The sequence below is a fragment of the Mesorhizobium cantuariense genome (assembly GCF_042647205.1).
Lineage (GTDB): Bacteria > Pseudomonadota > Alphaproteobacteria > Rhizobiales > Rhizobiaceae > Mesorhizobium > Mesorhizobium cantuariense.
The window spans coordinates 230687-288357 of record NZ_JBHRVD010000001.1 but is presented as its reverse complement, the minus strand read 5'-3'; the positions used below and the strand labels follow the sequence as shown (position 1 = coordinate 288357).

Here is a 57671-nt window from a genome sequence, read left to right as displayed (position 1 = left end):
GAGAGCTTCTTCAGGCTCTCTTGACTATTTTGTATTGCTCGACGGATTGCCTCTGTCGTTGTGGCGCGCCCATGCAGAACCTGGCCCATAGTGCCTCCTTCCAATCCAAGGAAAATATCGCACCATTAAAGCTCGGGATCAAACAACTAGCCAGGTCGATCTGGACAGCTCCAGCGAGACGAAGATTGCGCCAAGATCCACGCGGACAGCGGCTTGTAGCTCGGATTGATCGGCGGTCGAACGATGCATGAAGGGCCTCCAAAGAGCGAGTTGCGATGGCCCACTCTGCCAGAGTGCGGGCCCCGATCCACTCCCCATGGGATCTGCCGGGGCGGCTTTGCAGAAACGGTTAGGATGCGTCCGCAGATCGGCACATCGGCCAAGCGTCCAACTGTGATGGCAGGCTGCGCAGAATTATCTGTTGGGGATCATGCGAAGCTAGGTGCCCTACCAGTTGCCCGCAGACTGGGAGCGCGTTGAGATAATATTGCAGGTCGCCAAATTGCACGGTCGGCTCATCCCAACTCGTATGAAGGCCTCGCGGCTCTTCGTGAAGACCAAGACCTGTGCATTTCAGTACGGCCTCTTTCCTTGTCCACAGCTCCAGGAACTTTCGCGCAGACAGCTCGCACGAAATCCCTTCAAAAATCGTTGCCTCTTGAGAGGTCATAATGTGGCAAGCTAACTGCCGGCAATTTGCCAAGGGGCGCCAACGCTCAATATCTATTCCAACCAAGCCCATAGCTGATAAGGCGACGGCGGACCAATCCTGACTATGAGACTGGCTCACTTCAATGTCGTACGCCGGCAACTTGGGTTTGCCGAAGCGCGAAACGGTTATCTGGAGATCCCTCGGCGGAACATGCAAGTGCGCAGCAAGGATAGTTCGAAAAGCAAACTTGGCCTGAAGATATGAAAGACGCAGATCTGTGTGACGAATTTTTTCGGCCCGTTCCAACTCAGCTGGGGTCAGTACCTCACGTAAGTGCCATGTTGGGATCATCAGCTGGGAATGCCGGAAAATCCAAACATTGATTGTGCCCGTCTGCCCGTTCGAATACATGCGTCACAGCGCGTGAATCGCTCCACCACGCGTCCTTGCCTGATCAGCGCAACGGATGAGGTGCTGATGCTCTGCCCGTTTACAGCCCGCAGCTGCCTTAAACCGGGAGCACTTCTACACTGCCTACGGGTCGCGATGTGTTAAGATGTTTGAAACGCAATTCAACGGTCGTGAAATCTCTTTGTGTTCCTTGAGTCATTTTTTAAGTCTTTCTTTCACAATTTACATAGAACATTCACACTCAATTCAACTTCTGAAGAACTTAGTATTTCGTAAGAACTAATATTTATCATGAGTAAAAATAAGTTCCTATAGTGTTAACATCCATTACCGGAAAAAGCATGTAGCCTCTCCGCATTACAAGTGGGAGAAAGCAATGGATTATGTCACGCGTCCGCTGTCACATGGCCAAATGGGCCTTTGGCTGCATCATCAAAAAAGGCCAACCGGTAGTGAATACAATCTGCCGGTCGAGCTGTGTATCAAGGCACCGTTCGACATTGATGCCTTGCGGCGCGCCCTCCAGTCATTGACCGACCGGCATGAAATGCTGCGCACGACCTTTCACCAGGACGGCGAGTACGTCGTTCAGCACATTCATGAGACAGCTCCTCTGAGCTTTCGTATCGTTCGGCTGCAAGGTGTCGACGAGACGGACTCTCATCAAGCTATCGCGGCGGAAGCTCGCTCGCCTTTCGATTTGGAACATGGGCCGGTGTTTCGCGCTCATCTGTTCATCTGCGGTGCCACGAAAGAGGTTCTCCTCCTTAATTTCCATCACATCATTTCCGACGCATACAGCATTCGCATCTTCCTGCTCGAATTCGGCCGCCTCTACCAGGCGTGCTGCGGCAACACGAACATGCCGGATCTGACCACGGCGACTTCTTACGAGGAGTTTATAGCCTGGCAGGAGCGCCTCCTTGCCGGCGACGATGGACAGCGCATGTCGGCCTATTGGCGCAGCCAGTTTGTCGACCACGACCCCGACCTGGCCCTCCCGACCGATAGACCACGCGCCGCACTTGCCTCGCACACCGGTTCAGTTTTCTCCCTAGATATTGAGAGGCCACTGGTCGCCCGCTTGGAGCGGCTGGCGCACAAGGAAAAGGTAACGCTCGCCACAGTTCTGCTCGCGGCCTATTACGTCCTGCTGCATCGTTACGGCGACCAGGACGACATCACGCTGTACGTGCCACGCCTCGGTCGCCCGGCAGGAAATTTTTCGGGGACCTTCGGCTACTTTGTAAACCTGGGGGCCCTACGGCAGGATCTTTCCGGGAATCCCGTTTTCCTCGATCATTTGCAGCGGGTGCGTCACTTCATGCGCTGCGCGCGCAGCCACGAGTATTTTCCTCTCCCCCTTCTGCTGGAGAAGCTTAAGCTCACCGCTGCACCTGATCGAAATCCGCTCGCGCAAGCTGTTTTCAACTTTACTCCGGAGGCGGTGAGTTCTCTTGGCTTCACGCCTTGCGACGTGGATCTCTCCGGCTTGCCTGCGCAAGTCCGATTTTGCGAGACCGATATTTGGATCGATCTTGACGTCCGAATCCTGGCCGGCAAGGAAGGCGTCCGCCTTTACGTCGTATACAATACGGATTTGTGGGATCGCAGCACCATCGAGCGGCTGGCGAAGCACTATTATCTGTTGCTTGAGGCGATTGCAGATGCGCCAGCGCGACGGATAGGCGACTATAGTCTTCTGACGCTAGAGGAAGAGCGTCAGCTTCTGCACGGTTGGAACGAGACAGCAGCCCCTTTTCCGTCCGACGTTTGCCTGCACAACCTGATCGAAGCGCAGGCTGCCACTTTCCCAGACAATATCGCTGTCAGCTGCTCGTTCGAGGCCCTCACCTATGCCGTGCTTGAGCAAAGGGCAAACAGGCTCGCCCGTCATCTGATTTCAAAGGGTATCCGCCTGGGGGACGCGGTCGGCGTTCTCGTTGAACGTTCGTGCGATCTCATTGTCGGCTTTCTAGCGGTCTTGAAGGCAGGGGCCGTCTATCTTCCTCTGGATCCAAGACTCCCACCCCAGCGCCTGCGCTTCATGGTGCGGGACGCTGGCGCCTCTGCCGTCATCAGCAAAGCCGAGCTTAAAGACCAGACGTTCGGGAAAGCGCTGTCAGGGCTAAACATTGAAGGTGCGAATGGATGCGCAGTGGTTCTCTTAGACAAGGACCGGACCGAAATTGCTCTGCATGAAGTCACGCCTCCGCACTGCCCCGCCGGCCCCTCCGATTTGGCCTATGTGATCTATACGTCCGGTTCCACGGGTCAGCCGAAAGGCGTCATGATTGAACATCGCAGCGCCTGCAACATGGCGGAGGATCTAAAGAGCACCTATCAGCTTGGCCCGGACAACCGAGTATTGCAGTTCGCTTCCTGCGGATTTGATGCATCGCTGTTTGATTTCATACTGGCCTTATCTTCTGGTGGTCGATTGTGCCTAGCGCCTCCATCAGCGTCGCTGCCTGGAGCAGAACTTGTCGAGTTCATGCGCCGTCAGCGCATTACCGCCGCCGGTCTTACGCCGACAGCGTGGAACTCCTTGCCGTCGACTGATCTTCCTGATCTCAAAGTGATCAAGTCCGGTGGAGAGCCATTGCCGTGGAGCCTCATTGAGCGATGGGGTGAGAAGCGCCGCATCTTCAATTCCTATGGGCCTACCGAAACGACCGTTTATTGCATAAGGACCGAGGTGAAAGCCGAGGGGCAAAGGCCATCCATTGGCCGCCCCGCCATCAATACCAAGGCTTACATCCTTGATCGCTATGGTAATCCCGCACCGGTTGGCGCCATCGGTGAACTCTACATCGGGGGCGTCGGCATAGCCCGCGGCTACATTAATAGTGATGAACTCACGCGCGAGGATTTCCGGCCAAACCCGTTCGATGGTGAGCCGCAATCCAGGCTCTACAAAACCGGGGATCTGGCCCGCTACCTGACAGATGGCACGATTGAGTTTCTGGGCCGGAAGGACGGACAGATCAAGATTCGCGGGATGCGGGTTGAGTTTGCCGAAATCGAGCGGTGCCTGATGGGGCACGAAGACGTCAAAGCATGCTGCGTGGCGCTCACAGGCAGTCCCCGTGAAAATGCTAGCCTGACAGCCTATGTGGTGAGGCGACGGGGAGGTTCGAAGGATACCGATAAACTGCAGTCGCTTCTGCGCGCCGCGCTGCCTGGCAACATGATTCCCTCACAGTTCGTGTTCCTCCCGCAGCTACCAACCAATCGTAGCGGCAAGATCGATCGGCGCGCTCTTCCCGAGCCGAGAAACGCCTCGAAACTGAAGACGGCAACTTTACCGACCGGTGGGTTGCAGACGGAACTGGCCGAGATTTGGAAGGACGTGCTGAAACTGGACTCCGTCGGCGTTGAAGACAGTTTCTTCGATGTTGGCGGACATTCGTTGGCTATCGTCCAGGTTCAGGCACGTATCCACGATCGTTTGGGCATTGATTGCAAGATTCTGGATCTGTTCGAGCATCCCACCATAAGAACGCTCGCTGCGCACTTGGCCCCAATTCCACCCGGTCCTCGCCCCGCTCAGGACTTCAATAGACCAATTCGCGTGGCCGCACTCGAAAACGAGCCCAAACAGGACCGCAAAGCTGTTGCGATCATCGGTATGGCGGGCAGGTTCCCGGGGGCCGGGAACGTCGATCAATTCTGGAGCAATCTGGTCGATGGCATAGAATCCATCGCAGATCTGGATGAGAACACCTTGCGAGAAGCTGGCGTCGATCCCGACACTTTGGGCAAGTCTAATTATGTGCGGCGCGAAGCTGTTATCAGCGGAATTGATATGTTTGACGCTGCATTTTTCAGTGTCTCGCCTAAGGAAGCAACCTGGATGGACCCGCAACAGCGGATCCTACTGGAAACGGCATATCAGGCGCTCGACCATGCGGGATACGGGTCGCGCGAGACGGCAGACGGCCGTGTCGGTGTGTTTGCCGGCGTGGGGGCCAACCACTATCTCTCTGAAGGTGAAGTAGGCCGTGACCTTCTTGATTCAGAAAAGTTACAGATCCGCATTCTTAATGGCCACGATTTCACGGCGACGCGTATCGCCTATAAGCTTAACTTGAGGGGCCCATGCGTGTCAGTTCAGACGGCCTGCTCCACTTCGCTAGTTGCCGTCCACCTCGCTTGCCAGAGCCTGCGCAGCAATGAATGCGACATGGCACTGGCCGGTGGTGCATCGATTTCCCTGCCTCACGGAAAAGGCTACCTCCATCAAAAAGGCCACATTTTGTCTCCTGACGGCCACTGCCGTGCGTTCGATGCTAATGCACAAGGAACCGTGAGAGGTAGTGGATCTGCGGTCGTCGTCCTCAAGCGGCTGAGCGATGCCTGTAGAGACGGCGATTATGTCTGGGCAGTCATACGGGGTTCCGCCATCAACAACGATGGCGCTGGCAAAGTAGGTTTCACCGCCCCCAGCGCCGACGGACAGGCTGCGGTGATTCAAGCTGCCCTCACCGATGCTGACGTCTCTGCCGATACCATTGGTTATGTGGAGGCGCATGGTACGGGAACCTATCTTGGAGACCCTATCGAAATCTCTGGCCTGACCAAGGCTTTCCGTTCCCAGACCGCAAAGAAGCAATTCTGCGCAATAGGTTCAGTGAAGACAAATATCGGCCATCTCGACGCCGCAGCAGGTGTAACGGGATTGATTAAGCTCGCCACAATGCTGAACAAGAGCGTCATTCCCGCTAGCCTACATTTCGACATGCCCAATCCTAATATCGACTTTCAGGAGAGCCCGGTGTTCGTAAACAAGACCTGCACCGCCTGGCCCAAGGTTAGTGGCCCACGGCGCGGCGGCGTCAGCTCATTTGGCATTGGTGGCACCAATGCGCACACGATCGTCGAGGAGGCTCCGCCGCGAAGCAGTGGGCAAGGCGGTCGCAGGCTGTACGTCTTTCCAGTATCGGGGGCGAGCAGGCCGGCACTGACCGAAACGCTCCGGCGACTGGCCGGCTTTATGCGCCGAAGCGATGTTCAGCACAGCGCAGCAGATATCGCATACACCCTGCAAAAGGGTCGAGCCGATCTCAGATATCGCTCAAGTTTCGTCGGATCCGATATGTTGGAATTAGCCGACCAACTCGATCAGGCGGCACTGCGGGCGGGCGTATCGCGAGAGGTTTCGAGCAGGGAACACCGCATCGTATTCATGTTTTCCGGCCAAGGTGGGCAGCAGATTGGAATGTGTCGGGAGCTTTATGAAGAAGAGCCGGTATTCCGCAGCGCCATCGATGAATGCGCAAACTGGCTTAACGAGTTCGCACATATTGATTTCCGCCCGCTGCTCTACTGCGAAGACAAATCTGATGGCGAGCTCGAGCCTCAGCTGGAAGCCGTCATACAGCCTGTGATCTTTGCTATGCAATATGCAATGGCGAAGCTCTTCATCTCCTGGGGTATTTTCCCTGCAGCTGTGATGGGCCACAGTATCGGAGAATATGCAGCCGCTCATATTGCGGGCATCATCTCGTTACCCGATGCCATTCAACTGACATTGATCAGGGGACAGCTAACGTCGCGTGTGCCTGCCGGCGGGATTGTTGCAGTCAGCCTGTCGCCCGAAGAACTCCAGCCTTATTGGAACGAACGCCTTTCATTGGCAGCAATAAACGGGCCACGTCAGTGTGTCGTTTCTGGGCCCGCATCCGAGATTGCGGCGTTTTGTGAGCAATTGCAGACGATGTCCATTGCTAGCAAACGAGTACAAGCAAGTCATGCCGTGCATTCATCACTGCTCGATCCAATCCTTTCGGAGTTTAGGAGTCATGCAGAACAGGTCGAGTTGCACGCGCCTCAAATACCGTTCATGTCGACGGTGCTCGGTGACTGCCTTGAGGCGGACGTGCCACTTGATGGCAACTATTGGGTCCGCAACCTGCGCGAGACGGTACAGTTCCATCGGGCTTTCGATCGGCTGGTGCAATCGGGCCACGAGTTGTTCATCGAGATGGGGCCTGGCGCAGCCCTGACCACACATTCCAGACGATTAATGTCAAGGAGCGACTCGCGCAGCCTCGGCGCCTTTGCAGCGTTGCCAGGAGGCGATCTTGGGCAAGGCGATCGGGTGAGACTGTTACAGATGCTTGGCAAGCTCTGGACCCGCGGCATTCGCATCGATTGGTCTGGCCTGCACGACCACCAGCGCCCGTATCGCACCCCCCTCCCCCCTTATCCTTTTGATCGCAAGCGTTATTGGCTCAATGCGGTCGAAACCAAGGAGCAGGGACAAAATGCCGGTTTGAATCGACCTGATACTGCGGCCACATCCGCCGATGCCCTGACTAGAAACGAAGAACCACGCAGCTCGATTGTGGTTGAGACGGCTGGCGAGGCAGCTTTGGACCGCCAAATCGCGGCGGTCTATCGGGATATTTTGGGCTTGGATGACGTTGCCTTGACCGACAGCTTCTTCGACCTCGGTGGCGATTCATTGAGCGCCTTAAGCGTAATCAATCGCATCGAGCAGCTCACGGGAGAGAGATTGGCCGTCTCTCGGCTGCTGGAACACCAGACACCAAGAGGGCTCGCGATAGCCCTGTCGAAGACCCATGGAAGCGCGAGTCCGAGCGCATTGGTGTCGATACAAACTGGCGGTTCGCGGGCGCCACTATTTTGCCCCCACCCTTTTGGCGGACATGTGCTCTTCTATACGCCTCTTGCTAAAGCATTGGGCGCAGAGCAACCGCTCTTCGGCCTGCAGGCACGCGGTCTGAACGGTGAGGCAAGACCTCAGCTGAGCATTCCGGAGATGGCGCAGGATTATGTTGAGGCCATCAAGAGCGTACAGCCACGCGGCCCTTACCAGCTCGTTGGCTTGTCCATGGGCGGCAGCATTGCTTGGGAAATGGCCTGCCAATTGCGCGATGCTGGCGAGGAGATAGCAATAGTTGGGCTGCTCGACGCCAAAGCGCTTCACAAGCCTGAAGAGTACACAAGCAGCCGATATCATCGCTTGCTCGGCAACAGCCCCATTCCTGACTCGTTGAGCGAGCAGGTGGTTATATTGAGTGTGCTTTTTCCTGCATTGAAGAAACATTGGAGAAAGCTGAAATCAATCAAACGCGAGCGTCAGGTCACGGCCTTAATCGATTTCGGAAGGCAAGTTGGCGATGTCTCAGAAATGAGCGAAACGCAACTCGATCATCTTCTGGCAGTTGCAGAGGCAAATAGAATTGCGCTGCGTGATTATATTCCTCGGCGCAACGACAGCAGGTCCGTTCTTTTTGCGGCCAAGAGGGGGCTGCGCATATCCACCAATGAACCTAATGGCGATCTTGGGTGGAGGCAATTCGCGCGGGGCCGCCTGGAAGTTCACGAGGTGCCAGGTGACCATTACACGATGGTCGCTCCGCCTCATGTGAGCGTCCTGGCAAAGAAGCTTAATAATTATCTAAATCGAAGCGATTAAGCGAGGGCGCTGGCAGCACACTGGCAAACAGCATTCGGCGACTTGTATCCGGCCCAAGCAGCTATGGGCTAATACATCCCGTACATGAGGTTGATGCTCCCTCGGCGGATGAGACCATCTGCCCTGGTTTGTCGAAGACCTAAGGAGAGCAGCGATGGAATATTGCGTTGGATTGGACGGTGCGCCGTGGCGGCGCGGGAGGTGAACATGGAATAGCCACCTCTCAAGCCTGCTGATTTTCGACCGGCGGCTGCAATGCCGCCCCGCCTGCAGGAGCAGCGGGCGGAAGGGGATCGAGAAGCTCGACCGGGCGTCGCCGGTTGGGTGTCATAGCAGATCGGCCTGAACTGTACCGGTCGACCGTGAACAATAAGACGGCTCAAACCGGGCGTTGTTTTGGGCGGCACTGGCAGGTGGCGAGGAGAAAGGCCAAAAGAAGCCTGAACCAGTTGAGCAGAAGCGAGAAGTTGTAGCCAGCGGCGGCCAGGATGGCTTTGATGGCGTCGCCGTGCTGGCCCGCGAGGTAGTTTCGGTCCATGCGGTGCTCGTTCTTGATATGGCCGATGACGGGTTCGACCGCCGATCTGCGGCGCACCTGGCGTTTGATGGCAGGTGTGACGCGGCGCTTCTGGCCAGCGGTGAAGACCCTGAACTTGTGGCCGTCTGGGGCGTTGTGACCGCGATATCCGGCATCAGCGAGAATGCGGCTGATTTCGTTGCCGATGGTCTTTTCCATGTCTGGGATGACAGTTTCGAGCGTATGACCGTCATAAGGGTTGCCGGGCAGAGATTTGGCATGCAGGGCGAATTGGCCACCCTTCGAGCGCTGCAGCGTGGTGGCGATCGAGACCTTGACGCCAAACTCGTAAGGCCGGTGCGGCTTGCCCTTGCCGATGCATTCAACCTCCGGCGCATGCAAGCTCCACAAGGTGCGACCGCGCTGGCGGGGGCGGAAGTCCAGAACGGTCGCGGCCTGATTGCAAATTCCGAGGGAAGTCGCCCCCCGATTCCGAGATGATGTCGCCCCCTCGTTCCGAGAATTAACCGCCCCCTGATTCCGAAATGATGCCGCCCCCTGGTGGCGGTGTTTGGGCCGGGTGCTCTGCTGGTGGAATGTTTCTTCTTTTGGGTTGTCCAGGGAAGGAACGAAATGCCTGCGGAGAGAGTGACCATGCGGCGTGTCCGCGAGATTTTGAGATATCGATTTGAAGAGGGCCTTGGCCACAAGGCGATCTCATACCGTGTGGGCGCAGCGCCCTCGACGGTGCGCGAAACGCTTCGCCGGGCGGAGGCTGCCGGCCTGGCCTGGCCGTTAGGGGATGAGATCACGGACGCGGTCCTGGAGGCTGCGCTCTACAAGGCGAACGGGACGAAGACGGGGCACCGCCGCAGCGTGGAGCCGGACTGGGCTTGCGTGCATCGCGAGTTGAAGCGCAAGCATGTGACGCTGCAGATCCTTTGGGACGAATACATCGAGCGTCACCCCGATGGTTACCGTTACAGCCGTTATTGTGATCTTTACAGAGGCTGGGCATCCAACCTGCCGGTGACGATGCGGCAGAACCATGCCGCTGGCGACAAACTCTTCGTCGACTACGCCGGCGACACTGTGACCGTGGTCGTCGACCGGCTGAAGGGCAAGACGCGGCAGGCGCATCTGTTCGTGGCCGTGTTGGGGGCGTCGAGCCTATCCTATGCGGAAGCGCGCTGGAGTGAGACGCTTCCGGACTGGCTGGGGTGTCACGTCAATGCACTGGAAGCGTTCGGCGGCGCGCCGGCTCTGTTGGTTCCCGACAATGCCAAGGTCCCATCATCAAGGCCTGCCGCTACGACCCGCAGGTAAACCGCACCTATGCCGGCATGGCCGAGCATTATGGCAGTTCGGTGCTGCCTGCCCGGCCGAGACGGCCACGCGACAAGGAGAATGTTTCATAATGAGTCCTGTCCGGTTGATGGAGCGGTAATTAAGGCACGGCGGGCGGGAACGGCGTTCGGGCCCGGGCGGCCTTTGATAATCGTGAGGTCGGAAGGAATATCCCACAGACCACGGTTGAGATTGTCGCTGTAGACTTTGGTGATAAGCCCCTGGCGCCCCCATTGATGCACCGCGGTCTCGGCGATAGCGAAGTGTTCGGCCACTTCCTGGGTGGTGAGCATACCACAATCGCGCAGTCGCTGGCGCCGACTGGGCAGGTTGTAGGCTGCCCGAATGAAGGCGACCTTCTTGAGATTGAACGGCTTGCCTTCCCAGGTCTGCAGACCGCGTTCATTGAAGATATCGGCGATCTCGCGATCGCAATGACGGTCGAGCAAGCGGTCTACATCGGCGACGAGCTCAGGCTTGAACTTGCGGATCTGGGCGATCGGCAAGGGCCGGTCGAGCGTCAAGGTGCGGGTCGCTCCGCCGGATAGTCGCACGTTTGCGACAATCGTCTCGGCCTTGACCAAGGTGACGTCGGCGACCAGCAGACGCAGGATGCGCTTGCGCTCACGCATGTCGATGCGGGGATCGCTCCAGATCCGCGGGAACTGCTCGGCAAGATCGCGGACGCGTTGCTGCGTCTCGGCATCGAGGGCAGCGGCTTGCTCGGGCGCGCGTCGTTCATAGTCCTCGACGACGTCGGTGTGGAGCCGCAGCTTCTCGTTCCACTCGGCCTCGAGAGTGTCGGCAACGAGGCGATTATCGGGATCGACCTTCATGTAGCGGCGCCGGGCGAGCTCGGCGTCATGACGCGTCCGCTCGATATGTTGTTGGCGCAAAGTGTCCGTCTCGGCGGCACGTGCTTCAAGCTCGCGCTGCACCGCCAGGGTGACGTCAAGGGTCATCGGCGTCATCAGCTCGACAAGCAATGCACCCACCGCCGGGTCGACGACTTTGCCGGGCACGGACTGGCATACCTTGCCGCCACGGCGGGTGGCGGTCTCCTGGCAGATATAGGTCGGGACGGGTTGGCCGTGCTCTTGGCTATAATGAACTCCCATGCGCTCGCCGCACAGGCCGCAGAGAACGCGGCCCTGCAGCAAGGCGGATCCTTCGCGCACCGGCCCGGCGTGGCGCTGCATTCCATAGGCTTGTGCATTGGTGGCGAGACGCTCCTGGTTGGCCTTGAAGCGCTCCCAGTCGATATAACCGGGATGCATGTCGGGCATGACGAACCGCCAGTCAGCCATATCCACCTTGATCTGCGAGACGCCGCCGCCCGGGCGCGGCCGTCCACGCGTTCGACCGTAGACGAAGGCGCCGGCATATCGCGGATTGTGCAGGATCTGGAGGATACGGGCGTGTCGTGGCGGCGCCCACATCAGCTCGCCTTTGTGCGGTCCCTTGCGCAGTCGTCGCGGGAACAAGATGCCTTCATCGAGGAAGAACTTGACGGTTCTGGTGGCGCTGCCCAGACGCTCGAAGGTCGTGAACACCATGCGGAGCGCGGCCTGCACCTCGGCGTCCGGGTCGAGTGCGAGGGTGCCATCGGTCAAGTAGACCAGGCCCACGGGCGGCCCTATCTTCAGATCGCCGCGGCTTGCCTTGTTGAGTTGGCCGCCGCGCATGCGAGCCTTGAGGAAGTGCAACTCCGCTTCCGACATCGTTCCTTTCAAGCCCAAAAGAAGCCTATCGTTGAAGCTGGCCGGGTCGTAGACCCCATCCTCATCGAGGATGAGGGTGCTGGTCAGGGCGCAAAGCTCAAGCAGCCGGTGCCAGTCCGCGGAGTTGCGGGCCAGGCGCGAGACCTCCAGCCCCATGACGACGCCGGCCTTGGCGAGCGCTACTTCGCTGACCAGTTCCTGGAAGCCGTCGCGGGCAACGGCGCTGGATCCCGATTTGCCCAGGTCGCAGTCGATCACGTGGACGCGTTCGGTCGGCCAACCGGCGGCAATGGCGCGATCACGCAGCCCATACTGTCGCTGCGTACTCTCGCCGTTCTCGGCGACTTGTCGCAGCGTAGACTGACGGATGTAGAGGTAGGCGTCGCGCCGGAGGTGATCGGCGGTGACTTTGAGGTCAGGCATGTGCTGGCTCCGCGGTTAGCGTGACAACAAGGCTGGCAAGGATGAGGGTGAGCTCGCTGGTGGCGATCGCGCCTGCCGACGGGGGGCGATGTACCAGGCAAGGCGGCGTAAAGTTGGGTGTTGTCGTTGGGGCCTTGATCCAGGCGACCATGCCTTGACGGCGCAGGGTTACGAGACCTGATCCGGTGATCAGCCGGGCGCTGAGCACCGCGGCGCGCAGTTGTTCGTATGTGCCGACGAGGCTGGTCGCGCGGACGGTTAAGGCAGATCGAGTCGTTTTTTGGGCGCCACGGCCCGCTCCAGACTTCGCCGGTGCACCCTGACGCCAAAGCGTGTGGCGATAGCGTCTACACATTGCGGCACGGTGAGGTCGGGCCTCGTCGTCCTGAGTTGGTCGATGTAGGCGAGGACCTCGGCAGAGATCTTGTGGCCGCCCTTTGGCCCCCGCTGCTGGGGCACCAGCCCGCCGAGGCCGTGCTCGGCCAAGGCGCTCTGAGCTTTGTAGAAGGTCGGCCGCGAGACCCCGAAGGCGCTGGCGACGTCGCTGATCGGCACGCGATCGGCCTGATGGCGGCGCACCATCTCGTAGCGGACCTGCACAAGGTCCCTGGCATCGAAGAAGGGATTGCCGGCAAACAGCGTGTCGCGCACGGCCTCGGGGTGAGGGTTGAGCGCGCCGTCGCGGGCCAAGGCCTCGGCCTTTGGGTCGCGTCGTCCTGGCTTTGGCTTCGCCATGACAATCATCCAAATTGATTCGTAAATATAAATACGCCTTATATGATGAGACGTCAAACAGGCTCGCTTCACGATGCCTGAGATGAATCCGGCAACTCAGGGCACATCTGCGGTATTCGAGCAGGCATTGCGGCGTAATTTGCCTTACATCAGCGGCGTATTTAACCTTACGCATCCTCCGCCTCCCCCGGCGCAGAGACCCGGTCCAGCAGCGTGAGCAAATCCAATAGGTCGGCCGTCCGGAACGCCGCGCGCCCGGCCGCGACGCGCCGGAATGCGTCAGGCTGCTCCATGTCCGTCATTGCGGCGGCAATCGTGGGCAAGGTCCCGTCCGCCGCCCGGTAGATCACCCGGTCGTCGCCCCAATGCGGGCTGCGGCTGATCATGTCGAAGGTCTGGCCTTTAAGCGGGTGGAATGGGTGAGTAATGCGGACCGTGAGGCCGGTCGTCCCCATACGGGCTGCAGTTGACGGCTTTATCCAAAGCCAAGGTCGAGGCGGCGGTGCGGATTGTCGAGCGCTGGCTTCTTGGTCGCCTGCGCCATCGTGTCTTTTACAGCCTGGCTGAGGTCAACGCGGCGATCGGCGAGTTGCTTGCCGATCTGAACGATCGCCGGGTGCTGCGTCGTGTCAATCGTACGCGACGGCAATTGTTCGAAGAGATCGACCGGCCCGTGCTCAAGCCGCTGCCGGTTGAGCGCTACGTCTTTGCTGAATGGCGCATTCGGCGCGCCGGCCTCGACTACCATGTCGAGATCGACCGGCACTATTACTCGGTGCCATACCGCTTTGCGCGGGAGCAGATGGAGGCGCGCATCACGGCGACCACCATCGAGCTGTTCCGCAAGGGCGAGAGGATCGCCGCCCATCTGCGCTCCAGCGGCAATGGGCGGCACACGACGGTGTCGGATCACATGCCTTCATCGCACCGCCGCTTTGCCGACTGGACGATCGAGAGGATCACCCGGGAAGCTTCCGCGATCGGCCCCGATGTGGCGTTGCTGTGCCAGAAGATACTGGCGGATCGGCCGCATCCCGAACAAGGCTTCCGCGCCTGTCTTGGCGTCATCCGGCTCGTCAAGGGCTTCGGCCGCGAGCGCGTCAACGCCGCCTGCGGCCGGGCGCTGGAGATCGGCGCCCGGACTTATGGTTCCGTCCGCTCAATCCTCGACAATCACCTCGACCGGGCATCGTCGAGCCAGGCGACGACTCGCGAGCCCATCGACCACCCTAATATCCGCGGTTCCCGCTATTACCACTGAAGGAGAATGACATGCTTGCACATCCCACCCTCGACCGGCTCAACACCATGGGCCTGACCGGAATGGCCAAGGCGTTCAATGAACTGGCCGCCAATGCCGAAGCCGAACAGCTATCACATGGCGAATGGCTGGCGCTGTTGCTCGACCGGGAATGGAGCTGGCGCTACGATCGCAAGCTCGGCGCTCGCCTGCGCTTTGCCAAGCTGCGCCATCAGGCGGCGCCTGAAGATGTGGACTATCGCGGTGAGCGTGGCCTCGATCGGGCCCTGTTCATCAAGCTCATCGCCGGAGACTGGATCGACGCTCACGACAATTTGGCCATCTGCGGCCCATCAGGCGTCGGCAAGAGTTGGTTGGCCTGCGCGCTCGGCCATAAGGCCTGCCGGGATGACCGGTCCGTTCTCTATCAGCGTGTCCCACGACTGTTCGCCAATCTGGCGCTCGCCAGAGGCGACGGTCGTTATGCACGTCTGCAGAGAACCCTCGGACGCGTCCAGTTGCTCATCCTCGATGACTGGGGCTTGGAGCCTCTCAACGACCAGGCCCGGCACGATCTCCTCGAAATCCTCGAGGACCGCTATGGGCGACGCTCCACCATCATCACCAGCCAGCTGCCTGTGTCGGCGTGGCATGACGTCATCGGAAATCCAACCTATGCCGACGCAATCCTGGACCGCCTCATTCATAACGCCCACCGCATCGATCTGACGGGCGAAAGCCTGCGTCGCAAACAAGCGCAAAAAGCTTGACACACGGCACGTACGAAATGACAACAATCACAGCCAGCAAGCCCTAGCCCCAGGGGGCGACATCATCTCGGAATCGGGGGGCGCAATCATGTCGGAACAAAGGGGCGGCTTCGTCGGAATCGGCAGCCTGATGGAGCGATCGTGCGAAAGCCGCCTCGAGGCCTCCATTGCCGGCAATCTTGCGACGGATGTCGCGAACCGTGCGACCCAGATAGGTCTTCAGCTTGCGCAAGGCCTTGTTGGCTCGCTTGAATTGTTTGGCGTGCGCATAACGCTGATGCTTGATCAACGCGAACTTACCCACGCGGACATAGGATTGGCGCAGCCTGATGCCATGCTGCTCAGCCAGCCGTACCAGCCGCTCGCGAGCGCGATGAGTAAGCTTGGCGTCGGTCGGGAACATCACATTCTTCGGCTGCACGGTGGTGTCGACGGTCACCTGGCGCGTATCGGCTGGCTTCATCGCGCCGGTCTTGATCGCGACCGCAAGGCTTTCCTGCAACAGTGCCCCGATCCGCTCTTCACCCATGCGATCGCGCCAGCGCGTCATTGACGAGCGATCGAAGGGCGGCGTGTGGCAGAAGAACTCTTCGCCGCAAAGACTGAAAGTAGGGGTTCTCCACCCAACGGGCGCACACCTCGTCGTCCGACAGGTTGAACGTGTGCTTCAGGATCGCAAGGCCCGCCATCAAGAGCTCCTCGACAGACGCAAGGCTGGCCCCTTCTATGGCCGCTAGGCGGCGGTGGAACGCCGTTCAGCTTTCGCACCTCGCCATCCGCCCACGCGATGTAAGCTACCAAGCTCTGATCGACATTGCCCTTGTAAGTTAACAGGAAGTCGTCCCACTGCTTAGCGTCCAGGAAGCTGTTGGCATGTCGCGCCTGGGTTTGGCGGAGCATTTCCGGTGCGCCAGTGGCGCGCATACTACGGGCCTCGTCCTGCAGGGCTACGAAGGCACGGCGTTGATTTCCGAGGGTTTGGATCCTGTTCCGAAGATTCTGAGCCACGGCGCTAAGCTGGGTGTGGCGGGCAACCTGCGCTTCGGTTCCTTTGACGACGAGCTTGGCCCGATCGGCCGCGTAGTCCGCGATTAGTTTCGTTTTCTGCGCGACTTGCATAGATAATGTGGCGACAAGGGTTTCCTTCTCGAACTCCCCGGCGATGCGTTCTGAGACGTCCGAGATCGCCCCAGCTTCACGACTGCGTGCTTGTTGAAAACGTGCAGTCTGCTGGTCGCGCAGGTCGGCGAAGTCGGTTGCCCAGTCACGATCTTCTTGTGAATGGGACTCGAAGATCACGCGCTCGATCTCGTCCACAAGACCATCGGAGACACCCTTAGCCGAGCAAAGCTCTTCAACGAACTGCTGGGAGAGATAGCGGGCGCGTGGAAAGGAGATATGGCCGTTGGCGTCGCTGCCGTTGAGCGAGCGAGTAACCTCGGCGCCGCCGCCCCAGGTGAGCGTCGCCGTCGCGCCTCCGATCAGCCTGCGCGCCCGTGCCAAGAAGGACGGACTGATATTCTCGTCAGCGTTCCAGCCGGAGGGCGCAATCGCATCGCAGCCTGCCGCAATGACATCTGCCAAGGCCGTCTTGCCAGATCCCCGCGCCCCGATAATGGCTACAAGGCCCGGGTTGAGGTGGATAGAAGGTGTGGTGGCCCAATCCGCGCCGTCGATAACGACGTGCGAGATGACCTGCGACGGCATTGCCGATCGAGGCGGTTGCTCGCCGACGAAGGCGCGACCCTCTGGGTCGATGCAGGCTTGGCGGAGAGCATCGAATTCCAAAGCGCCTTTAATCCATGAAAAGCGATTATCGACTGGCTGGCCAACATGGCGACATCTGGTTGCGCGAGGACTTCAGAGGCCGCGGACTCTCTACCTATATTGGTGGCATCGCATTCGGATTGGCATGGGCCAAATGGTCGCCGGACTTCATTTATGCACTGGTTGCCGGCTGGCACATCGAAAAAGGCGTTGTCGACCGCTATGGCTATCTTCACCGCGAGCCGCACGGATCAGTCCTGCACTTGCCTGCGCACGGGATACATGACGACGATTGGCTCGTTTGGTTGACGCGAGACGAACTGTTGAAAATGCCGCGTACTCTCATGGTAGACCGCTTTGGACGGCGCTGATTGAACGCTACCAGATGCAACTTGAGATCGCCCAGTCCTGGGTAATGGCAAGGTCCCGAATCTTGGCAACCGATCCCGTCCAGGAATGAGCCTCAGGGACTATCAATCGATTACCTCACAATGTCCATATCGACCAAGCTGGAAAGGCTGTGCAGAGGCGAGATCAGTGTCGGCGTGCGCAGCTGGCCATGGGTTCTGTGAACTCAGTATTCGGTCGCGAACTCCGCATTGGGACTGCCACCAATTCGGCTAGCTGTTGGTCCTACGCAGCAGTGTTTGACTGCAACCAGAGTTGGGGCTGGTCAGCAATATTGTTGCGGCACCTTCTGCAGCTTTGCCTGCTGGACATGGCTTAAAAGCTGCATCTTCAATCGGGCCAACTGGCGTATTTTCGCCGACGGATGAGCTCCGAATGTTGTCGTCGACAGAACTCGGCATATACCTTCTCGGAGGCCTCGCTCCAAGAAGCTGTCCCGCGGGACGTACACGTGATCCCGGTATGACGTCGGTTCAAACAATTAGGGTCGCACTACCCAGGAACTGACGTTGTTGCTTTACCTATGGAACTCCATAAAACGCGGGGATTGCTCGCGGGGCTATCGGCGGGCGGCGCGGGAGCTCCGTCGCATCTCAACCGGGCTGCCACGATTGTTCAATAGATTGGCTCAAAGCACAATCAGAGTCTATCATTATTTCTCAATGTTGCGTTTTAATATTGCTTGGGTCACGTATTGCACAACATCATCACTCAAATTCAACACTGTTAACTAGTATATCTGTCATTCCATATCAGATCACACGCGACAGAAATGTGTGTTTTTTGTGCTACAAACCTAACAGTCTTCATACATATGACAAAAAATTTTAAGTTAAGTAAACCCTTCTAGCCTCACCGCGATGGTAGAATTTTGACGATGCAGGCCTAACAAGGACGACGTGCAGACCCGACATACTGCCGGCAGTTTGTGCGCCAGTGACGATATCCGGGGCAAATGGCTACGGAGCAGAGATAATGGAACGCCCGCCGATAGCTGCGGTCTGTCAACTTCGAGGGCTGGCAACAAGAATGCCCGACCAGCCTTCTTTGTTCCCATCGATGCATTTCCCCAAGGCCGCCAAAGAGGTCTTTACGGTGGAACTCGGCCGGTATCTCGATCAGGCGGACGCCGCTGCTCAGTCCGAGCAGTTGTTCGACCTCTTATCTGCCTTTGCCCTGAATCTTGATTGCCCCTGGATCGCCTACGGCTCTCTTGCACCCGATTTAAAATCTTTAAAGCCGGCACGACCCGAACCGACGATCATGCTGAACTATCCCAATGAATGGCGAGAGCGCTATTTCGAAATGGGTTATGACAGGATAGATCCCATCATCAAGACAAGCCGACAGCGAACGATCCCCTTTCGATGGAGCGATGTGTACAACGACGCGAACACGACTGAAGACGAACGGCGTGTTTTCGATGAGGCTGCGACGTTCGGCTTAAGGTCGGGCATCAGCGTTCCATTGCATGGCCCCAAAGGCCGCTTTGCGTTCATGAGCTTTGCTCGACCCAGTGACTACGGATTCCAAAATAGAACAATCACATACTTGGAGCTTGCTGCAATCCATTTCGATTTGAGGGTGGCCCGTCTCACTGATTCACGCTCTGTTAATGAATACCCCGAAATGTCCGCAAGAGAGAAAGAATGTATACTGTGGACGGCACGGGGGAAATCCTCGTGGGAAATAGGAAAGATTATTGGGATATCCGTGAATACTGTTAATTTCCATATAAAGAACGTAATGCGTAAGCTGGATTCTGGCAACAGAACGGCCGCCGCGATAAAAGCGCTGAACTTTGGAATTATTGGTGCGCAAGACGTAGCTGGCAGCTCCTGATATTTCATCTGATCGCGAAGAGTATCGGCGGTTGCTGCCCCGGTTCCCTTCTCTGGACCAGGGGGAGATAGAGTTTCCCTGCCTTTTGCTCTGAGACCGAAGTTTGGAGCGCCGGAGGCTGGAGTTTTCCGGCTTTTGCTCTGAGACCGAAGTTTGGAGCGCCGGAGGTTGGAGTTTTCCGGATGCGATCAACACCGAAGACCCTCAGACTCGCCGCCGAAGTTGATGGCTTTTCTCGGCCTCGTCCCGAGAGAGCGCTCGACCGGCGACCCGGTCCACAGGACGAGCCTTACGCTCGCCGGCAATCAACGCGCCGCCGCGCCCTGATCGAAGCAGCGTGGACTTACCGCTATCCCGCCAGGGTCAGCGGGGCAGCCCGGCTCGACGGGCTGCCCAAGGCTGTCCGCGATACTCCTGGAAGGGGGCTGTTCCGGCTTTTGCGACGCTATCGTAGTCACAGCGACGCCGGCAAGCGCGGGTAGTCGGGGCTGCGACCGCACGCGAAGTGGCCGCCTTCTTGTGGGCCATCGGCAGGAGGTCGCACCGTCATAGCCGGTCTCCACCCAACCCGCTACACAGTGCCGGGGATGCCACAGCAGGGGACTCCCGGCTAGTTATGTGGCCCGAGCCGATGCGCACCACGCCCGCCCTCTTGACCGAGGAAACCCGAGACGAACACGGAAGGCGGTAGCGACCCGCGGATGAGCGTCTGATCAACCGTCGTCTTTTAGCTCCACCCCTGCCTGCAGCCTCAGCCGATCCGAGCGCTTTGCGCAACCTGCCAAGCAGCCGATCTCCTCTTCACCTTGACAGGGAACATCACAGGCTGAAAAAATAACTAAAGTTCCCCTTTTTCGAGGGATATGATACGTGGCTGCGACATCCAATGTCAGGTCCACCAGAGAATAAGATCCCGCCGCGCAAACCCGAAAAAGCTGTTCAGCACAAGACGACGCCTTCCGTTGCCTGATTGACCTGTAACTCCGTGGACGAATCCGCCGTCGATAAGGCCGATGTCCCCGGCCTTAAGCTGGAGGTCGCGAAAAGGAACGGTTTCAAGATAAGCCGCCGAGTAGGGATAACCTGTAGCCTCCACACCCAGTGACTTTCGGTCGGTGACGGTCGGCTTGTGGCTCCAAAGCCGCAGGTTTCCACCCTCCTCGGCCATGCTGGGATAGAAGTTGAGCGCCGCTACGATGTTGTTCGCCACCGCAGGAAGCTCGTAATCGTTCCCGGCATTAAGGACTTGAGCGACATCATCGTGAGGCTCCAGGGCATACGTGCCCCCGCCAGACCAGCTAAGAGCGCGACAAATATTAGCCTGTCCATCCTCCGACCGTGCCAGTCGCAATTCAATGCCCTGGTCGTGCAGTTCGCGCTTCAACGCGTTGAACAAACCGCGGACCGGATCAACCAAATTGCCAAAAAGCGCGTCGACATGCGGCTTCGCATTTTTTGCCTCTGCGAAATAGGTGGCTGCATCCTTCCTGTAGTGAGATGCACCGACATATTCTCCTGGAACGCCATCTTTGCGCTCCTTGCGGCCTGGATTGCGAATAAAGTTGGCGGTGATCTCGTCGGCTACTTGCGTGCTGAATGCTTGCTTGATGTGCAGACCGGTGGTCTCACCTTTCAGGACCGAGATGATCTCCGCAGTGCTGATCGAGCCGGTTCTTTCTCTGAACATAAGAGGTGAAATAGCTGGCGCCTGAAATACCTGGTTAGTCTCCATTGACTTGCTCCTGTAGTGCGTGATCAAGGATCGCGATGCCACGATCAAGTTCGTCCTCGGTGATGGTTATCGGCGGGAGGACTTTGATAACGTCGCGATTTGGCCCTGAAGATTCGATCAGCAAGCCATTTTCGAACGCGATATCGTGCACACGGCTCACAGCGGCCGATGAACGGCACTTGAGGCCGGCCATCAGACCGCGGCCGCGCTTCTGTTCAATGCATTTGGGAAATTTCGCAATAAGGCTGTCGAGGTGCGTTTGCAGCTTGACGGCTGTCCGCTCGACGCCTGCGGTAAATTGTGTATCTGACCACATTTTGCACATAGCCCCTGCCGTCACGAAGGCGAAATTGTTGCCTCTGAAGGTCCCGCTATGTTCTCCAGGATTCCATATGTCCATATCGGGGCGAATAAGAACAATGGAGAATGGACTACCTGAACCGCTCAGTGACTTGGAAAGGCACACTATGTCGGGTTCAATTTTCGCGAACTCGAATGAGAAAAACTCGCCCGTGCGTCCCGCACCTGCCTGAATGTCGTCGACGATCAAAAGGACGCCGTGCGCACGGCAAACGCGCTGAATTTCTGTGAGCCAGGCTGCAGATGCGGTGTTGAGGCCGCCTTCTGCCTGGATGGTCTCCAGAATGATTGCGGCTGGCTTTTCTATGCCGCTCCCCGAGTCACTCAAAACATAGTCAATGTAGCTGGCCGAATCGAAAGCTTGGTTCGGATAGCCGTCATAGGGAACACGGATCACGTCGTGGCGAGCAACGCCGCCCAGCTCCCTGGTTGACGCCGAACCCGATACCGCCAGAGAGCCGAGCGACATACCGTGGAACGCATTCGTGAATGCCATGACGCTCGAGCGGCCGGTATATTTTCGCGCCAGCGCCAGTGCCGCTTCATTAGCGTTTGTACCGGTCGGCCCTGGAAACTGTATCTTGTAAGAAAGCCCTCTTGGCTTCAGGATAGAATCGACAAACACTTCGATGAATTCACGCTTTGCCGCAGTATACATGTCAAGGGACAATAGAATGTTCCCGCCGACGAGATATTCGATTGCTGGCGCCATAATGGTCGGATTGTTGTGTCCGTAGTTGAGCGCGCCGGACCCTACAAGAAAATCGATAAACGGCTTGCCGGACTCGTCCCAGATTGTCGCCCCAAGCGCCTTCGTAAAGACTGCGGGAAACGACCGCCCATAGCGACGAACGTTGGACTCATGAGCCATGAAGATGTCGGTATTCATGTTAGGGTTCCCTTGAATTTAGGCGTCGCATTTAGCGAGAGGTGACTAGAGCGTTTGGTTGGGGTCGGTTGTTCTTTCATTTCCTAGAAGATTGGATCAGTCCGGACGGGATCAGGACGGTCGGTGATTTCCGACAGTCTGGTTTGTAATGCCGACTTGCTCGGGCAAAAGGTATTCGCCACACAATGGAGATAGGGCTTGCGCGGCAGCTCACCGTTGCTCTGCGTTCCAATATCTAGATTTTTCGGGCAAACGTTGATACTACGGCATCTGGTAGTTGACGCACTTGCTTGTGGCCCACCCGCTTGCCTGCCAATCAGATCAGGCAATCAGACCACAAGTTTAGCGTCAGCGGCGGGTCATGGCGCTTCTGCCATACAGCAAGCATGTGTCGGTATCGCCGTCACGGCAGCGCGGCCTAATCGCAATCTGTCGAGCATCAGCCGTCGCGGAAGGTGTAGCCATAACCGTTGATAGCCGGCGCGCCGCCGAGATGTACGTAGAGGATTCTCGAGCCTTCCGGGAAGAAGCCTTTCTGGATGAGGTCGATCATCCCTTGCATCGATTTACCCTCATAAACGGGGTCGGTAATCATGCCCTCGAGCCGCGCGCATAGACGGATCGCCTCCTTGGTTTCCTCCGACGGAATGCCATAACGCGGGTACGCGTAGTCTTCGAGCAACACCACGTCATCTTCGACAGGTTCCATTTCGAGATCGACAAGCATCGCTGTCTGTTGGGCAATGCTGAGCACTTGGGCCTTGGTCTTTTCGGGCGTGGCAGAGGCATCGATACCGATCACTTTGCGCTGTCGGTTATCTCTTGCGAACCCGACGAGCATGCCGGCATGGGTTGAGCCTGTCACGGTGCAAACGACAATGTAGTCGAAAGCAAACCCAAGCTGTTTCTCCTGGGCGCGCACCTCCTCGGCGAAGCCCACATAGCCGAGGCCGCCATTTGGGTGGACAGAGGCGCCGGCGGGTATCGCATACGGTCTGCCGCCCCTCGCCTTGACCTCATAGAGCGCTTTTTCCCAACTGTGGCGGATTCCAATGTCAAAGCCCGCTTCGACCAGGCGCACCTCTGCTCCCATGATGCGGCTCAAGAGAATGTTGCCGACCCGGTCATAGACGGCATCCTCATGGGGAACCCAGCTCTCCTGAACCAGGAGGCATTTCATGCCGATCTTGGCGGCAACCGCGGCGACCATGCGGGTATGATTTGACTGCACGCCGCCGATGGTGACGAGCGTGTCGGCATCCGACGCGATCGCGTCGGGGACGATATATTCGAGCTTGCGCAGCTTGTTTCCGCCGAATGCGAGACCTGAGTTGCAGTCCTCCCGTTTGGCGTAGATTTCCACCTTGCCCCCGAGATGCTTGCCGAGGCGTTCGAGCTTCTCGATGGGCGTGGGTCCAAAGGTGAGCGGGTAGCGTTCGAACTTTTCCAGCATGTTTTCTCCATCAACGGTGATCGAGCTGAGACCAGCTTCGATCGGTCATTCGAAGGGGCCGTTTATTGAAGCCAGCTATGCTCTTGGACGTTGCAGAAGAGCCTCATCATACTTTCGAGCCCCCCTCGTCATGATCGAGACGAAGCAACTCGCATGCCGGCGTTCTGCGACGGCTATTATGTGCCCACGGTACCCAAGCGGCTGCATCTCCCGCCATTGGACGGCCCAGGATGCGGTCACATCTGGCATTTCAAGCGCACATATTTTGACGATCCGCTTAATGCCCCCTTGGTTGACCCAAAGTGGCGTGAGATTGACGTCTGACCTTGTCGCTGCGCCACAGAGCAGCGATGTGCCCCCCATCGAACGAGCTGAGGCACATTCGAAGGTTCATCCCTCATCTCGTCATGGTCCGACGGCTGGTTTCGAACTTCCTTCCCCTGCCGAAATGCTCAGCCCTTTTTCACCCGCTCTACAAGCGCTGGACCGCCAGACCAGAAACAGCACGCTTGCAAAATAAACCATCTGAAGCAGCAGCGAGCAGGCCAGCGTCGTGACGATTGCTAGACGGACAGAATGCGAGGCGAAGTAGACAATCACAGCGTTGCTGCAGAGAACCAGCACCAGGACGCAAAAAAAAGTTCTAAAAGGCAACGCCATTCTCCTCGTTTGTCTCGTCATGTCATGCCGCGACCTGGTCGGCCGCGACATGGTCTGACAGTTCTTCGGGCAGACGCGGGCGCAGGCTCCGCAGCCAATGCAGCGGCCGGCATGGTCGACCACCATCATCATGCGATTGAGCTCGCCATCGAAGTCATCGTCCTTGCCGTCGCAGGCACCGAGGATTTCACCGGCGTCATCGACGCCGTAAAGATGCATGACCCCGCGCGAGCAGACTTTAAAACAGCGGCCGCAGCCGATGCAGGTCGTGCCGTCGATAGCGGTCAGATATTGCGGCATCGCATAGGAGCCATCGCGGGTGACGAAAGTGCTACTCATGGTGAACTCTCCAACGCGGCGAGATCTCTCTTGGTAGCATCCAACTCGGCAAACACGTCGAACGTTTTTTCGGCGACCGCCTTGATCTCGGTCCAGTTTACCGGGAGGTCTTCAGCCAGGTCGTGCAATTCCATCTTCGCATTTCCCGCGCGCGATTGCAGTTTGCGGACTTTTCTCTGCAGTTCCTCAAGCCCTGACATGATCCCATTCCTCGAAAATCGTTCATCGCGCCGATGCCGCGTCGGTGAGAGCAGCGGTCGCATAAGTTTCGCGCCACCTCCGGCACGCTCCGAGACGTCTTTAAGGTGGACCCACATGCACCTGGGGAAGGGTTTTCACCTAACTGACCAACAGCCGGACTCATCAAAAAGACATGCGCCCGATGCACCGACGGCTCACCTCCATCATCGGCGGTGCCCTTAGAGCCGGCGGGCTACGGAGTCGAAAAGGATGACCTTTCAGTGCCGCCACCATCATCAGGTCGCCTCGAAGTCCGTCAGCGCTTTCTCCAAGACGTCGTTGATCGGCCTGGCGAGGTCCGCTGCCGCCACGATGGTGAGTGCTTGGAATTCCCTGGCCTGCTCCACACACATCTCAGCACTCTGGCGCAAGAAATTCGACTGCAGCTCGATGGCCTCCGACTGCGCCTTCGCGCCAACCAACGCCTGCAGATGCGAGAAGGCGGCCTCGGCGTTGGTCCGCAATAGTGCGACCGTCTCCAACGACAGTCCGTCGCCGACGGCTTTTGCGCTTTGGAAGATGGTTTTGAGCATTCTCCCGGCGTCTTCAGCATCCGACGCAAATTTGACAAGAGCTCCTGTCGACTGCTCGCTTGTTTCTTCGGCGACTGCAAGGAGATGACCGGAGGCTTTGGCGGGGTCTAATGCCAGGACGCAGGCAGTTCGATTCTTTTCGCCAGCTTTGTCTTCGGTCCTGGCCATTTCGTTTTCCTTCTGCTCGACCATTGCCTTGGCGGCCAAGCTCTTTGCATTGCCATGTGGCTCCGTCCGGCTGAGCTGGCCGGAGCCGATCTTTCGTATGTCCACGCGTTATTGACTATATCGGCGCACGGGGAGCGGCATAAAACCAGTCTTACGGACGCGATGGATTCTAACCTTAGCATAGAGGTCAAGCGAGATAATTAATTGTTGTGTTAAATTCTTTAAGCAATAATTGCATTTGTTATTTATATTTTAAATCGTTTCAGTTACGTGTCATTTTTGACGCACCCTTATTTTTGTTACAGTGAAAGCGACGACCATGCCGTTGCGGCCAAACCCTTGACCAGAAGCCTCAGCACGAGAAAAAGGGAATGATCCCGCACATTCAGCCGTCTGGCTTCTGGAGCAATGTGCGGATGTAAAGACGCCAAGGCGAAAGGCTGGTTTCAAAGCACTTCAGAGCCGCCGACATGGAGTTGATCTCCCTGGTGGCCTGCCCTGATGACACCTCGGAGAAAGTCGCGGCGAACGCGTGCGCACCAAGCCTCGCGAATTGCACCACACTCACGTTGCCCGGCCAGGCCGCTTCACACTGCTCCTCCCGGCCAAAAAGCTTCACTGGCATCTTCAAGCGGACTGCGGCATCAGGTGCACAAGGAACGGTCCCGATGAGCAGTCCGAACCCGGTCAGCGGGCCAGAAACAGCGGCAAGGCTGGCTTCCCAACGATCCATCTCGTGACGCCGCCGAAGAGCCGCTCACGCAGCCGGCGGCTGCCATAAGCGCCCATGACGATCATGTCGGCAGACGTGTCGATTGCGTGCTGTGCAAGCACCGCGGTCGCAGGTTTGCCGGCGCTCGGCAGGCGGTCGACCGCCACCCGAGCACCGTGCCGGGTGAGATAGGCTGCAATGTCGGCTCCGGGCTCCGCGCCGTTTGCGTTGCAGGTTGGCTCCGGATCGACGAGTGTGACACGAACTTCCTCAGCACGGGACAAGATATCCAGCGCTTCCCTAACCGCACGGGACGCCTCGACTCGCGAATCCCAGCAGACCACCACGCGCCGTGGCGACAGTGTCGCCTCAGCGCCCTTCGGCACAACAAGCACCGGCTTTCCCGTATCGAACAAGCTGCCGTTGACGACAGAAGGTCCAAGATGATCATCGTTCAGAAGTGCGGGTCCGACGATCGTGAGGTCGGCGCAGAGCGCCCGCTGTCGCACCGCGTCACCGACGCTGGCCTGATCGCAGTAGTCGGTATCGACGTCATAGCAAAGCCACATTGCTCTTAGCAGCGTCTGAATTTCCCTGGCTGTTTTTTCCAGTGTGGCCATGTCCTGTGAGAATCTCTCGATCTGCCTATACCGTTTTTCCAGTCTGGCGATAGCCTGTGCGCGTTGTCCAGGCCACTCGTGGATGCCATCGCCGAGTGGCGGAGACGCCATAACGAGCGGCGGAGGCGACATCACCAGAACCGAAAGATACGCCCCAACTTCGGCACACAAGGTGGCAGCTATTCTGACGTCCTGATCGCCATGGTCTGACCCCGTCACATTGAGTACGCTTCTGAAAGCCATTTGACTGCTTCTTTCTGAACATGTCCTTTAGCAGGCTGTTGAAAAAGGTTTTTGACCCTCTCAAAACTACCGAGATCGCTCTTACGCGTGCCAGAAAACTCAATGTTTTCAGCGAGAGAAATTGAGACGACTGGCCCTGCGAACCCAAAAAGCGGAAAATCGACGCTTGAACCCGACTTTTTCAACAGCCTGTTAGGCGCGTTTCAAAGCCCCGAAACTTGCCCTAAGCACGACGGGAATGGGGGAATGGCAGCAGCCGTTATCCATTCAGCCGTCCAGCTCCTCGAGTGAGTAGCCGGCCGATCTGACGGTACGGATGGCGAGGCCAGGCGAGGCCTCCTTCAGCGCCTTTCTGAGCCGGCTCATATGGACATCGACGGTGCGTACACCGACATGGATGTTGGCCGGCCAGGCCGCGCCGATCAGTTCGTCCCGAGTGAAGACCTTGCCTGGTGCCTCAAGCAAAAGCCGCAGCAGGTTGAACTCGATCGGCCCGAGATGGATCTCGTGGCCATTGCCACGAACCCGGTGGGCGTCGAGCTTCATCTCAAGCTTGCCACAGGAGAGCCAGCCGCCGTTTTCAAACCCGTTCGAACCCCGCTTCGTCAACGCCAGCTTCGCGCGTAGACAGTCGAGCAGCTTGGCTGGGGCGATCGGCCGCACAAAGCTCTCGTCAATGCCTGCCTTCAGGAGATCGAGGTGCTGGTTTTCGGCGCCGGGGGCAATCAGGGCAATAATGGGCAGGCTGCCGGTCCGAGGCTCCCGCTTGAGCCGGGCGCAGATTGCGGACCCGGTTATGCTCGCTGGCCCGCAGTCCAGCACCACGGCCTGGAATTCTCGTTCGTCGGCCCTTGCAAGTGCTTCCTTCGCGCCGCCTGCCGGCTCACTGGTAAATCCATCCACCTCCAATATGTGGCTGAGGAACAGATAGAACTCGGCATCTTGCGAACAGATCAGGACGAGTGGCTTCATCAGCGCTACCCCAACAACCGCATCGGCCTGGACCGCGTCGGCTGCGTGGGCTGGCCATCGCGGCTGCTCAAGACCTGACATGAACCCCCTGCTCGACAACCGGTTTCCTCACGCCCGTGCCACCTCGGGATAGGCCTCGATCGTTGCGATTGCATCGCCGGCCAGTTTCGTGCCGGCCGCTGCGAGCTTCCACAGCGTCTCGAAGCCGAACCGGTGGACGTCGCGCAGGGTCTTCGACAGAACGACCAGCCGCCCGGCCGTGAAAATGACGCGCCCAAAGCCTTCATGACTCATCTCCGTCACCGGAGATGCCATCAGCCCGGAGCGCTCCTCGATCGCAAGCCCGACGGCGGCGTAGAACTTATCGAGCCTCCACAGCACGTCCGGATCCGGATCGTCGACGATTGGGATCGCACGGCGCTGTTCCTTGGTGAGGATAAAGTCTCCCAGCAGCTCGGCATCCGGTTTGCCTTCCCATGACCCGTAGGAATCCTGCGCACGGATCAGCCGCACAAGGCATTTGACGAATGGAGTGGCAAGGGCCGCCTCGTCGTCGGCGATCGCAGGGCCAACTGCGGCATCAAACATTTCGTTTCTCCTCATCTCAGTCCTCGACCTCGAAGGACGGCTTCTTGTTGGTGGCGCCTGCCTCCGCCAGCACCTTGCGCAGCCAGGGGGGAGGACACGTCCTGAGCATCACCTGCGTGCGCAACAGCACCTCCTGAATGCTTTCCGGCTGAGGCACCTTGATCGGATGGATTTTCGCCGAAACAAGCTTCGCTGCCGAAGGCCCGCCGATCGCCAGGCAAAACAGGAGATGGCATCCCTTCAGGGCCTCCACCTTCGGCGTGATACGATCATCGCCCTCGGCCTGATGCTTCCCGCTCTGGTCGGAAACGTCGTCGAAGGCCACGGCTTCCACGAGACTCCATTCCTCGCGCGTCACGTCGTAGACGGCAAAGCGCCTGGCGGACCCGAAATGCGCATTGAGATCCTTCATGTCTTGCGTAGCGATTGCCACGCGCAATGCGCCTGCTGGTCGCTCACGCACGGGACCGTGGACTTCGTCAGGGACGACTGAGAGGCGGCGGACGGGACCCATCTGACGTTTCTCGCTTACCGAGTGGACAGAATTCCTCACGCGTCGGCGCCTGCCGGTTAGCCTGGAAAATGTTGGCAACCTCGAAAACCAGGTCGCGGGTGCCCTGATAGAGGATTGTGGGCTTGTGCTGGCTGCCGAGCCGGTCGAAGACGGGGAAGCCGACGCGCATGAGCGGAATGCCGAGGCGCTCTGCCGCCTGGCGTCCGTGCGAATGGGTGACGAGGAGATCGGCACTGGCGCCAAGAGTTTCCAGATCGCCGAGATCACCGATCTGAACCGACTGCGCCGGTACTTTTTCCAGAATTTTCGACATATCGGTCGTGGTGACCGCCGCGGCGATTTCGCAGCCCATGCCGATGAAGAAAGTTGCGAGTTGGTAGAGTTGGTCTGGTTCAGCTGCGATCGCAATTTTCTTGCCTCCGAAATGGAAATGTCCGTCGAGCAACGCATCCTGCAATTGTGCCCGGCGGCGGCGCACACCTGCCGGCACGTGCTCTCCCGAGATCGCGGACAAGAGCGAGACGAACCGGTCGGTGCTCTTCAATCCGGTCAGCGACTGAAACAGCACGTAAGGGACGCCCGTCACCTTCCGCAGCACCTCCGCCGAGCGACGCATGTGCTCGCCGATGGCGATGCAGTACTGGGCCGTGCCAAGTTCGCGGATACCCTCCACGCTGGTGCCGCCATAGGTGGTCGTGACCCAGCGCTCAGGCACGGTGCCGTCGAGCGAGCCGGAGACGTCCGGCAGGATCACCGGCTCGAGTCCGAAGTTTTCAATCATGTCACGCAAATGCTCGATGTCAGCCACGGTGAGGTTCCAGCCGGGGAGGATCGCGATCTTCTTTGACTGCCGCACCTGCTCGCCAGGGCGTGTAAGCCGTTCGATCATCGCGCTGACAGCCTTGGCCCAGCCCTCCTCGATTGCGCCTTCGAAATCCGGCGTATTGGCCAGCACGATCTCGGTGCCTGGGAGGTCTTGCGCGCGTTTCAGCCTGATGTCGGCGACGTCTCCTGCTGTATCTTCGCCACGGGTTTCGACCAGCGCCGTCGTGCAGACCCCGATCAGCTTCGGCTTCGTGCGAGCCTTGATGTTGAGGATCGCCTCTTCAAGATTGTCCGCCCCGCCGAGGATCGTCGTCACCTCGTCCATCGCGGTGGTCTGCAGCGGGATGGCTTCCTTGAAATGCCGTACCAAGAGCACGAGCGCGAAGCTGGTGCAGCCCTGGCTGCCGTGGAACAGCGGCATCGCGCCTTCGACCCCAAGAAAGGCCAAGGCGGCACCGAGCGGCTGTGACGACTTCAGCGGATTGACCGCGGCTGATTTGGTCTGGGAAAGGATGCGGGACATCGGCTTTCCTCAACACTCGCCGAAATCGCCGGCCGTCGGGCCGGCGAATTCTTCGGCAGCGTGCAAGGTCGCGGCCTCGCTCCTGGTACCCGGCAGTTCGTCCTTCACATGAGCCTGGCAATCCCACGGGGCCGGTTCGCGCACCTGGTGCCAGATCGGGTTATGAATGGCGAGATCGATCTGGCGTACGAGTTCCACCATGCCGTCATAGCCGGCATAAGCATGCTGGCGCTCCTGGTTGATATCGAGCCAGGGCGTCTTGGCCTTGAGCGCAATGAATTGCGTGCGCCCGCCCGACAGCATGATATCGGCCTTTTGTTCTGAGAGCATGGCGTAAAGGTCGCGCGCTGGCATCTGCTCGAACATGTGGTTGTCGTCCTTGAGGATCTGTTTGATGCGCTCCTTGTCTTCGAGCGTGGATTTTTTTACCGAGGTGCCGACGATCTCGATGCCGATCTCCGTCAGCGCGTGGACGACTGACCATGACTTGACACCACCTGTGTTGAGCAACACGCGCTTGCCTTGCAGCCGCGGCCGGAAAGCCTCGAGCTTCTTCCACGCAATCGCCTCCTCCTGTGCAATCAGCGTCTCTGTGCGATCGAGGATCTGTCGATCGGCGCCTTTCCTCACCAGCAGTTCAGCAATGTTGCGAAGTGCTTCGGAGGTATCGGTGATGCCGTAGAAGGAGCCCTCGAAGAACGGGATGTCCCAGCGCTCCTCCATCTTGCGAGCCAAGTTGATAAGTGCGGTCGAGCACACCACCATAGCCGCCCGGGCGCGGTGAGCCGACGCAACGTCGATGTATCGCGCGTCCCCCGGAATGCAGGCGCGCACCCGGATGCCAAGCCGATCGAGCAGCGGCTTCACCAGCCAGAACTCACCCGATAGGTTGAATTCGCCAAGGATGTTGATGTCGTGGGGCCCGGCGTCGTCGGGTTCCACGGTGCCGATGACGTGTTCGAGCAAAGCCTCGCCGGCGAGCTTGTTTCCGAGGTTCTTCGACCCGGCCAGGCCCGGCGCATTGACCGGCACCACGGCCAAGCCGAATTTTTCCCCCGCGCGCTTGCAGACGGCCTCGATGTCGTCGCCGATCAGCGCCGTTACGCAAGTCGAGTAGACGAAGATTGCTGGCGGCGCATGTGCCTCCTTGATCTCGCGGATCGCTTTGAAAAGTTTACGCTCGCCCCGCCCCATCACGATGTCGAGTGCGGCGAGATCGGTGGTGAAGCTAGTGCGCCACAGCGTTGGCCCGGATGAAGCCGAGCCGCGGTTGTCCCAGGAATTGCCCTCGCATGCGAGCGGCCCATGGACCAGGTGCGCAACGTCGGTGATCGGCTGCAGCACGATCTTGGCGCCATCGAAGGCGCAGCCGCCGGCTGCCGCTCCCGGCGTCAGCGGCTTTGCGCAGCCCTGTTTGCGCGCTTTGGCATCCTTGCCACGGTTCTTATCGCAGGCGGGCTCGTTGAAGACATCCTGAATCTTGGCGCTGAGCGAGGACATTTGATCGGTCTCCAAAAGGCCAGTGAAAGGTGGCCGGCTTCGACGAAAGGCCGGTCGCAGCGCTCAGCGGGTGAGGTCATAGGAATAGTCCGTCACGCCCGTCTGGCTCGTCTCGCGATCGAGCTTGTCGAAGATCTTGTCGAGGATCGCCGTCAGCACGCGTAGCCCGCCCTGGTAGCCCATGAGCGCAAAGCGATGGTGATGATGCCGGTCGAAGATCGGAAACGTCAGCCGTATCAGCGGCGTGCCGGTGTCGCGCTCCAGATACTTGCCATGGGAATTGCCGATCAGCAGGTCCACCGGCTCGGTGAAGAGCAGTGAGCGCATCGCCCACAGGTCCTTGCCCGCCCACACTTGGGCATCCTTGCCGTACGGTGAGGAACCAAGCAGTTCCTTCAACTCGGCTTGCCATGCCGATGTGCCGTTGGTGGCTAGGCAATGTGTCGGCTCGCCGCCGGTTTCCATGACGAAGCGGGCCATGGCGTAGACGAAGTCCGGATCGCCGTAGATCGCGTATTTCTTGCCGTGCAGCCAGGACTGGCTGTCCGCCATGGCATCAATCAGTCGGCCGCGCTCCAGGCGGATTGTCTCGGGGATCTCCTTGCCGGAAATCGCCGAGACCTTCATCAGCAATTCGTCGGTCGCCTGGACGCCGAGCGGATAATGGAACGGGGCCGTCGCCTGCCCGACTTCCTCGCAATACTCAAGCGTTTTTCGGGTGTTGTAACGCTGTAGTGAAACTGTCGCCTCGGCGTTAAGTGCCTTCTTCACGTCTTCAATCTTCGTGCCGCCGTCGTACATGCGGTATTCGCCGTCCGACGGCGTGTCGAACTGGTCAGAGGCGTCCTGGATGAAGGTGTAGGACACGCCCATCAGATCGAGCAGGCGCTTGAGTTCACGGTTGTTGCCGACGCAGAAGCCGTCGAAGCCCGGGATGATGTTGATGGTTCCCTTGACTTGACTGCGTTCCTGTCCTTTCCAGAAGTGCTCCAGAATGCCCTTGACCATGCCGTCATAGCCATCGACATGGCTGCCGACGAAAGCCGGCGTGTGGGCAAAGGGCACGTCGAAATCGCGCGGGACGGAGTTTTCGTCCTTGGCATTCTCGATGAAGCTGTGCAGGTCGTCGCCAATGACCTCGGCCATACAAGTCGTGGAGACGGCGATCATCTTCGGGTCATAGAGTTGGTAGGTGTTGGCTAGCCCATCGACCATGTTCTTCAGGCCGCCGAAAACCGCCGCATCTTCCGTCATCGAGGAGGAAACCGCCGAAGCAGGCTCCTTGAAATGGCGCGACAGGTGCGAGCGGTAGTAGGCCACGCAGCCCTGGCTGCCATGGACGAAGGACATCGTTCGCTCGAAGCCCGCGGCCGCGAACACCGCCCCGAGCGGCTGGCAGGCCTTGGCGGGGTTCACCACAAGCGCTTCGCGGGCGAGATTCTTTTCGCGGTATTCCCAGGTCTTGGTGAATTCACGTTGATCGGTGACGATCTGATCGGGGTGCGGACATTCGAAATTCAGCTTCTTCTCGGCGAGCATCTGCCTATATTCCGGCTCGCGGAACAGAGGAGCGTGGTCGAGAATTTTTTCAGCCGACTGCGGCATTGGTGGTTACCTCTTTTTCATCTGGCCTCGCCATATGGCGGCTCAGGGACGTCGAGCGTTTCAGGTCTCCCGCGGATCGCGGGCGCAGGCGTTCATCGTCTCCCTTGGGGAGACCAAGCTGAGCACAGGTGGTTATTCGGCAGCCAACGCTTGCCCATGGCTCGGGCTCTTTTTCCAGGGGGCCTGGAATAGGTCCCAGACCGGGTTGTTGATGGCAAGATCCACGTCGCGGGCGAAAATGGCAAAGCCGTCATAGCCGTGATATGGTCCTGAATAATCCCAGGAGTGCATTTGCCGGAACGGTATGCCCATCTTCTGCACCGGGTACTTTTCCTTGATGCCCGAGCCGACCAGATTAGGGCGAACCCCCTCGATGAACTTCTCCAACTCGTAACCGGTCACGTCGTCATAGATCAGCGTGCCGTTCTTCACGTAATGGCTGGTGCGCTGATAGTCGTCATTGTGGGCGAACTCATAGCCCGTGCCGACGATCACCATGCCGAGATCTTCGTAGGCCGTGATGACGTGACGGGGTCGCAGGCCGCCGACATAGAGCATGACGGTATTGCCTTCGAGGCGCGGCCGGTACTTGGCAATGACCGCATCGACAAGCGGCCTGTACTTGGCGATGACCTTCTCGGTCTTCTCCTCGATTTCAGGCCCAAAATGCTTGGCTATCTTGCGCAGAGAGGATTCGATCTGAGAGGGGCCGAAGAAATTGTATTCCATCCAGGGGATGCCGTATTTTTCCTCCATGTGCCGGCAGATGTAGTTCATCGACCGGTAGCAATGGATGAGATTGAGCTTGGCCTTCGGCGCGCGCTCGATTTCGGCGAGCGTAGCATCGCCCGACCAGTTGCCGACCACGCGCAGCCCTATCTCCTCCAGCAGGATGCGAGAGGCCCAGGCGTCGCCACCGATATTGTAGTCGCCGATGACGTTGACGTCATAAGGACCGGCTTCGAATTCGACTTCCTTCTTCTCGAAGACCCAATCGCGGATCGAATCGTTGGCGATGTGGTGGCCAAGCGATTGCGAGACGCCGCGGAAGCCCTCGCAGCGTACCGGCACGATCGTCTTTTCGAGCTGCTTGGCCTTGTTGCGGGACACAGCTTCGGTGTCGTCGCCAATCAGGCCGATCGGGCATTCCGATTGCACGGTCATGCCGTTGTTGAGGGGAAACAGTTCCTCGATCTCGTCGATGATCTGTTCCAGCTTCTTGTCGCCGCCGAAAACAATGTCCTTCTCCTGGAAGTCGGAGGTGAACTGCATTGTCCCGAACGTGTCGATGCCCGTCGTACCGACATAGTAGTTGCGGCGCTGCGACCAGGAGTATTGCCCGCAGCCGACCGGTCCGTGCGAGATATGGACCATATCCTTGACTGGACCCCACACCACGCCTTTAGAGCCGGCATAGGCGCAGCCGCGAACCGTCATCACGCCCGGAATGGACTTGATGTTCGACTTGACGTCGCATTCGGAGACGACCTCGCCTTCCTCGCCAGCCTCTTCTCCGCTCTTAGCAACGCTAAGGTGCTTTTTGCGGCGCTTGGCCGCCTTGTCGGGATATTGCGACAGCACCTCCTCGACAAGCTTCGCATGGAGAGCGCCGTCATTCTCGTATTCCAGGCTCATGGGATCCCTTTTAATGGTTCGGGTGACGCCTCATTGAGGAGGCGCCGTTCTTTGAAAAGGCGCGCCAGCTCCAGGTCCGCGCCTCGCGGCGGCAGGAGCGGTTATTGGGCGACCGCCTTGACGGTTTCCTTGGCCTGAAGTTCGGCAAGCATCTGCTCGTCGGTCTTCATGATGCCGAAGTCGAGCAGCATGTCCTCGAGCTCCTCCATGGTGATCGGGGTCGGGACGGTGCCCTGGCCGGAATTGCCATGAATCTTCTCGGCCAGCGCGCGGTATTCCCCCGCCTGCTTGGAGTTCGGCGCATACTGGATGACTGACATCTTCCTGAGCTCAGCGTGCTGAACGATGTTGTCGCGCGGCACAAAATGGATCAGCTTGGAATTGAGCCTGGCGGCCAGTGCTTCGGCAAGGTCGAGCTCGCGGTCGGTTTGGCGTTCGTTGCAGATCAGGCCGCCGAGCCGCACGCCGCCCGAATGGGCATATTTCAGGATGCCCTTGGCGATGTTGTTGGCGGCATAAAGCGCCATCATCTCGCCGGACATGACGATGTAGATTTCCTGCGCCTTGTTCTCGCGGATCGGCATCGCGAAGCCGCCGCACACGACATCGCCGAGCACGTCGTAGGATACATAGTCCATACCGTCATAGGCGCCGTTCTCCTCAAGGAAGTTGATCGAGGTGATGACGCCGCGGCCGGCACAGCCGACACCCGGCTCGGGGCCGCCGGACTCCACGCACTTGATGCCTTTGTAGCCGACCTTGAGCACATCCTCGAGTTCGAGGTCTTCCACCGAGCCTTCCTGCGCCGCGAGATGTAGGACCGTATCCTGCGCCTTTGCGTTCAGGATCAGGCGGGTGGAGTCGGCTTTGGGGTCACAGCCGACGATAAGGATCTTCTGCCCGAGGTCGACAAGTGCGGCGAGTGTATTCTGGGAGGTGGTGGATTTGCCGATCCCCCCTTTGCCGTAGAATGCGATCTGACGCAGACCTGACATGTAGCGTTCCTTCCTTCTTTTCACCCATCGCGGCTGCCCGCGACATGAATGCCGGTCGGCAGCTCTCGCCGCCTCGTACTCAAGGTTTCAAGACTCGTGCCAACTTGCCTGATAGGGTCGAAGAAGAATTTCGTGTTATCTTTTCAGCTATTTAGCCTAAGGACAAAACAACATATTGGCCAAACACGCCTGTGTCGTGGACCCGACAAAAGCGACAGAAGGTGGCAGATGGCGTAAAAAGAGACGAGATCGTAAATCGTCGCGCGTCGGGCATATTGATGACAATGGGTCGCGAATTCAGGCAGCAGCGAGGTGAGCAATCTGACGCTGTGGCCAGGGCGAGGAGGCGGGGAACGGTAGCGGCGATAAGCGGATTGGGGCCATCCTGTATATGCACGCTTCATCGTACAAATTCGTCAGCCCTCTGTTAATTTTACGATGTCCAACGGGCATGCCCGACGTCGTGCCGGTGCGGCGACAGAAGGGCGAGCATGCCTTCGGCGAGGACTGGATGGAGCTATGTCGTCTGCTCACTTGCCAGCTATCAACATCAAAACCACATCCTCGCCTATAACGGGTAACCGCCATCCTTGGCGCGCCGATCTCGATGAGCGGCCTGAACCCTCAAATTATGTGGGCGCCAAGAGGAAAACGCTGCCGTACCGGTTTCACAGATCTTGACCGCGATAGGTTACCAGCGGCGGGTTCGAAAATGGAAATGGCTACGCCTACCGCCAATACGGTGCCGACAGTCGCGACGATCTGACCGATGGCGGATAGACTTCCGCCGCCTCCGCTGCCGCCATTGGGAAATAGATTTGTTGTGAAAGCGCAACCGCAACGATTGCGGCGGGCACGCTATAGACGAGAACGAGCCGGGCCAACTCCATAAGTGACGACGCTACTTGTCTGTGGTCAGGATTGTCAGAGATTTCCGCCGTTTATCCGGCAGAACGGGACTGTCGAGCCTTCATCCCTTCTTGGTCGTGGTTTGGCCAGCGAAACGACCCTCGTAACCGCGAACGGGGGTACCAAGGGTCTGCCCGAAAATGAGCGCTCACTGGCAGCCATCACCGGCAGTTGCGAACGCTTTACGAATTTCGGTGTGATCTTACCGCGTGAGCATGGCGGAAATGCCATGGCGGACGAAGGGGAGATATTGGGCAAAGCGAAGCCCGACATGTCTTGCAACCCGTGCCGCTGGGTGCTCGCCTGAGTATAGTCCGATAAGGATATTCGTGGCATGATAGAGCGGTGCCGCCGATAGGCGCAGGCAGCTTTCGTATTTGTGAAGCAAATCGGGATCACCAATGTCGCGACGGTCGCGACATGCCGTCAGGATTCCATTTGAGAGTTGCTTCTGCCCGCTGATGCCGATGTTGAAGCCATGCGCGGTCACCGGGTGCATGCCGATTGCGGCATCGCCAACAAGTGCGGCGCTTGGAGCGCAGAACTTGTGCGCCCACGTCGTGACCAGCGCATAGCTGTGGCGGGTGCTTGCCAGGCTCATTTTTCCGAGGCGCCCTCGACACCGGTCCGTCAATTCCTTCAGGAACAAATCGTCGTCGAAAGCAATCAGTTTGTCGGCCTGGTTTGAGGGCAAGGTGAGAAGCAGCGACGACACGCCTTGGGTGAGCGGCAACATCGCTATCGTCTGATGGTGATCGAACCATTCGACTGCGATCTGGTGATGGAGGCGCTCGTGCCTCACCCGGCAAATCAGCATCGATTTGCCGAGCTGGTTGATATCGGCGCCGATGCCGAGCAGGTCGCGCGTGGCGGACAAACGCGAATCCGCGGCAACGAGAAGCCGAGCGGCCAATTGCCTGCCGTCAGAGAGCGTTATGACCGCACCTTCGTGGCTGTTTGTTGCATGGACGACCGCGTGGCCGCACAGCAGCTGGGCATGATCCTGCAAGCGAATGATCTTGAACAGGGCGTCGCGGATCCGACAATTTGGCACCAGAATCCCGAGCGGCTCGCGAGATCGGCTGGGCGAATCGAAGCGCAGCGTGAAGGGGCTCGAACCATTGAGCACGCGCGCGCCTTGAAGGGGTGATTTGTCCGAAGCGGGGATGGCATCCCAGGCGCCGAGCTCGCGAAGGATTGCAATCGAAGCGTTGGTCAGCGCGATCTCGCGACCGTCGAAAGCCGGATTGGCCAGCCTTTCCAGGGGCTGCTGTTCGACGACGGCCACCTTGAGTTGGCTCCGGGCAAGCGATGCGGCGAAGGAAAGTCCGACCGGCCCGGCTCCGATGACAACGATGTCAAATGTCTCGTGGGAGCCAGCCATCAGCATGCCGCGATCGCGTCGGCCGTCCCGGCGAGATGCTGCCTGGGGAGAGCCGCAAGCGCGGCTCGATTGAGCTGCTTTTCCAATGCCCGCCCCAGCCATTTGGTCAAAATGCCAAGTCTGCGGATGTGGTAGGCTGAGCCTTGGCCGTCGCGCGCGCATCTGCAATGGCGCGTTGCAGTCTGACAAGGTCGACCACCCCGGGGATCACTTCGTCGCCGACCACCAACGCCGGCGTGCCGGTGATATGCAGACCGCTGGCGAGCGCGCGATTGCGCGCGATGGCGTCTGCGATCGCCGGATCCTCCATGTCCCGCTTGAGCTGCTCAACGTCTAGGCCCACACGGCCTGCGATGGTCAAGGTGGTTCTTTTGTTGACCACGCCGGGAAAATTCATAAGGGCGAGGTGGAACGCCTCATACTTTCGCTGTTGGCGGGAGGCGAGCGCCGCCCCCGCGGCGAATTCGGAATTCGATCCCAGGACCGGGAACTCCTTGAACACAAGCTTCACATTGGCATCGTCCCTGATGGCTTGCTGGATATTGAGGCCTGCCGCCCGGCAAGGCAGACAGTTGTAGTCGAAGAAAGAGACCAGAGCGACATCGGCTTCGGGATTGCCGGCGATTGGCGAAGCGAGGTCGTTGAGGAGTGCGTCGCGCCGCTTGAGAATGAGGATGCGCAGCTCCGCTGCGAGCTGGCGATGGTCTCCCAGCAGGCTCAGGTCATCTGGATATTGCTTTAGCGCCGCCAGCGCCGAAAGAAGCAGCGCGACCAGAATAGCGATCGCGGCGACGAGGGTGGTACTTTGCTTAAACATGAGGCGGGCTCCAATCAGCGGTGAACGGTCGGGCAGCAACGGCTGGCCTTTTGGCGCAAAGCGGTCATCGCTTTGGATCGGCGGCCGAGGGGGTCGCGCAGCACGGGGAGCTACTGGAACCCGTAGCCATCGAGCCGGTGCCATCTGGCGGTGCGTCCATGACGGCTTCGTGCCAACGAGCCGACCCCAATATCTGGGAAGCGTTCGCGCGAGCTGGCCAGACGCAAGTGCCGTTCGCCACGCCGGCCGACCTTCTGGAGATCGTTCCCTTCTGGAGATCGTTCATAGCGGCGATGCCGGTCGAATTGTCAGAAAGATGACAGGCGCGATGACCATCTTGACGAACTTGATGAAGGCATCGTCCAGCCGCTTCATGCTCTCGCAGACCTGGCGGATAGAAGCAAACATGGGTGATGCCATGGGCGATGGCGGCAAGCACCTGCGCGTAAAGCCGGGCGTAGCAAAGCTTGCGGGGCGCGGGACGTGGGCTGCGAATTGGCCGGTTTCAAGATAGTTGTCTCCCTGCGCGGATCGAGGTGGGTTCCTCCCTTTGGGGGGCTTCTCCCATCACGGCGTTCCGGTCGAACGCCGCACCAACGACGTTGCAAGTTTCGTGCCGACTAGCGGCCGCGCGAAACGCGCGGGATCTCTCATAGCGATCCTGGGCACATTTGTGCACTCGCCGCTGGCGCCTGCCCAGCACCGAAAGGCCGACTGCGGGATTGAGCTTCGCGGAGCGGCTGGAAGGCCGTCGACGCGACGTCTTTGCCTTAAGGGCTGCGATCGGCGTGGTCGATATCGTGGTACGGCTATGCCCCGGGGCCCGTAGCCCGGCGGTCTGATCATACCGGGTGATCGAATATCGAACGCCGCGGTTGGCACCGATTGTCTCTGCAGCCACCCTATGGTCGGGTGCTGAGCAGGCGGCGGGGTCGACCACCGCGTTACGACATAGCGCAAGTGCGCACCTGGCGCGCAATCGTTGCACTGGCCACACCGCCCGGACGGCTACGTCGGATGCGCAGTCGGTGCCGGTGCGGACTTCGGAATGAACAGCGAGGCGATCCTGCGATCGACCGGGTGCGGCCTTGACCTCAGACGCATCGCCCGATGGCTGCAAGTCTCAAACCTCGCCGCCATTCAATCCCTTGACGGTTTGGGCAAGGCGAGCATCAGCAATACCGTGGATGGGGTTGGCGGCTTGCCCGTTGACAAGTTGAACATAACCACGCTGCGCCCAGTGTCGTGCTTGCAGCGAACCCATCAGGGGGCGTTTGTCGCCCTCCGGCTGACTGACAACGGGTCCGCTCAAACAAGAGTCATCGAATCCAGGTCAGATGGGAAATCGGTCAGCTTCCGATAGCCGTCCGCAGTGATCAGAACGGTATCGGAATGGCGGTAGCCACCTTGGCCGTGCCAGTAGATGCCCGGTTCGACACTGATCAACATGTTCTCCTGCAGGATGTCGTCGCTCCCCTCGGCAAGCCACGGTCCTTCGTGTCCGGCCATGCCGATACCGTGACCGGTCCGGTGCAGTAGATTTCCGCCGAATCCTTCAGAACGCAGGAACGACTTGACCTTATGATCGACTTCGTGGGCGCTGACACCGGGCCGAAGCATGTCATAGGCGATGTTGCGGGCGGCGAGCATCGTCGCGAAGACCGCGGCTTGATCGCCCGAGGTGCGGTGCAGGAAGAAGGTGCGCTCGGTCTCCGCCGAATAGCCGTTCACCCGAAGAAACGACAAGCCGACATTGGGACCTTCGCCGAATATGTCCGTCGGTTCGGGAAAGCGATGCGGCTGGGCGCTGAAGGGTGCAGCCCAGACACCGAGCCAGATCGAGCTGGTGTGCTGGTCGAATTTTCCTTCGCCCTCGACGATGGCATTGCGAAGCTCCGGGATGCGGTCATACCCGCCTTGGATGGAGGTACCGATACGCGCTGCATCCATCACCATCCGCAGGCCGAGGTCACAAAAGCGCGCGGCCCGTTCGATCCGACTGATCTCGTAGGGCGACTTGACCAGTCGCAAGCGCTCCACCAGTGGCTCCACCATCGGGAAAAAGTGCTCAAGTGCTCGCATGAGTTCGGCAGGCATGGACGGCTCCACTGCGATCACATCATGCTCCCCGATCACCTGGGCAAGCGCGTCGAGAAATGTTTCGCCTTTGGGCGCCGGGTACTCGGTGTATTCCAAGATGCGATGCAGCAGCGGGATCGCCGCGACGTTCTCGGCCTCCAGCCGCGGTGTCACAAAGACGAGATCGCCCTCGGGGCGTACGACGAGGAAAAACGGGCGCTCGAATGGCTGATAGCGGAAGCCGGTCAGATAAAAGATGCTGTCTGTAGAGGTTATCAGCGCAGCATCCAGCTCCTTGTTCTCGATCAAGCGTCTTAATTTATTAAGCCGCAGTTCGTATTCGTCCAGTATTCCTGTCTCCATGACAAGCCGTCTCCTTGTTGTTCCAGGTTAATCGGCCCCCCGAACACGACATCGAAATTCATCCAACCCGCGGCAGCACATTTCGAAAAAGCCGAGGCACTAAGTCGTTGCACAGTCACGAACGGAGTGAAGTGAGCACAGTTGGCGCGGTTACGACCTGCGGCTGTCGCCGATGAACGCCAGTCCCTGTCGATCTTGAGGCGATCCATGTCAGAGACGCGGAGGCTGGCCAGCTGTTGACGTCCCGCCTTGCCGAACAAGTCAACCGGCGGCACGGTCTGCTCCGGGTAACGGTCGAACGCCGCTGCGATCCCGTCTTCATCATAGTTCACAACCGGACGTGAACAGCAGCTGGCGGACATGGAAACGTTCCCTTTTGCGGCATGATGTGGTGGAAGCGCGCCACCTGCTGAGCTGCACCGAAACCGCGTCGTCGCGGATAATTGCCGGGGCGGCGGTGACTGCGACCGCGTTGGAAGGTCGATCGCAGGATCCAGGACGGCCGGCGCGTCGATGCGCTTTTCGTAGAAGCGCCGGACCGAATCCGATGCAAGGTCGACGATGTGGGAAGATCTCATTGCCTTGAGACCCTGCGAAACGGAACATGTGAAGTTCGGCTTGCGCGTTTGTCATTGGGTTGCCTTCGACGCCGGCTGTGGCCTGGTTTTGGCGTCGACGCCCTCCGGCTTGGCGCTGTCGATGGCCCCGTCCCAGCCGCCGCCGAGCGCCTTGTTGAGCGCGATGTAGTCGGTGGCGATCGAGACGCGACTTTGCAGGAGGGTGTCCTCGGCCGTATCGAGCGAGCGCTGCGCGTCCAGCACTTCGAGCAGGCTCGCCGCACCGGACTGGTAGAGTATCCGCACCAGGCGTGCGGCGTCGCGGGCCGATTTCGCCGACGAGGAAAGCTTGCCGTTCCTGATGCGCTCCTGTGTCAGCGAGACGCTGGCGTTTTCCACATCTTGGAGCGCCGTCAGCACGGATGCCTTGTAGGCGATGAAATGTTGGTCGCGCTCGGCCTTGGCGACGTCGACGGCGGCCTGCAGCTTGCCGGCGTTGAACAGCGGCACGCTGAGCTTCGGCCCAAAAGAGAAGCCGATGGTGGAGTTCTTGCCGAGGTCGCCAAGCTCGAGGGCCGACGTGTCGATATTTCCAGTCAGGCTGACGCTTGGATAGCGGGCTGCCTCGGCCCGGCCGATCCTGGCGGTGTACTGAGCATATTGCCGCTCCGCCATGCGTACGTCGGGGCGGGCGAGCAGGATGTCGGCGGGAATGCCGGTCGGCACCGGCAGACGTGGTGCCGGGATCGGCGCGCCGCGCTTCAACCTGTCGTTCAGCGCGTCCGGCGACCGTCCGGTGAGCACGGCAAGACGGTGCACTGTCTCCGCATAGCTTGCCTCCAGCGTCGGCACCTCGGCCTCCGTGCTGCTTGCCTGTGCCTTGGCTTTTGCCACATCGGCCGCTGTCACCAGGCCGGCCTTGGCCCTTGTGCGGGTGATGGCGACGGTCTGCTTTTGGGATGCGACTGAGCGGCGTGCGAGTTGAATGCGCGCCTGATAGCCGCGCGCCTGAGCGTAGTTGGAGGCGACATCGCCGATCAGGGTCAGCAGCCTGGAGCGCAGTTCTTCCTCGGCGGCGTCCAGTCCATAGCGGGCCGCCTCGACGCTCCGGTGGTTGGCGCCGAACAGATCCAGCTCCCATGTGGCGTCGAAACCGGACCGGAACGCGCCAGAGGAATCGCCGCCAGATCCCGACGTGATCGCGGCAGTCGTGCCGCGGTTGGCCGATAGGGAGCCGTCGGCGGACGGGAACAAGGTCGCTGCGCTCTGGCGATAACTCGCGTGAGCCTCGCGTATCTTGGCTCTGGCGGAGGCGACCTCGAGATTGCCGGCAACCGCTTCCTCGACAAGCGCGTTCAGCTCGGGGTCGCGCAGCCGCTGCCACCATTTCGACAATTGAGCCGGTAAGGCGGTCTTTGTTGGGTTTTGGCCGCTCCAGTGTGCCGGCGTGGGCAAAATTGGCGTCCGATAATCCGGGCCGACGATACATCCCGCCAGCAGGACAACGGTGGAAATAGGCACGATGAGCCGCCCCGCGGCAATCGAGCCGCGTTCGAAACCTTGCATATAAAAAGCCCTTATTGCTGATTGACTGTCGCTGGTGTCTTGCCCGTGTTCCTGTCTGGCCGCCTTGCCATTGAAAAGTTGCGCCGCACCCGAACAGCGGCACACTGCGATCTCGCCCACCCTGACAGGTGATAATCACATGGTGGGTTTTGTCTTTCCTTATTGGGTTCTTCCAATCAAAATAATGCCGCTGGAAGACAGAAGATGTGACGGTCCTGTGACCATCATCAGCTCGGCAATTGGTCCTTCCTCCGGCGGGCGCGACCTGTCTCATGCCACCTCCTTCTTTGGTTTTCGTCGAGCAATTTCAAACTCGGCATCGTCGACAGGGCACTTCCTGGGGCCGTGCGATGAAAGCCCGCAAGAAGCGCGCCAGCTGCAGGAGGCGTCGACGGATCGCACGCGTTCAAATAATCGCACGCGTTCAAATAATTGTGTTGCGTCAACCTTTTGGTGGGGCGCAGGGCCGTCTCGAGTTCTGTCAATTGCGGATGGCGAGACAATTGCGGCGCTCACGCCATCGGGCGCCAACCAACATGCAGTCTTTCCAGGTTCGATAGCAGAATGTTTTCGACGGCGGCGCTGCGTTCATGCTTGCCGGCATGAGCATGGTGGCGTTTGGTGCCGTTGAACATTGCCATGGCCGCCCCATTTTTGCAGAACTTGACGCACACAACCCTCAACAGCCGCAATCCTTAAGGAGCCTCAACGCAAATGGGCACCGCTGCCGCGTCAGCCTCCATACGTCCGAGGCGTAGCCGCAAGCCTTGAGCGCCCCTGTGGTGGGCTTCCACTGCTAGACGCCTTCGCTCGGCCGCGGCTGAACAGGGTCCAAATGGACGTCCATTTTGCCGTCGGTCTCCATGCAGACACCTCCCTCCAAAGCGGAGGCTTCTTCGCATGATCAGCCCAGGCTGGGCAGGAGGGAATCGGGTGCGCGCTTGCCGACCAGCAGGGCCGACACTCGTCGATATCGCCAGCAGTCCGAATCGAGGAAAGGTCATCGTTGCGGCGTGGTCAGCCCTTGGCGCTGATACCCGAAACAACAGCACCGTCAAATGTGGGCCAACGCGAACCTAAGACCCGCAGGCGCAGTTCCAGTGAAAGGCGGGCAGGCTAGACGCCTCTCTTGTTACCCCAGAGCATAACGTGCAACTGCGGCAGCACGCGGGCTTCGAACCACCTGTCGCGGGTCACGCTTTCAACCAGCCACTCCATGCGTTTCGTTATTCCGTCAAGGTCGACAGCGGAGTCTGCATTTCCGGGGCGCGGCGGCGTGTGATTGCCGGGTTGCAGATAGATCGGCAATCGTGGAAATCTCGCGGCGGCGTCCTTCGCGTAGGCGTAGTCGCTTTCGTCGAACACAACGAGCTTGAGCACGACTTGCGGCTTCTCGTTTGCCGCCTGGACGCATGCCTCGATAGCGGCCCAATCGGTCGTCATTTCGCTTGACGGCGGCTTTGGGCTCAGAACCAGTACGTCAAGCTCGGCAAACCAGTCCCTGACCACCGAACCTTGGGTTTCCAGCGCAAAACGGTATCCTTCCCGGTGGCCCCGTTCGATAAGCGCACCGAGCGGCTGGATGGCCGGATTGCCGCCCGACAGCGACACCATAACCGGGCGGCCACCGGAAAGCCCAACCACGCTTTGCCAGACCGCGTCAACGGACATCATTTCCCATTCATGGCGGTATTGATTGTCCACCGCATGCAGGCTGTCGCACCAGGAACAGCGATAGTCACACCCGCCGGTTCTGACGAAGACCGTAGGCAAACCGATGAGCACGCCTTCGCCCTGGATCGTCGGCCCGAAAATCTCACTGACGCGGATTGCGGGATGCGTCATGGCCGCCATTCCGCCCATGTTTTCGGTGTTTCGCTCACCCGCACGGCCGAAGTCTCCGGCAGGCGTGCCTTGCACCATTCATAAAAATGTCTTGCCAGGTATTCCGCCGTGACTTGCTCATGTCCCAGCGCATCGTTGAGATGTCGGTGGTCGAAACTCTGGTCGATATAGCGTTTGAGCGATGCCAAATCGTGATAGTCGCGTACGAACCCGTGCTCGTTCAGTTCCTTCGCCGAAAGCTCTACTTCGACGATGTAATTATGTCCGTGCAGGCGCGCGCACTGGTGGTCGGGAGGCAAGGAGGTCAGCTGATGCGAGGCTGAGAAGTGGAATTCCTTGGTGATGCGGAACATTACACGTTCCTCCTATGCAGCGCCTCGAGCCAGAAGTCGGCATCCTCGTAGTTGGTAGGGTCAGGGTGCTGCGCGAGATGGAACGCTTCGCGTCGCTCGACGCAGGTCCCGCACCGCCCGCAGTGACGCTCACCGCCCTTGTAGCAAGACCAGGTCTCCGCAAATTGCGTGCCGTATCGTGCTCCATCCTCAACGATGTCCGCCTTGGTGAGATTCACGTAAGGCGCATGAAGGCGAATGTTCGCGTAGCCGTCGAGGGCGCGGTCTTGCATCATCTGGAAGGCATCAATGAAGGCCGGACGGCAATCTGGATAGATGAAATGATCCCCTCCATGCACGGCCGTCGCCACCGCTTCGGCCCCCTGCGCGGCCGCGAATCCAAAGGCGGTAGCTAACATGATGGCGTTCCGGTTCGGCACCACCGTGACCTTCATCCTGTCTTCGGCGTAGTGCCCGTCCGGCACGTCCACACTATCGGTTAGGGCGGAGCCGGAAAGGCCGCGGCCGATTTCGCGGATATCGATGATCCGATGCAGCACGTTTAGTCGCTCCGCGCAAAGGGCGGCGAAGCCCAATTCCTTCCTGTGCCGTTGGCCATAATCGAAAGATAGCAGGCTGGCGAGTTGGTGCTCCGCTGCCACCTTGTGAGCAAGCGAAACGGAATCCAATCCGCCGGAGCAGATGACGAGAGTCTTCATCGTTGGGTTCCTTGTTTTGACCGGGTAGGCTGCGACCGGAGTTTTATGTGGGTCCCCAGTACTCCAGGGATTCCATTTTGTGAATGAGGCGACGAGTTGCATGCGCCGACGTGTCGCTGTGCGCCATCGGGCGGAGCTGAACCTGCAAGAAGGCGCGGACCGTTTTTTGATCAAACGGCCGACCTCGCGCCATCTCTGCGGCTACTGGCAGGGCAAAGGCCGCCACTTTATCTGAGGAGTCGATTGAGACTTTTCAGCGCCTACAGCTTGCGTTCGAGAGCATCGACTCTATCGGTGAAAATTTGCCCTCAATGCGGCCAAGAGATCCATCTATTGAAGTCTGAAGGTCGGCAAACCGCCGCCGAAATTGATCGTGAGTTCGAGATCATCGCGCAGCTCAGATTGCCGACGTTTTCGGCAATGAGCGGCACCTTCATAGACTTCTCCAACAAAACAGGGACGCGTGATACAATTGGGAGATTTCCTCCCGACCGGCGCTCCCAACAAATTAAATTGAACGGCTCGATTTCGGCCGGATCGGCCTCGTCCACCGACTGGCCCAGCTTACCGCGGCAGCCAGGATGGAATATGGCGGTTCACCTGGGTTCTGATCAAGTCCAAGAGCCTGCTCGCCGATAGCGCTTCCTGTCCTATTCCCTGCTGCTCATCATCACTGATGGACTTCCTGGACGGAAGTCGAACTCGCGAAAGCCGCCGCATCCATCGCGGGGACACCCAACTAAGCCCTGGTCAATTTATTGCAGGGCCACCCCCATAAAAGAAAGCGCTGTTAACCAAATTTTTCAACGCGCCAATTCTTATTCGCCAAACTGAAAGGGGTGAGGTGATCGATGTGTGATTCAAACATAAGCGTGTTCCCGCTGCATCGTCGGCGGAAATTGGTCGAAGGGATCGCCAGGGTCTTGGAATCCAAAAACGGGAAGGATGCGAATGCGTTCTGGCGCAGCACCGTCACGACAATTCTCGTTCAACTGTCCGAATCGGGGATTGCACCCAGGCTCGCCGAACAAGAGGTTCGAACGCTTCTTCATGCCGTCATAGGCGATATAGCGACCCGGAATGCTGCGAAGTTTGCCCAATAGAACGGTCTTATGTAGCAAACGCACCAACTTCCCGCGCGACCTAAAGGGTGGGTTCCCATAAAATCCGGGATGCTAAGAGTAGCGCCGACTGTCCGCTCCGCCCGATACGAGCACTCCATCAACACCCTTGTCGCCAAGCGTGCCGAGATATCAGGCATGATCCGGTTCAAGGGTGCGGACCTGGCGCATGATCTCCAGCACATAGACGCGGTGCTGCTGATCCTTGGCTACAAGGGCGACCCGTCCCAAATCGCAAGCTCCTGCAGCAATTCGAGATTGGGCTCGAGCAGCGTGCCGACATCGACGACGTCAGGGGGCAGCGATGGCTCGACCACCCAGGTCTCCCAGACGTCACGGTCGGCAATGGCGATCGGGCTGACACCGAGCATGAGCAAGGTCTCGGCCAACCCGTCATCCAGGCAGACGATGCGCAGTGGTTTCGCCGCGGCCGATGGCGATGCCATTGCGGTGAAGGGCAGAGCGAAAAGTCCCAGCGCGCCACGCCGGGTGATCCGGCCGCGGAGACGGTCAACCCGGTGAGGCTCAAGCGCCGCCGTCACCGCACGACGCCTGTGCGGAAAGCCGTCTGGGCATGAATGTGGGGCACGGTCTTTCTCCACAACGTGCCGCTGCGACGGAAGCCGAACCGGTTCCGCAAGGGCGAGCTTTACCGGCTGATACTGAAGTACGAAGCGGACGGCAGCGCATCAAAGCGAAACCGCAACGCGTATCGTGCAGGCGAAGGGATGGGATGCCGCGCTTGTAAAGCCGCTCATGGACTGCATCAAGACAGCCAAGGGATGGCGGGCAAGGCGGCTTGGATGTGGCCGACTGTGAAATGACTGGCACAGTCGCCGTACAAATCCGCCAAAATTTCGGTTATAAATCAATAACTTAACAATCTTTAACCTAGCCTTAACAGTAAATGGCGCGTTAATACCTGAATTGCGGGGGCACAATATTTATGGGCGAACGTCATCGTGAAGAAGTTCTAAATACAGTCCTTGCGACCTGCCTTGGGAGGCGCGGCGTAGAAGCCGATCCTGAGACGATACTGAATAGCGGCCGGTCACGACCAGATGTTATCGCGTCCTATCGCGGGCTTCGCTGCGCAATCGAAGGCAAAGTGGCTGATACTCCGCAAGCTGGTCTTCTCGTGCTTTCGGATGCGCGCGGCAGGATTGAGCGGGGGATTGCCCATTTGGCAATCGCTGTCGTCTACCCGGCCAAGATACGAACTGTCGAGTTCGTCAAGCTAAGTGAGGCCCTGAGTTCAACGAGTCTAGAATTCGCCGTCCTAACGGAAGCCGGCGACGGTGCCTGGCATAGCGGCTCGATGAATGACATTTTGGCCGAACTTCGGAGAGCGCACGACATTCTGGTACGTGACGATGTTCTTCAGCAGGCAGTTGACACGCTTAATGTTGGCCTTTCGGAGGTTGCAAGCGCGCTAATGAACAACCGCGGAGCTTGCGATCGTCTCATTCAGGTTTTGGGAGTGGGGGGGAAGACAAGTGCCGACGCTTCCGTTTGAACAACGCCGTCGCGAGACCACGGCGAAACTCGCCGCCTTAATGCTGGCGAACGCGTTCATTTTCCAAGAGCAATTGTCTGGCCTTGAAGAAAAGGTAAAGCCGATACGATCGTTACTCGTAGAGCGGGACTTTGTTGGGAAGACTGCTGCCCACTGGAACATGATAATAAATGAGATCAATTACGTGCCAATTTTCAAGGTGGCACGTGACATTATTCTGTCGCTGCCGTCGCATTCTGATACCGACTCTGCAGTTCGGCATCTTGCCGAGCGAGCGCTAGAGATAGTATCGAAGAAGGCTGCCCTACGGCACGACCTAATGGGTAGGATTTATCATCTCCTCTTGCTTGAAGCGAAATATCTAGGTACCTATTACACGTCTGTTCCAGCAGCAACTTTATTACTAAAGCTGACTTTAGATATTGACAGATGGCCCCAAGTTGATTGGGCTAATCCGGTTTCGTTAAACGAATTCAAGATAGCGGATTTGGCCTGCGGTACGGGTACGCTGCTTATGGCCGCGAGCCAAGCTTTGACAGATAATTTCATAAAATTTAGAGCAAGTCGAAGCGAGACAATCGATAGTGACTCACTAACAGAATTGCATAAGCTAATAATCGAGGAAATGCTTTACGGCTATGATGTCCTTCCATCGGCCGTTCATCTTACGGCGTCAACTTTAGCGCTTCTGGCGCCGGAAACGTGCTTTCATAAAATGCACCTCTACTCTCTGCCGATGGGCCGAATGAAATCGGGGCAGGTTTACCTAGGTAGTATCGATTACGTTTCCGCCAGTACCATCGAGACCCAGTTGGATCTCATGAGCCCAGGAATCGGCAGTGCGATAACCGCTGCCGATGAACACGTACCCTCCGTTGCGCCACTTCCGTCATTGGATTTGTGCGTCATGAATCCGCCGTTCGTAAGAAGTGTCGGCGGGAATCTTCTTTTCGGATCGGTACCTGATCAACGCGGGCATATGCAGGCAGAGCTGGCCCAGCGCCTTAAAGCGACGAACTTGGCAGCGTCTTCTACAGCCGGGCTCGGAAGTGTGTTTGCTGCCGTCGGCGACCGCCATATTAAGGATGGCGGGCGCCTTGCTTTAGTTCTTCCGGCAGCCCTTACGACCGGCATAGCGTGGGGAAGGACGCGGGAGCTAATCAATCGCGGGTACATTTTGGAAACGGTCATAGCAAGCCATGACCCGGAGCGATGGAATTTCTCGGAGAATACCGAACTTAGCGAAGTGATGGTCATCGCGAGAAAACGCGATCGGCGAATTGAGACCCTGGACTCTGTTGCTGATGAGCCAACGCAATTCATCAACCTTTGGCGAAACCCGGTCACCAGCGCACACGCCCTTGCTGTCGGGGAGAAAATCTCCCGCGGCGCCCCCGCACCTATCGGAACGGCGGATTCACCGCGACACGGTGTTTCCGAGATTGTCGTGGGATCACAAAAATACGGTGAGGCTATCGAAATCCCGTGGGGCGAGGTGCGATCATCGCCTTGGATAGGTTCCGCTTTTGCGCAGACAAACTTGGTTCGCACGGCTTGGCTGTTGCGGCAAGGACAGCTTTATATGCAAGGCCGCAAGGCGACAATCTCGCTTCGGATCGGCACGATTGAAGAAATAGGAATTCTTGGCCCCGACCGGCGAGATATTGCCGATGGTTTTACGCTGTCGAGCTCTCGCACGCCGTATCCTGTATTTTGGGGGCATTCGGCCGACGAGGTTCGCAGGATCGGAGCGGCGCCGAACAGATGGCTGTCGCCGAGACCAGTCGCAGCCAAGGGGCGTTCATTGCGAGATGTTGCGGTGCTATGGCAGCGCGCGGGGACGGTTATGATAGCTGAGCGGTCTTGGCTTAACACCCAAAGAACTTTAGCTATTCGCCTTACAAAGCCTGCTTTGTCGAATGTCTGGTGGCCATTGCGGTTGAGGGTGGAAAACGAGGCTGCCGAAAAGGCGCTCGTTTTGTGGCTTAACTCTACACTTGGTCTACTGACATCGCTGGCACACCGGGTGCCTACGCGGGGCGCATGGATTCAATTTAAGAAACCGACCATCCAGAATATGCCGGTCCTTGATGTGCTTGCGTTGTCGGCCAATCAATTGCGCACAATTGCCAGCGCTTATGACAAGATCGCCGGCAGGGAGTTGAGCACAATTGTAAATATGGCAATCGACCCTACGAGGATCGCCATTGATGACCTTTTTTGCCAAGTGCTTGATATACCGTCTGTTGAAGGACTGAGAGCGGAGTTGGCCGAGGAACCGATTATCAAGTTGCGCTATTGCCAAGAGCAGCGAGAAGTCACCCCCGAGCCCGACGATCAAATGCAATTCGAGTTGATCTGAACTAGTCTCTTATCGTACGGCCCGCTGCCAATACACGGCTTACGGGGTGGTTGAGTGCGCCACCAAGGATGGCGAAGGCATTGCCGCCGTTTGAGCGGCGGCGGTGATCCTCAAGCGGCGTGGTTCGCGTACTGGTTTGTGCGAGACATGGTGGTGCTGGCCGACGACCATGCGGCGCAGGCGGCTGAAGTAGCTTTCCACCATGTTCATATGCTTGCCGTGGCCGTCGCTGTAGCTTTCCGAATGGTTGATACGGGTCGAGGCGTAATCGGCTTCAAGCGCATCCCAATGGCTCGCCTCGTCAGCGAACAGCTTTGAGCTGGCCAGCATACGAGCGCGGGCGATTTCGACGCATTCGGCTTCGCGATGGCGGATGAATGTCAGGGTGCGGCCAGCGCGCTCGCGCAGGGCGATGACAACGCGGCGGCGGTCTGACTGGTTCTCCTGGTCCTTGCGGTCCTCTACGCGGTTCTCAGGGCGTACCACACCGCCTAAGCTTGGTGCTTTGCTACATAAGACCGCAATAGAACGCCAACAGAGTCATTGTTCGCCACCCCCCTTTGGATAGACGTGGTAAGAGCATGGAAGAGGCCGTCCCCTGTAGGAACGATCCATGCTTCAAATTCGTTGGAGATCGGAATTTGAACGCATCGACAGTCGGGGCGAATAACAGAACTCTATGCGGCCATTGTGGATTTCGCCGGATACATCCGTCCGACGGCTGCGGCCTGGATGAATAGCCAGGGCTAGGTGAAGGGTGTTCTGGAGCACAATCCCCTAACCGGCTTGAGGTACAAGAAAATCGGCAAACCTCTTCATCCCGTGTCCATTGAGTTCGTCCAGGCGAGCAGCGAGGGTCTAACGCGATTTCCTCGCAGTAGGGCCCTCGGATGCGCGGCGCGGTGCTGCGCCGCTGTCAATTCCCATGATGCGAAGTTTTCCGCTGAGATGAAAGATTGCTTCCGTAACGGACCAGGCTGAGCTCGAAGTAAAGCACTCGAGCCATGTCGATCTGACAGCTGCGGGAGGCCTATCGGGCCGTGTTGCCGAAAGCGCGGCACGGCAACCGACTCGCACACGCGATCGAGGCGTTTGCCTGTCGCCAGGCGGCGCCTCTTGCGACAGCTCGAAACCGACCTGCACAAAACGCTTTGGGCCGATCATCCGGAGATGGCGCCATCGCCCTTATCTCAGTTGGGAAAGGTTGTTTCGGGAATTTTCGAAATCAGGAATGACCGGCTCGCCATGGAAGCGTCGCCGCGAGGGCGGGGACACGCCGAAACCGACTTCCATCATCAAGCGTGGCCTACGCGCCGGCACGGTGCCCATATGGAAGCCGAACGGATCCTCGACGAAACCGAGACCGGCTTCACCGGTCAGTGTAATGGGGCTCTGCTGGCCGTAGACGTCCAGAACCTCTTTGGCCGGATGGCCGACGAGAAGCGTGAGCTGGTGCTTGAAGGCCCGGCGGTTATGGCTGCCGCGGACATAGACGTGCGGGCCGGTGCCTTCGTCGACTGGCACCAGATAGAAGAAGAACTTCAGCATCCGCCAGTCATCGAGATCGAAGTGGTATTTGCCGAGCGAAGCGAGGTTCTTGTCGGCGTCGGTGGCCTGTTCGGTGGGGAAGCTCCACCAGACGCGCGTGGTAATCAGTTTCGCCTGACCTCCGAGATAGTGCGCAGCGACATCCATGAGCAGTGGATCGCTCTGTATGGCGAGTGCGGCCTTACAACCGAGAATGCGCTCGAAATAGTGGCCGCTGAGCAAGGGACGGCCGAACCGGGCCTCAGCTTCCGCATGCGCCATCGGCATGAATTCGAGACGGCGATCGAAATTGCCAAAGCAAGGCGTGCACCGGGCGAAGGCGGCGATCTCCTGGTGGATAAATGGCGGCAGGACAAGCCCGGAAAAGAGCCCCTGCGACCGCAGCGCGTTGACGACGTCCTGTCGATTGACACCCATGAACATCGTGTCCAGGGCTTTCTGTGACTCTTGAACGGGCTTTGCACCACGCCAGTGCATTCTGCGCGCCCACATGGTGCGGGCGAGTAGGAATCTCGGCAGCCATGCAGGATTCTCGCGAATATCCGACAAATAAGTCGGAATGCGCACGGCAATGCGATGCAGCATGCTGCCGTTTCGCGCGACGGCCTCAAGGCTTGGAGGGCTGGATTTGTCAGGGCTCGCAAAGGTCATCAGGGTCCTCATGCACTTTCAACGAAGCGAGGTTCTCACCGCTTCGTCATTATTACCCAAACCCCGATGCCCGCACCGAAAGGACGCTAACCACGCGTCAAGCTCGTGTGCAATGCACAAAAACCTCGCACCGTATTAGCTGCATTCAGATCGTTGAGGCGTTTCGAATAAGCCAACTATGCAAAATGGCAGGCAAACGGCCGCGGAGGGAAACCCGAGCGGCACGCAAACCACGTGCCATGCAATATTCTATCTAACCGCGTCCCCTTCGCGCCGCCTGACCCAGAGAATTTGCCGGTCTCTAACCGAAACGACAGCCCATCTGACAATAAATGTCCACGCGACAACCATTGGTAGCGGCGCTTCATGCCTAGTGAGGACGACAGTGTCGGGTTTACGACGCAGGTCGGAGACCAGACATCGATGGGGTGGCTCACCACGTTGTAACTGAAAGCTCTAGTCTTACTGAGTCAGAAAGTCGCGGATGCGGGGGATTCGCGCTGGTCGCGGATTTGTTAGCGTGCTGATTCGTGATCAGGGAAGCGCGCCATGCCCGACTGGACAGCCGAGAGTGAAGCCGAATTTGACGCCTATGTCGATGCTTTGATCGGGGTGATCGGCCACGCCGACCGGGCTGAGCCGCTGAAGGATTATTGCCTCGGACTTCTGATGCCGATGGAACGCAAGAGCGTGGAGCCGTTGGCGGCCGTCACGGCGCCGTCGCGGGTGGCGGCCAAGCATCAGTCTCTGCTGCATTTCGTGGGACAGGCGCCGTGGTCGGACGCGGCCTTGCTGGCACGGGTTCGCGACTGGGTTCTTCCACAGATCGAGCAGCGCGGACCGATCCGGGCGTGGATCGTCGACGACACGGGCTTTCCCAAGAAGGGCAAGCACTCGGTGGGCGTAGCGCGCCAGTATTGCGGCCAGTTGGGCAAGCAGGACAATTGTCAGATTGCGGTTAGCCTATCGATCGCCAATGATGCAGCCTCGCTTCCGATCGCCTACCAATTATATCTCCCGCACATCTGGGCGGAGAATCCGGAACAACGCAAGAAGGCCAAGATTCCGGCAGAGATCACGTTCCAGACCAAGCCGCAGATCGCGCTCGAGCAGATCAAGACGGCCAAGGCCGATGGCGTCGCGCCCGGCGTGGTTCTGGCCGACGCCGGATATGGCGCCGACGGCGGTTTCCGCGCCGGCCTGTCCGAGCTCGATCTGACCTATGTGGTGGGCGTTCAGCCCACGCTCAGCGTCTGGCGTCCAGGCGAGAGCCCCCTGCCGCCCAAGCCTTGGAGCGGAAGAGGCCGGCCGCCGTCCCGGGTCGGCCGAACCGACAATCACAAGCCGGTCTCGGCCAAGGCCCTGGCCGAGGAGTTCGACGCCGAGGCTTGGCGCACGATCGCCTGGCGTGAAGGAACCAACACCGAGCTCAAGTCCCGCTTCGCCGCCGTGCGCTTGCGGCCGGCATCCAGGGACTACAATCGGCCCGAGGCTCACGCCGAAGAGTGGCTCCTGATCGAGTGGCCTGAAGGCGAGGTCGAGCCGAGCAAATATTGGCTCTCCACCTTGCCGGCCGGCGCTACAATCACCCAGCTGGTCGACGCCGCCAAGCTGCGTTGGCGGATCGAGCGAGACTATCAGGAGCTCAAGCAGGAGCTGGGACTGGGCCACTACGAAGGCCGAGGTTGGCGGGGCTTCCACCACCACGCCAGTCTCTGTATCGCCGCCTATGGCTTCCTGATCTCTCTGAGGGAGACGATTCCCCCCTCAGCTCCGGCTCGCGCCCAGAGCCGCCAAACATCTGGTCTTCCCGACGGTTATCGACCCCGCGGATCCTCCGATCCGACCAGAGCGGCACGTCCCGACCTCGATCCCCACCATCCGGCGACGCCTGACCGTGGCCCTGGCCAACCGCCTGCAACGATGTCCATGCTGCACAAGGGCCATGGAAAGTCCGCGTCAGGCCAATTTATGACGCAGTAAGATTAGTCCTTTGGCACGATTAGTGAGGCGGACGATCCGCAAACGTTGCACGGAACCGATACAATGGAGAGGTGAGCGCCATCCAGATGCTTGCGTCAACGGTCCACGGAGTGGCAGCCGCGCAGGCGCTGGCGGACGCCGGCCATCCCGATACTCATCGATCCAGTCAGCGGAGAACAGGAATGGGAGCGAGATCAGCATGAACTCGAATTTGAAATATTTGGCCCAAGCAGCTGCCATCGCCTTTTTCTGGACGGTCAACGCCACGTCGGCCGACGAAGGTATGTGGATGCCGAGCCAGACTGCGGAAGTGGGTGCGGCCATGCGTGCGGATGGGCTCCAGATCGATCCCGCCCAGCTGCGCCGTCTGGACGCTGAACCGCTCAACGCGATCGTATCACTGGGCGGATGCTCCGCCTCCTTCGTTAGTCCTGAAGGGCTGGTCGCGACCAATCATCACTGCATGTTCCAATTGGGCCGAAGGAATTCCCAGGCCTAGCCTATGCGCGGCAATCGACTGGTGTAGCGGCAAACTTCGTCATGACGCGGACGGCCCGCCTGCGCGACCCGTCCGTTGCATGGTAGGGCGGACGAGCATTCTTCACAGTGGGGGTGTCCGCAACGATGCTATGCCGACTGGCGAAGCACCGGTTGCCAGAGTACCGGTCCGCTCAGACGTCCTCTCCAGCGGATGCGCAAAAGGTTGGCAGGGGAAATCTCGAGAACGCCGGCCACCGCCTGCGTCTTGCCGAGAGGCTTCGGCTGTCCGATACGCGACAATGGCCACGTTGCGAGTCGAAGGATCCGTTCCATACGCGTATCGGCGCAACATGGTGGGTCCGGGCTTGGCAAAAGCCGAACGCAACCGCGAATTCGCCAATCGGAGCCCTTGGTAGCAAATAGACAGGCATCAGCTCGTCAAATGCATCGGTCTCCAATTCGTCTTCGGTGTGGACTTCCCAATCGAGCCTTGCCTTGAAAACCCGACACCTGAGCTCGTGCATCTCTTTGAATTCGGGCGCGAACTCGCCATGAAGGTCCGGCGTTATCAGCGGCATCATGGTCGCGTCCGCGTAGGATGTATTCCCGCCATGGAACGGCAAAGCTGCCAGTGATGCAGCCTGTAGACGTTTGCAGCTATCTTGGCGGAAGAATCAGGATTTCGCCTGCCTGGAAGCTGCCAGCCGTACGACGGCCTGGCTGATCGTTCGCACGCCAAGCTTTGCTTTGGCGTTTTCCAGATGAAAGGTGACGGTGCGCCTCGATACGCCGAGAAGCTGGCTGATATCCCAAGCCGACTTGCCGCGCGATGCCCATTTCAGGCATTCCAACTCCCGCGGCGTAAGCGTTACACCATCCCACCACCCGATCGTCGGCGAGCCGGCGCCGGACATGGATATGAAAGTTGGTGCCTTTTCATAACGTGTCAGTGAGCGCAAAAGAGGTGGATGGGATTCGTCGGAAGCAAAGGTCAGCGCAGAAAACCGGCCGCGATGATCATGCATCGACATCTTAATCCGCCGCGGATGCCAA

Annotated in this window: 41 protein-coding genes and 10 pseudogenes (2 of these 51 running past the window's edge); 11 read left to right on the top strand and 40 right to left on the bottom strand. The window is 58.9% G+C overall.

Annotation, left to right across the window (positions count from 1 at the left end):
- Together ACFOJ9_RS01350 and ACFOJ9_RS01345 are read right to left on the bottom strand one after the other, a co-directional pair.
- Positions 1–89 (bottom strand): annotated as a pseudogene (locus ACFOJ9_RS01350) (IS481 family transposase) (its annotated part extends 379 nt beyond the left edge of the window); the annotation flags it as partial.
- Positions 90–349: 260 nt separating this feature from the next.
- Positions 350–742: a 4'-phosphopantetheinyl transferase family protein gene (locus tag ACFOJ9_RS01345; RefSeq protein WP_378987487.1), complete on the bottom strand. Its 393-nt coding sequence runs from the start codon at positions 740–742 to the stop codon at positions 350–352.
- A 697-nt stretch (positions 743–1439) separates the two neighbouring features.
- On the opposite strand from ACFOJ9_RS01345, the gene ACFOJ9_RS01340 reads away from it, so the two are divergent.
- The gene (locus ACFOJ9_RS01340) at positions 1440–8510 is read left to right on the top strand and encodes an amino acid adenylation domain-containing protein (RefSeq protein WP_378976574.1); all 7071 of its coding nucleotides are present in this window, start codon (positions 1440–1442) and stop codon (positions 8508–8510) included.
- Positions 8511–8889: 379 nt separating this feature from the next.
- On the opposite strand, the pseudogene ACFOJ9_RS01335 reads toward ACFOJ9_RS01340, so the two are convergent.
- A pseudogene (locus tag ACFOJ9_RS01335) lies at positions 8890–9486 on the bottom strand (transposase); the annotation flags it as partial.
- Positions 9487–9681: 195 nt separating this feature from the next.
- Between ACFOJ9_RS01335 and istA the strand changes: the two are divergent.
- Positions 9682–10439 (top strand): annotated as a pseudogene (gene istA / locus ACFOJ9_RS01330) (IS21 family transposase); the annotation flags it as partial.
- Here the strand turns inward: istA and ACFOJ9_RS01325 are convergent.
- From ACFOJ9_RS01325 to ACFOJ9_RS01315, 3 genes are all read right to left on the bottom strand, one after another.
- Complete coding sequence (locus ACFOJ9_RS01325) at positions 10440–12518, bottom strand: recombinase family protein (RefSeq protein ID WP_378976572.1); 2079 nt, start codon at positions 12516–12518, stop codon at positions 10440–10442.
- 258 nt (positions 12519–12776) lie between these two features.
- Positions 12777–13253 carry a helix-turn-helix domain-containing protein gene (locus tag ACFOJ9_RS01320; protein ID WP_378976570.1) on the bottom strand — a complete coding sequence of 159 codons (477 nt, stop codon included), beginning with the start codon at positions 13251–13253 and terminating at the stop codon, positions 12777–12779.
- Between the two features lie 167 nt (positions 13254–13420).
- Positions 13421–13708, bottom strand: coding sequence for a DUF5372 family protein (locus tag ACFOJ9_RS01315; protein WP_378976568.1), 288 nt, complete (start codon positions 13706–13708; stop codon positions 13421–13423).
- Positions 13709–13734: 26 nt separating this feature from the next.
- Here ACFOJ9_RS01315 and ACFOJ9_RS01310 point away from each other — a divergent pair.
- Together ACFOJ9_RS01310 and istB are read left to right on the top strand one after the other, a co-directional pair.
- Positions 13735–14514, top strand: a pseudogene (locus ACFOJ9_RS01310) (Mu transposase domain-containing protein); the annotation flags it as partial.
- Between the two features lie 11 nt (positions 14515–14525).
- The gene (gene istB, locus ACFOJ9_RS01305; protein ID WP_378976448.1) at positions 14526–15263 is read left to right on the top strand and encodes an IS21-like element helper ATPase IstB; all 738 of its coding nucleotides are present in this window, start codon (positions 14526–14528) and stop codon (positions 15261–15263) included.
- A gap of 124 nt (positions 15264–15387) precedes the next feature.
- On the opposite strand, the pseudogene ACFOJ9_RS01300 reads toward istB, so the two are convergent.
- Positions 15388–15958 (bottom strand): annotated as a pseudogene (locus tag ACFOJ9_RS01300) (transposase); the annotation flags it as partial.
- 40 nt (positions 15959–15998) lie between these two features.
- Positions 15999–17102, bottom strand: a pseudogene (locus tag ACFOJ9_RS01295) (TrlF family AAA-like ATPase); the annotation flags it as partial.
- On the opposite strand from ACFOJ9_RS01295, the gene ACFOJ9_RS01290 reads away from it, so the two are divergent.
- A complete protein-coding gene (locus ACFOJ9_RS01290; RefSeq protein ID WP_378976566.1) occupies positions 17066–17401 on the top strand; it encodes a hypothetical protein in 336 nt (111 codons plus the stop codon). The pseudogene ACFOJ9_RS01295 and the gene ACFOJ9_RS01290 sit on opposite strands and share 37 nt — an antisense overlap.
- 1066 nt (positions 17402–18467) lie before the next feature.
- Positions 18468–19280, top strand: a complete 813-nt coding sequence (locus tag ACFOJ9_RS01285; RefSeq protein ID WP_378976564.1) for a helix-turn-helix transcriptional regulator — start codon at positions 18468–18470, stop codon at positions 19278–19280.
- Between the two features lie 889 nt (positions 19281–20169).
- Here the strand turns inward: ACFOJ9_RS01285 and ACFOJ9_RS01280 are convergent.
- The 27 genes and pseudogenes from ACFOJ9_RS01280 to queC form a co-directional block, all read right to left on the bottom strand.
- On the bottom strand, positions 20170–21012 hold the full coding sequence (locus ACFOJ9_RS01280) for a 2OG-Fe(II)-dependent halogenase WelO5 family protein (protein ID WP_378976562.1): 843 nt from the start codon (positions 21010–21012) through the stop codon (positions 20170–20172).
- Positions 21002–22261 (bottom strand): diaminobutyrate--2-oxoglutarate transaminase, encoded by a 1260-nt coding sequence (gene ectB / locus ACFOJ9_RS01275; protein ID WP_378976560.1) that lies wholly within the window; start codon positions 22259–22261, stop codon positions 21002–21004. The genes ACFOJ9_RS01280 and ectB overlap by 11 nt, the downstream gene beginning before the upstream one ends.
- 439 nt (positions 22262–22700) lie before the next feature.
- Complete coding sequence (locus ACFOJ9_RS01270; protein WP_378976558.1) at positions 22701–23714, bottom strand: 1-aminocyclopropane-1-carboxylate deaminase; 1014 nt, start codon at positions 23712–23714, stop codon at positions 22701–22703.
- Positions 23715–24119: 405 nt separating this feature from the next.
- Positions 24120–24395, bottom strand: a complete 276-nt coding sequence (locus ACFOJ9_RS01265; RefSeq protein ID WP_378976556.1) for an exopolysaccharide production repressor protein — start codon at positions 24393–24395, stop codon at positions 24120–24122.
- Position 24396: 1 nt separating this feature from the next.
- Positions 24397–24713 (bottom strand): annotated as a pseudogene (gene fdxB / locus ACFOJ9_RS01260) (ferredoxin III, nif-specific).
- A complete protein-coding gene (locus tag ACFOJ9_RS01255) occupies positions 24710–24913 on the bottom strand; it encodes a CCE_0567 family metalloprotein (RefSeq protein ID WP_378976554.1) in 204 nt (67 codons plus the stop codon). Before ACFOJ9_RS01255 ends, fdxB begins: the two are co-directional and overlap by 4 nt.
- 276 nt (positions 24914–25189) lie before the next feature.
- Complete coding sequence (locus tag ACFOJ9_RS01250) at positions 25190–25693, bottom strand: phasin family protein (RefSeq protein ID WP_378976552.1); 504 nt, start codon at positions 25691–25693, stop codon at positions 25190–25192.
- A 346-nt stretch (positions 25694–26039) separates the two neighbouring features.
- On the bottom strand, positions 26040–26387 hold the full coding sequence (locus tag ACFOJ9_RS01245; RefSeq protein ID WP_378976550.1) for a hypothetical protein: 348 nt from the start codon (positions 26385–26387) through the stop codon (positions 26040–26042).
- Positions 26342–27229: a universal stress protein gene (locus ACFOJ9_RS01240; RefSeq protein ID WP_378976548.1), complete on the bottom strand. Its 888-nt coding sequence runs from the start codon at positions 27227–27229 to the stop codon at positions 26342–26344. Before ACFOJ9_RS01240 ends, ACFOJ9_RS01245 begins: the two co-directional genes overlap by 46 nt.
- 267 nt (positions 27230–27496) lie before the next feature.
- Entirely contained in the window at positions 27497–28282 is a 786-nt protein-coding gene (locus ACFOJ9_RS01235) for a response regulator transcription factor (protein ID WP_378976546.1), read from the bottom strand.
- A 27-nt stretch (positions 28283–28309) separates the two neighbouring features.
- Complete coding sequence (locus tag ACFOJ9_RS01230; protein ID WP_378976544.1) at positions 28310–28789, bottom strand: NifX-associated nitrogen fixation protein; 480 nt, start codon at positions 28787–28789, stop codon at positions 28310–28312.
- A gap of 16 nt (positions 28790–28805) precedes the next feature.
- The gene (gene nifX, locus ACFOJ9_RS01225; RefSeq protein WP_378976542.1) at positions 28806–29303 is read right to left on the bottom strand and encodes a nitrogen fixation protein NifX; all 498 of its coding nucleotides are present in this window, start codon (positions 29301–29303) and stop codon (positions 28806–28808) included.
- Positions 29269–30651: a nitrogenase iron-molybdenum cofactor biosynthesis protein NifN gene (gene nifN, locus ACFOJ9_RS01220; protein ID WP_378976540.1), complete on the bottom strand. Its 1383-nt coding sequence runs from the start codon at positions 30649–30651 to the stop codon at positions 29269–29271. The genes nifX and nifN overlap by 35 nt, the downstream gene beginning before the upstream one ends.
- 9 nt (positions 30652–30660) lie before the next feature.
- Positions 30661–32151, bottom strand: coding sequence for a nitrogenase iron-molybdenum cofactor biosynthesis protein NifE (gene nifE / locus ACFOJ9_RS01215; protein ID WP_378976538.1), 1491 nt, complete (start codon positions 32149–32151; stop codon positions 30661–30663).
- A gap of 63 nt (positions 32152–32214) precedes the next feature.
- Complete coding sequence (gene nifK / locus ACFOJ9_RS01210; protein WP_378976536.1) at positions 32215–33756, bottom strand: nitrogenase molybdenum-iron protein subunit beta; 1542 nt, start codon at positions 33754–33756, stop codon at positions 32215–32217.
- 132 nt (positions 33757–33888) lie between these two features.
- Positions 33889–35391, bottom strand: a complete 1503-nt coding sequence (gene nifD / locus ACFOJ9_RS01205; RefSeq protein WP_378976534.1) for a nitrogenase molybdenum-iron protein alpha chain — start codon at positions 35389–35391, stop codon at positions 33889–33891.
- Between the two features lie 101 nt (positions 35392–35492).
- Positions 35493–36386 (bottom strand): nitrogenase iron protein, encoded by an 894-nt coding sequence (nifH, locus tag ACFOJ9_RS01200; RefSeq protein WP_095090555.1) that lies wholly within the window; start codon positions 36384–36386, stop codon positions 35493–35495.
- Positions 36387–37497: 1111 nt separating this feature from the next.
- Positions 37498–38679 (bottom strand): 5-demethoxyubiquinol-8 5-hydroxylase UbiM, encoded by a 1182-nt coding sequence (gene ubiM, locus ACFOJ9_RS01195; protein WP_378987484.1) that lies wholly within the window; start codon positions 38677–38679, stop codon positions 37498–37500.
- 106 nt (positions 38680–38785) lie between these two features.
- Positions 38786–39496 (bottom strand): DsbA family protein, encoded by a 711-nt coding sequence (locus ACFOJ9_RS01190; RefSeq protein ID WP_378976532.1) that lies wholly within the window; start codon positions 39494–39496, stop codon positions 38786–38788.
- A 268-nt stretch (positions 39497–39764) separates the two neighbouring features.
- Positions 39765–39992: pseudogene (locus ACFOJ9_RS01185) on the bottom strand (cation:dicarboxylate symporter family transporter); the annotation flags it as partial.
- An 812-nt stretch (positions 39993–40804) separates the two neighbouring features.
- Positions 40805–41938 carry a M24 family metallopeptidase gene (locus ACFOJ9_RS01180; RefSeq protein WP_378976530.1) on the bottom strand — a complete coding sequence of 378 codons (1134 nt, stop codon included), beginning with the start codon at positions 41936–41938 and terminating at the stop codon, positions 40805–40807.
- Positions 41890–42300, bottom strand: coding sequence for a hypothetical protein (locus tag ACFOJ9_RS01175; RefSeq protein ID WP_378976528.1), 411 nt, complete (start codon positions 42298–42300; stop codon positions 41890–41892). The genes ACFOJ9_RS01180 and ACFOJ9_RS01175 overlap by 49 nt, the downstream gene beginning before the upstream one ends.
- 267 nt (positions 42301–42567) lie before the next feature.
- Positions 42568–44061: an efflux transporter outer membrane subunit gene (locus ACFOJ9_RS01170; RefSeq protein ID WP_378976526.1), complete on the bottom strand. Its 1494-nt coding sequence runs from the start codon at positions 44059–44061 to the stop codon at positions 42568–42570.
- Positions 44062–44573: 512 nt separating this feature from the next.
- Positions 44574–44702 (bottom strand): hypothetical protein, encoded by a 129-nt coding sequence (locus tag ACFOJ9_RS01165; protein ID WP_378976524.1) that lies wholly within the window; start codon positions 44700–44702, stop codon positions 44574–44576.
- 475 nt (positions 44703–45177) lie between these two features.
- Positions 45178–45915 carry a 7-carboxy-7-deazaguanine synthase QueE gene (gene queE, locus ACFOJ9_RS01160; RefSeq protein WP_378924048.1) on the bottom strand — a complete coding sequence of 246 codons (738 nt, stop codon included), beginning with the start codon at positions 45913–45915 and terminating at the stop codon, positions 45178–45180.
- Positions 45903–46259 (bottom strand): 6-carboxytetrahydropterin synthase QueD, encoded by a 357-nt coding sequence (gene queD / locus ACFOJ9_RS01155; RefSeq protein ID WP_095090498.1) that lies wholly within the window; start codon positions 46257–46259, stop codon positions 45903–45905. The genes queE and queD overlap by 13 nt, the downstream gene beginning before the upstream one ends.
- Positions 46259–46957, bottom strand: a complete 699-nt coding sequence (gene queC / locus ACFOJ9_RS01150; protein WP_095090499.1) for a 7-cyano-7-deazaguanine synthase QueC — start codon at positions 46955–46957, stop codon at positions 46259–46261. Before queC ends, queD begins: the two co-directional genes overlap by 1 nt.
- Positions 46958–47808: 851 nt before the next feature.
- On the opposite strand from queC, the gene ACFOJ9_RS01145 reads away from it, so the two are divergent.
- Positions 47809–48060: a DUF6074 family protein gene (locus ACFOJ9_RS01145; protein ID WP_378976522.1), complete on the top strand. Its 252-nt coding sequence runs from the start codon at positions 47809–47811 to the stop codon at positions 48058–48060.
- 227 nt (positions 48061–48287) lie between these two features.
- Here the strand turns inward: ACFOJ9_RS01145 and ACFOJ9_RS01140 are convergent, their stop codons facing one another.
- A complete protein-coding gene (locus ACFOJ9_RS01140; RefSeq protein WP_378976520.1) occupies positions 48288–48620 on the bottom strand; it encodes a hypothetical protein in 333 nt (110 codons plus the stop codon).
- A 404-nt stretch (positions 48621–49024) separates the two neighbouring features.
- Here ACFOJ9_RS01140 and ACFOJ9_RS01135 point away from each other — a divergent pair, with 404 nt between their 5' ends.
- Positions 49025–49594, top strand: coding sequence for a hypothetical protein (locus ACFOJ9_RS01135; protein ID WP_378976518.1), 570 nt, complete (start codon positions 49025–49027; stop codon positions 49592–49594).
- The gene (locus ACFOJ9_RS01130; protein WP_378976516.1) at positions 49575–51956 is read left to right on the top strand and encodes a hypothetical protein; all 2382 of its coding nucleotides are present in this window, start codon (positions 49575–49577) and stop codon (positions 51954–51956) included. Before ACFOJ9_RS01135 ends, ACFOJ9_RS01130 begins: the two co-directional genes overlap by 20 nt.
- Position 51957: 1 nt before the next feature.
- Here the strand turns inward: ACFOJ9_RS01130 and ACFOJ9_RS01125 are convergent.
- Both ACFOJ9_RS01125 and ACFOJ9_RS01120 read right to left on the bottom strand, forming a co-directional pair.
- A pseudogene (locus ACFOJ9_RS01125) lies at positions 51958–52448 on the bottom strand (transposase); the annotation flags it as partial.
- 693 nt (positions 52449–53141) lie between these two features.
- Entirely contained in the window at positions 53142–54155 is a 1014-nt protein-coding gene (locus ACFOJ9_RS01120) for a hypothetical protein (protein WP_378976514.1), read from the bottom strand.
- Between the two features lie 549 nt (positions 54156–54704).
- Here ACFOJ9_RS01120 and ACFOJ9_RS01115 point away from each other — a divergent pair.
- Together ACFOJ9_RS01115 and ACFOJ9_RS01110 are read left to right on the top strand one after the other, a co-directional pair.
- Positions 54705–56138, top strand: coding sequence for an IS701 family transposase (locus ACFOJ9_RS01115; RefSeq protein WP_378976512.1), 1434 nt, complete (start codon positions 54705–54707; stop codon positions 56136–56138).
- A gap of 199 nt (positions 56139–56337) precedes the next feature.
- Positions 56338–56637, top strand: a complete 300-nt coding sequence (locus tag ACFOJ9_RS01110; protein ID WP_378976510.1) for a S46 family peptidase — start codon at positions 56338–56340, stop codon at positions 56635–56637.
- A gap of 128 nt (positions 56638–56765) precedes the next feature.
- Here ACFOJ9_RS01110 and ACFOJ9_RS01105 read toward each other — a convergent pair.
- Together ACFOJ9_RS01105 and ACFOJ9_RS01100 are read right to left on the bottom strand one after the other, a co-directional pair.
- Positions 56766–57199 (bottom strand): annotated as a pseudogene (locus tag ACFOJ9_RS01105) (acyl-homoserine-lactone synthase).
- 93 nt (positions 57200–57292) lie between these two features.
- Positions 57293–57671, bottom strand: the 3' portion of a protein-coding gene (locus ACFOJ9_RS01100) for a helix-turn-helix domain-containing protein (RefSeq protein WP_378976508.1). It continues 47 nt past the right edge of the window; 379 of the gene's 426 nt are visible here — the last part of the coding sequence; its start codon lies beyond the right edge, outside the window; it ends in the stop codon at positions 57293–57295.

Excerpts from the sequence above, each read along its gene's own strand:
- ACFOJ9_RS01345 (WP_378987487.1), bottom strand. The coding sequence starts at position 742 with ATGGGCTTGGTTGGAATAGATATTGAGCGTTGGCGCCCCTTGGCAAAT.
- ACFOJ9_RS01340 (WP_378976574.1), top strand. The coding sequence starts at position 1,440 with ATGGATTATGTCACGCGTCCGCTGTCACATGGCCAAATGGGCCTTTGG.
- ACFOJ9_RS01325 (WP_378976572.1), bottom strand. The coding sequence starts at position 12,518 with ATGCCTGACCTCAAAGTCACCGCCGATCACCTCCGGCGCGACGCCTAC.
- ACFOJ9_RS01320 (WP_378976570.1), bottom strand. The coding sequence starts at position 13,253 with ATGGCGAAGCCAAAGCCAGGACGACGCGACCCAAAGGCCGAGGCCTTG.
- ACFOJ9_RS01315 (WP_378976568.1), bottom strand. The coding sequence starts at position 13,708 with ATGGGGACGACCGGCCTCACGGTCCGCATTACTCACCCATTCCACCCG.
- istB (WP_378976448.1), top strand. The coding sequence starts at position 14,526 with ATGCTTGCACATCCCACCCTCGACCGGCTCAACACCATGGGCCTGACC.
- ACFOJ9_RS01290 (WP_378976566.1), top strand. The coding sequence starts at position 17,066 with ATGAAAAGCGATTATCGACTGGCTGGCCAACATGGCGACATCTGGTTG.
- ACFOJ9_RS01285 (WP_378976564.1), top strand. The coding sequence starts at position 18,468 with ATGCCCGACCAGCCTTCTTTGTTCCCATCGATGCATTTCCCCAAGGCC.
- ACFOJ9_RS01280 (WP_378976562.1), bottom strand. The coding sequence starts at position 21,012 with ATGGAGACTAACCAGGTATTTCAGGCGCCAGCTATTTCACCTCTTATG.
- ectB (WP_378976560.1), bottom strand. The coding sequence starts at position 22,261 with ATGAATACCGACATCTTCATGGCTCATGAGTCCAACGTTCGTCGCTAT.
- ACFOJ9_RS01270 (WP_378976558.1), bottom strand. The coding sequence starts at position 23,714 with ATGCTGGAAAAGTTCGAACGCTACCCGCTCACCTTTGGACCCACGCCC.
- ACFOJ9_RS01265 (WP_378976556.1), bottom strand. The coding sequence starts at position 24,395 with ATGACGAGACAAACGAGGAGAATGGCGTTGCCTTTTAGAACTTTTTTT.
- ACFOJ9_RS01255 (WP_378976554.1), bottom strand. The coding sequence starts at position 24,913 with ATGTCAGGGCTTGAGGAACTGCAGAGAAAAGTCCGCAAACTGCAATCG.
- ACFOJ9_RS01245 (WP_378976550.1), bottom strand. The coding sequence starts at position 26,387 with ATGGATCGTTGGGAAGCCAGCCTTGCCGCTGTTTCTGGCCCGCTGACC.
- ACFOJ9_RS01240 (WP_378976548.1), bottom strand. The coding sequence starts at position 27,229 with ATGGCTTTCAGAAGCGTACTCAATGTGACGGGGTCAGACCATGGCGAT.
- ACFOJ9_RS01235 (WP_378976546.1), bottom strand. The coding sequence starts at position 28,282 with ATGTCAGGTCTTGAGCAGCCGCGATGGCCAGCCCACGCAGCCGACGCG.
- ACFOJ9_RS01230 (WP_378976544.1), bottom strand. The coding sequence starts at position 28,789 with ATGTTTGATGCCGCAGTTGGCCCTGCGATCGCCGACGACGAGGCGGCC.
- nifX (WP_378976542.1), bottom strand. The coding sequence starts at position 29,303 with ATGGGTCCCGTCCGCCGCCTCTCAGTCGTCCCTGACGAAGTCCACGGT.
- nifN (WP_378976540.1), bottom strand. The coding sequence starts at position 30,651 with ATGTCCCGCATCCTTTCCCAGACCAAATCAGCCGCGGTCAATCCGCTG.
- nifE (WP_378976538.1), bottom strand. The coding sequence starts at position 32,151 with ATGTCCTCGCTCAGCGCCAAGATTCAGGATGTCTTCAACGAGCCCGCC.
- nifK (WP_378976536.1), bottom strand. The coding sequence starts at position 33,756 with ATGCCGCAGTCGGCTGAAAAAATTCTCGACCACGCTCCTCTGTTCCGC.
- nifD (WP_378976534.1), bottom strand. The coding sequence starts at position 35,391 with ATGAGCCTGGAATACGAGAATGACGGCGCTCTCCATGCGAAGCTTGTC.
- nifH (WP_095090555.1), bottom strand. The coding sequence starts at position 36,386 with ATGTCAGGTCTGCGTCAGATCGCATTCTACGGCAAAGGGGGGATCGGC.
- ubiM (WP_378987484.1), bottom strand. The coding sequence starts at position 38,679 with ATGGCTGGCTCCCACGAGACATTTGACATCGTTGTCATCGGAGCCGGG.
- ACFOJ9_RS01190 (WP_378976532.1), bottom strand. The coding sequence starts at position 39,496 with ATGTTTAAGCAAAGTACCACCCTCGTCGCCGCGATCGCTATTCTGGTC.
- ACFOJ9_RS01180 (WP_378976530.1), bottom strand. The coding sequence starts at position 41,938 with ATGGAGACAGGAATACTGGACGAATACGAACTGCGGCTTAATAAATTA.
- ACFOJ9_RS01175 (WP_378976528.1), bottom strand. The coding sequence starts at position 42,300 with ATGTCCGCCAGCTGCTGTTCACGTCCGGTTGTGAACTATGATGAAGAC.
- ACFOJ9_RS01170 (WP_378976526.1), bottom strand. The coding sequence starts at position 44,061 with ATGCAAGGTTTCGAACGCGGCTCGATTGCCGCGGGGCGGCTCATCGTG.
- ACFOJ9_RS01165 (WP_378976524.1), bottom strand. The coding sequence starts at position 44,702 with ATGGCAATGTTCAACGGCACCAAACGCCACCATGCTCATGCCGGCAAG.
- queE (WP_378924048.1), bottom strand. The coding sequence starts at position 45,915 with ATGGCGGCCATGACGCATCCCGCAATCCGCGTCAGTGAGATTTTCGGG.
- queD (WP_095090498.1), bottom strand. The coding sequence starts at position 46,259 with ATGTTCCGCATCACCAAGGAATTCCACTTCTCAGCCTCGCATCAGCTG.
- queC (WP_095090499.1), bottom strand. The coding sequence starts at position 46,957 with ATGAAGACTCTCGTCATCTGCTCCGGCGGATTGGATTCCGTTTCGCTT.
- ACFOJ9_RS01145 (WP_378976522.1), top strand. The coding sequence starts at position 47,809 with ATGTGTGATTCAAACATAAGCGTGTTCCCGCTGCATCGTCGGCGGAAA.
- ACFOJ9_RS01135 (WP_378976518.1), top strand. The coding sequence starts at position 49,025 with ATGGGCGAACGTCATCGTGAAGAAGTTCTAAATACAGTCCTTGCGACC.
- ACFOJ9_RS01120 (WP_378976514.1), bottom strand. The coding sequence starts at position 54,155 with ATGACCTTTGCGAGCCCTGACAAATCCAGCCCTCCAAGCCTTGAGGCC.
- ACFOJ9_RS01115 (WP_378976512.1), top strand. The coding sequence starts at position 54,705 with ATGCCCGACTGGACAGCCGAGAGTGAAGCCGAATTTGACGCCTATGTC.
- ACFOJ9_RS01110 (WP_378976510.1), top strand. The coding sequence starts at position 56,338 with ATGAACTCGAATTTGAAATATTTGGCCCAAGCAGCTGCCATCGCCTTT.